This is a genomic window from Enterococcus sp. 2STP (assembly GCF_032465635.1).
In the GTDB taxonomy this organism is placed as follows: Bacteria; Bacillota; Bacilli; order Lactobacillales; family Enterococcaceae; genus Enterococcus_B; species Enterococcus_B lactis.
The window spans coordinates 1-52,658 of the sequence record NZ_JAWDJH010000003.1 but is presented as its reverse complement, the minus strand read 5'-3'; the positions used below and the strand labels follow the sequence as shown (position 1 = coordinate 52,658).

At 37.9% G+C, this 52,658-nt stretch carries 47 protein-coding genes, 1 rRNA gene and 1 other annotated feature; of the genes, 24 read left to right on the top strand and 24 right to left on the bottom strand.

Annotation, left to right across the window (positions count from 1 at the left end):
- Window positions 1-423: 423 nt before the first annotated feature.
- The gene (locus tag RWU19_RS00695) at window positions 424-927 is read left to right on the top strand and encodes a VanZ family protein (protein WP_123838204.1); all 504 of its coding nucleotides are present in this window, start codon (window positions 424-426) and stop codon (window positions 925-927) included.
- 919 nt (window positions 928-1,846) lie between these two features.
- Here RWU19_RS00695 and RWU19_RS00690 read toward each other — a convergent pair.
- Both RWU19_RS00690 and RWU19_RS00685 read right to left on the bottom strand, forming a co-directional pair.
- Entirely contained in the window at window positions 1,847-1,984 is a 138-nt protein-coding gene (locus RWU19_RS00690; protein WP_002320647.1) for a hypothetical protein, read from the bottom strand.
- 94 nt (window positions 1,985-2,078) lie between these two features.
- On the bottom strand, window positions 2,079-2,657 hold the full coding sequence (locus RWU19_RS00685; protein ID WP_123838203.1) for a TMEM175 family protein: 579 nt from the start codon (window positions 2,655-2,657) through the stop codon (window positions 2,079-2,081).
- Window positions 2,658-2,825: 168 nt separating this feature from the next.
- On the opposite strand from RWU19_RS00685, the gene RWU19_RS00680 reads away from it, so the two are divergent.
- The gene (locus RWU19_RS00680) at window positions 2,826-3,023 is read left to right on the top strand and encodes a hypothetical protein (protein ID WP_002292644.1); all 198 of its coding nucleotides are present in this window, start codon (window positions 2,826-2,828) and stop codon (window positions 3,021-3,023) included.
- 101 nt (window positions 3,024-3,124) lie between these two features.
- On the opposite strand, the gene RWU19_RS00675 is transcribed toward RWU19_RS00680, so the two are convergent.
- Entirely contained in the window at window positions 3,125-3,943 is an 819-nt protein-coding gene (locus tag RWU19_RS00675; protein WP_002292643.1) for a ZIP family metal transporter, read from the bottom strand.
- Between the two features lie 164 nt (window positions 3,944-4,107).
- On the opposite strand from RWU19_RS00675, the gene spxB reads away from it, so the two are divergent.
- On the top strand, window positions 4,108-5,838 hold the full coding sequence (gene spxB, locus RWU19_RS00670; protein ID WP_002329771.1) for a pyruvate oxidase: 1,731 nt from the start codon (window positions 4,108-4,110) through the stop codon (window positions 5,836-5,838).
- Window positions 5,839-6,023: 185 nt separating this feature from the next.
- Here spxB and RWU19_RS00665 read toward each other — a convergent pair whose 3' ends face one another.
- Window positions 6,024-6,545 (bottom strand): HdeD family acid-resistance protein, encoded by a 522-nt coding sequence (locus RWU19_RS00665; protein ID WP_002309892.1) that lies wholly within the window; start codon window positions 6,543-6,545, stop codon window positions 6,024-6,026.
- Between the two features lie 249 nt (window positions 6,546-6,794).
- Here RWU19_RS00665 and RWU19_RS00660 point away from each other — a divergent pair, with 249 nt between their 5' ends.
- Window positions 6,795-8,417, top strand: a complete 1,623-nt coding sequence (locus RWU19_RS00660) for an ABC-F family ATP-binding cassette domain-containing protein (protein WP_123838202.1) — start codon at window positions 6,795-6,797, stop codon at window positions 8,415-8,417.
- A gap of 128 nt (window positions 8,418-8,545) precedes the next feature.
- Here RWU19_RS00660 and RWU19_RS00655 read toward each other — a convergent pair whose 3' ends face one another.
- The 14 genes from RWU19_RS00655 to dnaA form a co-directional block, all read right to left on the bottom strand.
- On the bottom strand, window positions 8,546-9,409 hold the full coding sequence (locus RWU19_RS00655; protein ID WP_002316532.1) for a DegV family protein: 864 nt from the start codon (window positions 9,407-9,409) through the stop codon (window positions 8,546-8,548).
- Window positions 9,410-10,321: 912 nt separating this feature from the next.
- Window positions 10,322-11,614, bottom strand: a complete 1,293-nt coding sequence (locus RWU19_RS00650; protein ID WP_002288375.1) for an adenylosuccinate synthase — start codon at window positions 11,612-11,614, stop codon at window positions 10,322-10,324.
- Window positions 11,615-12,391: 777 nt separating this feature from the next.
- Window positions 12,392-13,759 (bottom strand): replicative DNA helicase, encoded by a 1,368-nt coding sequence (gene dnaB, locus RWU19_RS00645; protein ID WP_002288373.1) that lies wholly within the window; start codon window positions 13,757-13,759, stop codon window positions 12,392-12,394.
- A 274-nt stretch (window positions 13,760-14,033) separates the two neighbouring features.
- On the bottom strand, window positions 14,034-14,486 hold the full coding sequence (rplI, locus tag RWU19_RS00640) for a 50S ribosomal protein L9 (RefSeq protein WP_002288372.1): 453 nt from the start codon (window positions 14,484-14,486) through the stop codon (window positions 14,034-14,036).
- A gap of 5 nt (window positions 14,487-14,491) precedes the next feature.
- Entirely contained in the window at window positions 14,492-16,465 is a 1,974-nt protein-coding gene (locus RWU19_RS00635; protein ID WP_123838200.1) for a DHH family phosphoesterase, read from the bottom strand.
- Between the two features lie 142 nt (window positions 16,466-16,607).
- Window positions 16,608-16,844 carry a 30S ribosomal protein S18 gene (gene rpsR, locus RWU19_RS00630; protein WP_002288370.1) on the bottom strand — a complete coding sequence of 79 codons (237 nt, stop codon included), beginning with the start codon at window positions 16,842-16,844 and terminating at the stop codon, window positions 16,608-16,610.
- Window positions 16,845-16,869: 25 nt separating this feature from the next.
- Window positions 16,870-17,382, bottom strand: coding sequence for a single-stranded DNA-binding protein (ssb, locus tag RWU19_RS00625; RefSeq protein ID WP_002288368.1), 513 nt, complete (start codon window positions 17,380-17,382; stop codon window positions 16,870-16,872).
- A gap of 50 nt (window positions 17,383-17,432) precedes the next feature.
- Window positions 17,433-17,732, bottom strand: coding sequence for a 30S ribosomal protein S6 (gene rpsF, locus RWU19_RS00620; RefSeq protein WP_002293129.1), 300 nt, complete (start codon window positions 17,730-17,732; stop codon window positions 17,433-17,435).
- A gap of 493 nt (window positions 17,733-18,225) precedes the next feature.
- Window positions 18,226-20,697: a DNA gyrase subunit A gene (gene gyrA, locus RWU19_RS00615; RefSeq protein ID WP_123838199.1), complete on the bottom strand. Its 2,472-nt coding sequence runs from the start codon at window positions 20,695-20,697 to the stop codon at window positions 18,226-18,228.
- Between the two features lie 19 nt (window positions 20,698-20,716).
- On the bottom strand, window positions 20,717-22,663 hold the full coding sequence (gyrB, locus tag RWU19_RS00610; protein ID WP_002288364.1) for a DNA topoisomerase (ATP-hydrolyzing) subunit B: 1,947 nt from the start codon (window positions 22,661-22,663) through the stop codon (window positions 20,717-20,719).
- Entirely contained in the window at window positions 22,660-23,784 is a 1,125-nt protein-coding gene (gene recF / locus RWU19_RS00605; protein WP_002293126.1) for a DNA replication/repair protein RecF, read from the bottom strand. Before recF ends, gyrB begins: the two co-directional genes overlap by 4 nt.
- Window positions 23,771-24,013: a S4 domain-containing protein YaaA gene (gene yaaA, locus RWU19_RS00600; protein WP_002293125.1), complete on the bottom strand. Its 243-nt coding sequence runs from the start codon at window positions 24,011-24,013 to the stop codon at window positions 23,771-23,773. Before yaaA ends, recF begins: the two co-directional genes overlap by 14 nt.
- A 227-nt stretch (window positions 24,014-24,240) precedes the next feature.
- Window positions 24,241-25,371, bottom strand: a complete 1,131-nt coding sequence (gene dnaN, locus RWU19_RS00595; protein WP_002293124.1) for a DNA polymerase III subunit beta — start codon at window positions 25,369-25,371, stop codon at window positions 24,241-24,243.
- A gap of 197 nt (window positions 25,372-25,568) precedes the next feature.
- Window positions 25,569-26,903: a chromosomal replication initiator protein DnaA gene (gene dnaA / locus RWU19_RS00590; protein ID WP_002293122.1), complete on the bottom strand. Its 1,335-nt coding sequence runs from the start codon at window positions 26,901-26,903 to the stop codon at window positions 25,569-25,571.
- Window positions 26,904-27,425: 522 nt separating this feature from the next.
- On the opposite strand from dnaA, the gene rpmH reads away from it, so the two are divergent.
- The 4 genes from rpmH (at window position 27,426) to jag (ending at window position 29,625) form a co-directional block, all read left to right on the top strand.
- Complete coding sequence (gene rpmH, locus RWU19_RS00585) at window positions 27,426-27,560, top strand: 50S ribosomal protein L34 (protein WP_002293121.1); 135 nt, start codon at window positions 27,426-27,428, stop codon at window positions 27,558-27,560.
- Window positions 27,561-27,677: 117 nt separating this feature from the next.
- Entirely contained in the window at window positions 27,678-28,034 is a 357-nt protein-coding gene (gene rnpA / locus RWU19_RS00580; RefSeq protein WP_002293120.1) for a ribonuclease P protein component, read from the top strand.
- Complete coding sequence (locus RWU19_RS00575; protein WP_002309900.1) at window positions 28,031-28,849, top strand: YidC/Oxa1 family membrane protein insertase; 819 nt, start codon at window positions 28,031-28,033, stop codon at window positions 28,847-28,849. Before rnpA ends, RWU19_RS00575 begins: the two co-directional genes overlap by 4 nt.
- 17 nt (window positions 28,850-28,866) lie before the next feature.
- Window positions 28,867-29,625 carry an RNA-binding cell elongation regulator Jag/EloR gene (gene jag / locus RWU19_RS00570; protein WP_002293118.1) on the top strand — a complete coding sequence of 253 codons (759 nt, stop codon included), beginning with the start codon at window positions 28,867-28,869 and terminating at the stop codon, window positions 29,623-29,625.
- A 169-nt stretch (window positions 29,626-29,794) separates the two neighbouring features.
- Here the strand turns inward: jag and RWU19_RS00565 are convergent, their stop codons facing one another.
- On the bottom strand, window positions 29,795-30,178 hold the full coding sequence (locus tag RWU19_RS00565; protein ID WP_073357676.1) for a hypothetical protein: 384 nt from the start codon (window positions 30,176-30,178) through the stop codon (window positions 29,795-29,797).
- Window positions 30,179-30,477: 299 nt separating this feature from the next.
- Here RWU19_RS00565 and mnmE point away from each other — a divergent pair, with 299 nt between their 5' ends.
- A complete protein-coding gene (gene mnmE / locus RWU19_RS00560; RefSeq protein ID WP_002315472.1) occupies window positions 30,478-31,875 on the top strand; it encodes a tRNA uridine-5-carboxymethylaminomethyl(34) synthesis GTPase MnmE in 1,398 nt (465 codons plus the stop codon).
- Window positions 31,876-31,891: 16 nt separating this feature from the next.
- Complete coding sequence (gene mnmG, locus RWU19_RS00555; protein WP_316002797.1) at window positions 31,892-33,787, top strand: tRNA uridine-5-carboxymethylaminomethyl(34) synthesis enzyme MnmG; 1,896 nt, start codon at window positions 31,892-31,894, stop codon at window positions 33,785-33,787.
- A 76-nt stretch (window positions 33,788-33,863) separates the two neighbouring features.
- Here the strand turns inward: mnmG and RWU19_RS00550 are convergent, their stop codons facing one another.
- Entirely contained in the window at window positions 33,864-35,027 is a 1,164-nt protein-coding gene (locus RWU19_RS00550; protein WP_316002796.1) for a site-specific integrase, read from the bottom strand.
- Between the two features lie 427 nt (window positions 35,028-35,454).
- On the opposite strand from RWU19_RS00550, the gene RWU19_RS00545 reads away from it, so the two are divergent.
- Together RWU19_RS00545 and RWU19_RS00540 are read left to right on the top strand one after the other, a co-directional pair.
- Window positions 35,455-35,712, top strand: a complete 258-nt coding sequence (locus RWU19_RS00545; RefSeq protein WP_087626289.1) for a helix-turn-helix domain-containing protein — start codon at window positions 35,455-35,457, stop codon at window positions 35,710-35,712.
- Window positions 35,713-35,798: 86 nt separating this feature from the next.
- Window positions 35,799-37,217: a TOTE conflict system archaeo-eukaryotic primase domain-containing protein gene (locus RWU19_RS00540; RefSeq protein WP_316002577.1), complete on the top strand. Its 1,419-nt coding sequence runs from the start codon at window positions 35,799-35,801 to the stop codon at window positions 37,215-37,217.
- Window positions 37,218-37,377: 160 nt separating this feature from the next.
- On the opposite strand, the gene RWU19_RS00535 is transcribed toward RWU19_RS00540, so the two are convergent.
- On the bottom strand, window positions 37,378-37,713 hold the full coding sequence (locus tag RWU19_RS00535) for a helix-turn-helix domain-containing protein (RefSeq protein ID WP_087626291.1): 336 nt from the start codon (window positions 37,711-37,713) through the stop codon (window positions 37,378-37,380).
- A gap of 130 nt (window positions 37,714-37,843) precedes the next feature.
- On the opposite strand from RWU19_RS00535, the gene RWU19_RS00530 reads away from it, so the two are divergent.
- The 11 genes from RWU19_RS00530 (at window position 37,844) to guaB (ending at window position 47,969) form a co-directional block, all read left to right on the top strand.
- Entirely contained in the window at window positions 37,844-38,056 is a 213-nt protein-coding gene (locus RWU19_RS00530; RefSeq protein WP_002376334.1) for a helix-turn-helix transcriptional regulator, read from the top strand.
- Between the two features lie 40 nt (window positions 38,057-38,096).
- Entirely contained in the window at window positions 38,097-38,459 is a 363-nt protein-coding gene (locus tag RWU19_RS00525) for a zinc-ribbon domain-containing protein (RefSeq protein ID WP_308629319.1), read from the top strand.
- Between the two features lie 36 nt (window positions 38,460-38,495).
- Window positions 38,496-38,822 carry a hypothetical protein gene (locus tag RWU19_RS00520; protein ID WP_308629320.1) on the top strand — a complete coding sequence of 109 codons (327 nt, stop codon included), beginning with the start codon at window positions 38,496-38,498 and terminating at the stop codon, window positions 38,820-38,822.
- Between the two features lie 797 nt (window positions 38,823-39,619).
- On the top strand, window positions 39,620-40,795 hold the full coding sequence (locus RWU19_RS00515) for a hypothetical protein (RefSeq protein WP_308629321.1): 1,176 nt from the start codon (window positions 39,620-39,622) through the stop codon (window positions 40,793-40,795).
- A 633-nt stretch (window positions 40,796-41,428) separates the two neighbouring features.
- Entirely contained in the window at window positions 41,429-42,142 is a 714-nt protein-coding gene (gene rsmG / locus RWU19_RS00510; RefSeq protein WP_123838212.1) for a 16S rRNA (guanine(527)-N(7))-methyltransferase RsmG, read from the top strand.
- Between the two features lie 11 nt (window positions 42,143-42,153).
- Entirely contained in the window at window positions 42,154-42,921 is a 768-nt protein-coding gene (locus RWU19_RS00505; protein WP_002293108.1) for a ParA family protein, read from the top strand.
- Complete coding sequence (locus RWU19_RS00500) at window positions 42,908-43,798, top strand: ParB/RepB/Spo0J family partition protein (protein WP_002293107.1); 891 nt, start codon at window positions 42,908-42,910, stop codon at window positions 43,796-43,798. Before RWU19_RS00505 ends, RWU19_RS00500 begins: the two co-directional genes overlap by 14 nt.
- A gap of 20 nt (window positions 43,799-43,818) precedes the next feature.
- Window positions 43,819-44,010 (top strand): DUF951 domain-containing protein, encoded by a 192-nt coding sequence (locus RWU19_RS00495; protein WP_002293106.1) that lies wholly within the window; start codon window positions 43,819-43,821, stop codon window positions 44,008-44,010.
- Window positions 44,011-44,018: 8 nt separating this feature from the next.
- Window positions 44,019-45,119, top strand: coding sequence for a redox-regulated ATPase YchF (gene ychF / locus RWU19_RS00490; RefSeq protein ID WP_002293105.1), 1,101 nt, complete (start codon window positions 44,019-44,021; stop codon window positions 45,117-45,119).
- An 89-nt stretch (window positions 45,120-45,208) separates the two neighbouring features.
- Window positions 45,209-45,904 carry a DUF1129 domain-containing protein gene (locus tag RWU19_RS00485; protein WP_002309913.1) on the top strand — a complete coding sequence of 232 codons (696 nt, stop codon included), beginning with the start codon at window positions 45,209-45,211 and terminating at the stop codon, window positions 45,902-45,904.
- Between the two features lie 580 nt (window positions 45,905-46,484).
- Window positions 46,485-47,969 (top strand): IMP dehydrogenase, encoded by a 1,485-nt coding sequence (gene guaB, locus RWU19_RS00480; protein ID WP_002293341.1) that lies wholly within the window; start codon window positions 46,485-46,487, stop codon window positions 47,967-47,969.
- 411 nt (window positions 47,970-48,380) lie between these two features.
- On the opposite strand, the gene serS is transcribed toward guaB, so the two are convergent.
- The 3 genes from serS to RWU19_RS00465 all read right to left on the bottom strand — a co-directional run bounded on the left by serS (window position 48,381) and on the right by RWU19_RS00465 (window position 51,830).
- Window positions 48,381-49,652 (bottom strand): serine--tRNA ligase, encoded by a 1,272-nt coding sequence (gene serS / locus RWU19_RS00475; protein ID WP_002315470.1) that lies wholly within the window; start codon window positions 49,650-49,652, stop codon window positions 48,381-48,383.
- A gap of 49 nt (window positions 49,653-49,701) precedes the next feature.
- Window positions 49,702-49,907: a binding site (T-box leader), on the bottom strand.
- Window positions 49,908-49,945: 38 nt separating this feature from the next.
- Window positions 49,946-51,154, bottom strand: coding sequence for a sensor histidine kinase (locus RWU19_RS00470; RefSeq protein ID WP_002309915.1), 1,209 nt, complete (start codon window positions 51,152-51,154; stop codon window positions 49,946-49,948).
- Window positions 51,141-51,830, bottom strand: coding sequence for a response regulator transcription factor (locus RWU19_RS00465; protein WP_002295268.1), 690 nt, complete (start codon window positions 51,828-51,830; stop codon window positions 51,141-51,143). Before RWU19_RS00465 ends, RWU19_RS00470 begins: the two co-directional genes overlap by 14 nt.
- 739 nt (window positions 51,831-52,569) lie before the next feature.
- Between RWU19_RS00465 and RWU19_RS00460 the strand changes: the two genes are divergently transcribed.
- Window positions 52,570-52,658 (top strand): 16S ribosomal RNA (locus tag RWU19_RS00460); the annotation flags it as partial.

The following is a 52,658-nucleotide window of genomic DNA, read 5'->3' as shown; positions in this document are numbered from 1 at the left end:
TAACTATATATGCAATTATCTAACTTTTTCTTTTTATCATTAAGAAAATAAAAAAATAAATATCATTAATGTAATAAGCGTAAAACGAATGTATTCGAAGAAAAAAGCGTTGAAAGAATTATCTTTCCATAATTTTTTTATGTATAGCATATCCCACTTTTATACGAAAAATAATATATATATGCATGTAGTTTATATAATTATTAAAAATAATCTTTGAGAGGAAAAAGCGAACGAATAAAAATTACTTAAGTTATATATTTGAACGTTTTCTCATTTTAAACTCATTTAAAAGAAACCGGATTCCCAACAAAAAAAGCTTCTAATTTTCGTACCATAACTACGTTGGTCCTTAAACTTCATACTTTTTTATGATTTTTCAGCGGTTTTCGATGGTATACTTTTTAGATGGAGGAGATGTCTATGCGGTATATATCAAAATTTTTATTAGGGATTTATTTATTCTTTCTATTATGGTTGATTTTATTCAAGCTATCATTTAATCTTCCACAATTTCTCACTTATTCTTACAGCAATGTCAATCTCGTCCCTTTTTCTACTTTTTCTTTTGAAAATACGACGGTTTTGCGCGAGACCACTTATAACTTGATTGTCTTTTTTCCTTTTGGGGTGCTTTTGAATGTCAATTTCAAAGGGCTTTCCTTTTCTAAAAAATTAGGGATCATTTTCCTTGTAAGCTTCTTCGCAGAGTTTATTCAATTCCTATTCGGTATTGGCGTAGCGGATATCACTGATGTAATTACTAATACAACAGGAGGTCTGATTGGATTATGGTTCTATCAGCTTTTAAACAAACACCTATCGACAAATAAGTTGGATCGCCTAGCCGTTATTTTGGGGTACGTTTTATTGTTATTTCTAATCGTAGCTTTTTTATTTTTGACACGTACTATCCGTCTTCGATAAAATCGTTCATAAAAAAGGACCGTCACAGATACATTCCAGTGTGTACCTATGACAGTCCTTTTTTATTCAATTATTGATTTTCAAAAAAATCGATTTTCACCTCTACCATTTGGAGTGTACATCTTACACATTGAAGCAGTCAGGATATGTTTCCCTTTGTTTTTTTATCAAAAAATAGTAAAGTAACGGTTACGTCTATTTTCAGATTAATTCTATTAATGAAATGTCCTTTTCCTTGAAAAACAAGTATTACCATAAGCCGTTCATAATTTAAGTACACATTTGAAACAAAAATGATTATTTTTTTAGCTTAAATGCTTTATATCTTAACATTTTCCTATTCGACACTTAAATCGATTGAGAAATTTTCGTTCTTCTTTATACCCCGTATAGGTATATCTATTTATTGTAAAAAGCTTGTTCTATAAATAATTTTTCTTCTTTTCTATCATTTTTCTCTCTTATGAAGGTATCTTTTTCCTTGATTTCTGCCAGTAGATTTTGCCTGATCCTACTTTTTGAAGGCATTTCAAAGGAAAAAGTAGCAGTTTTTAGAAGTAGCAGAGAAATCAAAACAAGTGTATCGTTATTTTTTAACTATAAAATAACACTAAAAATATAGTTGGTTCGTTATTTTTCACTCTTCTGAATTTACTTTTTTAACCCCATCTGAATTCTCGTTAATATTTATTCATTTCTATTGTATATCCCCTGACAAAAGAAATCTATATGCCTCCTTTAACTAATCTATTGTTTTTTTAGCTATCATAAAGTTATCCACTGTGGAAAAACTAACGATTTTTTTCGATACACTTTTTTAAAAATTTTTTCCACAAATAAAAACATGTTTACAACAGAATCATACTGCTGTAAACATGTTTTTATTAAATAGATAGAATATTAGCTTACATAAAGATGTTTATTTTTTTATTGCTGCGAATAATGTCAAAAATACCGTGACACTAACTACTGTCCAAGTCAAATGACCTTGATCCAAATAAATAAGCATCGTGACAAAACTAGTAATCAGTCCTACATGAAGTCTTTTTTGATCCATCTGCATCCCTCTTTGAATACTAGTATCACTCGGATATTTGATCGTTTGATTATTTTTTCTATATTTTTCTCTTAAATTTTAAACAAGGATCATTTTACCGATATTGTGATTCGATGGTACGGCTTGGGATGATCCAAGCAGCCAGAATCACGATGTTTGCGATCAGCACGGCTACTGGCGCTGCTAAATAGCCTAAGACAATTCCTAAAACATTCAAGCCAATCGATAAGTATGATTTCTTGTAATCATTCAGCATCGTCTTCAATGCTTTCTCGTGACCCTTATTTGCTTTGACAAGTTCTTTTGCCAAGATATAATACGCAATGTTAGCGGTCAAGGTAACAAAACCATAAGTCATTTCTGGAGCCAGACTATTGATGTACTCACTAATCCATGAAGTGGCAAATGGAAAAAGTGAAAGCGCAAAAATAAAGAAACTGTTCGCCCATAAGACCCGTCCATTTATCTTATGTACAACTTGAAATAAATGATGATGATTGTTCCAGTAAATCGCTAAGATGATGAAACTGACAATATAGATAAAAAATCGGTAACCTAATGCAGCGAGCGCCTCCCACGTATCTCCGTTAGGTTCATGAAGTTCTAAAACTAAAATAGTCATGATAATGGCGATTACAGCATCTGTAAATGCTTCAAGACGATTTTTAGGCATGATATTCTCCTCCTTTTCCGCTCTATTTTAGATGATAAACAAGGGAAAAAGCAATTGTTTGATCATTTAAGCAGATGAAGTAAAAATCAGTCTGCAGTTGGAGGTGTTTTTAGAGAATCCCTGTTATACTTTTTCTATAGTAAAGAATGAACAAGAGGAGGGTTTTGTATGCGTCAAAAAAATATGTTCTTAAATATCTTCATGGTTCTTTTAGTGTTGATTGCCGCTAGCTTTGTCATCAGTCTTTTTGTTAGTGTCGTAAGTGGCCTTTTATGGTTTGCGGTCAAAATTTTGATTCCAATCGCACTTATCATCTGGCTCGTTCGTTGGATCAAAGGCAATACACATCGAAAAAACTATTATTAATGAATCACATGATCACTCCGTTATGATATAACTTACTTAAAAATAGGGTCGCGACATAAGTTCGCGACCCTATTTGATATATCATATATGAATTTTCCCAATTATCCTAATGCTACATCCAAGATCATCATAATGATAAATCCGCTCATAACACCAAAAACTGCAAAATGACGTTTGCTGGACAATGTCTGCTGTGCTTCGGGAATCAATTCTTCCACCACGACATAAATCATCGCTCCTGCAGCAAAAGCAAGTGCATAAGGAAGCAGCAGCTCCACTTTCGTTACTAGTAGTGCGCCAATCACCCCAGCGATTGGTTCAACGATTCCAGAAGCTTGTCCGTAAACAAAGGCCTTTTTACGGCTCAGACCTTCTTGTCGCAATGGGATTGATACAGCTGCTCCTTCTGGGAAGTTTTGGATACCAATACCTAGCGCCACCGAAACAGCGGCTAATATAGCGGCTGTCGGATTATCCGCAGTTGCTGCTGCACCGAACGCTACCCCTACGGCTAAACCTTCAGGAACATTATGCAATGTAATAGAAAAAACAAGCAAGATTGTCCGCTTTAGATGGGTAGGCAATCCTTCTGCTTCATGTTGCGGTCCAAAATGCATATGGGGCAGTGTTTTATCTGCCATATATAAAAACACCCCACCTAAACCAAATCCAATACTTACAACTAGCCAAGCAATATCTCCATTTTCTTCTGCTTTTGTAATCGCTGGATCAAGCAAGGACCAAAAACTTGCAGCAATCATGACACCAGAAGCAAATCCTAACATCAAATTTAGCACTTCTTTTTTGATTTCTTTAAAGAAAAAAACCAATCCGGCACCAAGAGCTGTCATAAAATAAGTGAAAGCTGTCCCAGCAAGTGCTTGCTGCCAAGGATCAAGCCTCAATAGCCATTCAACCATGCCATTCCCCTCTCTTGAATCTATTTATGTACTACTCTAGCATATTCCCAAAAACATGACTACATTTTTGTGAAAAGACGAATTAGTTGGGATTTTCGATAAAAAGTTCTATACTCTAGATACAAAAAATTTATGGATCATCATTGCTAAAGGAGTGAAACACCATGTCAAAAATCAATGCAGGAGTCGCAATGGTAAAAGTTCTTGAAAGCTGGGGCATCGACCATATTTATGGTATTCCCGGAGGATCTTTCAATTCGATTATGGATGCGCTATATCACGAAAAAAACGAAATCAAATATATTCAAGTCCGTCATGAAGAAGTCGGTGCACTAGCAGCAGCCGCAGATGCAAAATTAACCGGGAAAGTCGGCGCTGTCTTCGGCTCTGCAGGACCTGGTGCGACACATTTGATCAATGGTTTGTATGATGCACAGATGGACCATGTGCCTCTAGTAGCGTTCTTAGGACAAGTTGCTTCTACATCCATGAACTATAACTCTTTCCAAGAATTAAACGAAAATCCTATTTTCGCAGATGTCAGCGTATACAATCGTACAGTCATGACGCCCCAAAGTCTTCCACATGTCGTAGATGAAGCCATTAAAGCCGCCTATGAGCATAAAGGTGTGGCTATCGTGACGATTCCTGTTGATCTTGGTTTTGAAGAAATTGATGAACAACCTTTCTCTACTGCTCACACTCACAAAACAAGTGTGATATTACCAGAAGAAAAAGATTTGCTGACTGCTTTGCCTTATCTTGAAAAAGCAAAAAAACCAGTTCTTTATGTTGGTCAAGGAACGCGAAACGGATTTCCGCAAATCAAAGAATTCTCAGAACATTTTTCAGTTCCTATTGTCGCTTCCGTTCTAGCAAAAGGAATTATTCCTGATGATTATGAAAACTTTCTTGGTTTTGCTGGACGTGTCGCTACTAAACCCGGAAATGAAGCATTGGCAGAAGCCGATCTGATCTTATTTGTCGGTAGCGACTTCCCGTTTGGACGTGCATTTTTTAATCCAACTGCTGAATTTATCCAAATCGATATTGATGCGTCAAAATTCGGACGGCGCCATGAAACATCTCTGTCGATTCTCGGTGATGCAAACACGGCTTTGCAAAGACTGGTCGAATTAGGTGATGCTCGTCCTGCTGATAGCTGGTACCTAGCAAATCAGGAAAATAAAGAAAAATGGGTAAATTGGTTGAAATCTTTTGAAGATCGTGAGGAAGAACCGATTCGACCAGAGGCTGTCTATAAAGAAATCAATCGGATTGCTGAAGACGATGCGATTTTCGTCACAGATGTCGGTAACACGACTATCCATTCTATTCGCTTATTAAATATGAACGGTAAACAAAAACATACAACCTCTGGATGGTTCGCAACTATGGGTAATGGTGTGCCTGGAGGAATTGCCGCACAACTAAGCTACCCAGAAAAACAAGTATTTACCTTAAGTGGTGATGGCGGATTTGCTATGGTCATGCAAGATATCATTACACAAGTCAAATATCAGCTTCCAATTATCAATGTTGTTTTTTCTAATGATTCTTTTGGTTTCATCGAAGCAGAACAAGAAGATACGGAACAAAAGAAATTCGGTGTATTTTTAGAAGATGCAGATTTCGGTAAAGTTGGAGAAGCCCTCGGTGCAAAAAGCTTTACAGTCACAGAATACTCGCAACTTCGGTTTGCCTTTGATGCAGCCGCAAAATCAGACCGTCCTGTAGTGATCGATGTGAAAATCAATAACAAGCGTCCATTGCCAGTAGAAGATCTTCATTTAGATCCAAGAAAATATTCTGAAGAAGAAATCCAAGCATTCAAAGAAAAATATGAAGTCCATGATTTGCCAGTATTGAATGAATTATATGAAAAGAGGTTGTGACAACTGCGCTATGCTTCGAGTAATAAGATAAAATTTGTGCCTATTGCTTTTCACATTTTTGCATAAATTTGTCTCGACACCTAAAGATTACCTCGTGCATATTTGTCCATGATAAAAAAGCCAGCTACCAATTGCAACAGTCAAACTGTTACCGGAAACTGGCTTTTTTATTTGTTTGATTTCACTTATCTAAACGCATAGACGATATGTGTGATGCCGAATAACATAAAATAGAACCCAACTAAAAAGCTTAATGTCAACGCAGAAGAAATTGGATTAAACAATAAGAAAATTCCTAATAAAATTCCTAAAATATTGACGATGATCGTAAACCAATAATATCCTTCACTTACTCCTCTTGCCAAGTCAGCAGTAAATAACGCTAAAACTGAATCAGCAATAAACCATACTGCAAAAACAAAAGGTAATGCTGCGACTCCTGCACCAATATTGAATAAGAAAAAGACGCCAACTAGAATATCGATGATCCCGATTATTAAGGGCATCTTTCCTTTATATCCTGTTAGCTCTTTTAATCTGTTACGTACAAATAGTTCAAATATCCCTTTAATAAAGGCAAAAATCGCAAAGACTACTACAATTGCAACTAAATTTCCGACAGGGTCTTGAAATGATAACAATGAGACAAGTACAAATAAAATTCCCAAAATCAATGAGCCCCAGTCGATGGTTCTTTTTTCATCCATTTTCAATCCTTCTTTCATTTCTTTTACAGTTTTATAGTACTCCCTCTTATAAATAACGTCAAAAATTATGCTGTTGCAAACTAAAAAATCCTATAGCAGCTATTTCTACTCCTCTTTTATGTTTATTTTCTTCATTCTGTTTCACGTGAAACACAAAGAATGTTCGATTGCCTTGAATCTTTTACCTTTCCCCTATATAATTCTATAAGACTTGTCAAAAACTAATAATGATAAAAGTGAGGAAAAAAATTGATTACTGTAAATGATGTGAGTTTGCACTTTTCAGACCGCAAACTATTTGATGATGTGAATATTAAATTTACCCCCGGAAACTGCTATGGCTTGATTGGTGCAAATGGTGCAGGTAAATCAACGTTCCTTAAAGTGTTATCAGGGGATCTGCAGCCTTCCACAGGTTCCGTTACTATGGGACCAGATGAACGGATGGCCGTATTGAAACAGAACCATTACGACTATGAAGACTATACTGTACTTGAAACAGTCATCATGGGGCACAAGCGTCTGTATGAAGTGATGAAAGAAAAAGATGCGATTTACATGAAAGAAGATTTCACTGACGAAGATGGTATTCGAGCAGCTGAATTAGAAGGAGAATTTGCTGAGCTTAATGGATGGGAAGCAGAACCAGAAGCAGCTGTTTTACTGCAAGGTCTGAACATCCCTGAAGAATTGCACCATCAGCAAATGAGTGAATTGACTGGCGGACAAAAGGTAAAAGTGTTGTTAGCACAAACACTATTTGGTAAACCTGATGTTCTTTTACTAGACGAACCAACAAACGGTCTGGATATCCAATCGATCAATTGGTTGGAAGAATTTTTGATCAATTTTGAAAATACTGTGATCGTTGTCTCCCATGACCGTCACTTTTTGAACAAAGTATGTACACATATGGCGGATCTGGATTTTGGTAAAATCAAACTTTATGTAGGAAATTATGATTTTTGGTTGGAATCTAGTCAATTAGCGGCTAAACTCCAAGCGAATGCAAATGCCAAAAAAGAAGAACAAATCAAAGAGCTCCAAGAATTCATTGCTCGCTTTAGTGCGAATGCATCAAAATCAAAACAAGCAACTTCACGTAAAAAAATGCTTGAAAAAATTACTTTGGACGATATCCAGCCTTCTTCTAGACGTTACCCATTCGTTGGATTCAAACCTGAACGTGAGATCGGAAACGACTTATTGCAGGTAGAAAATGTAAGTGTAACGATTGATGGAAAGAAAATCTTAGATGATATATCTTTTAATTTAAACAAAGAAGACAAGGTTGCTTTTGTCGCAGAAAATGATATAACAACAACAACGCTATTCAAAGTTATAATGGGTGAAATTATACCAGATACTGGAACAGTACGTTGGGGAGTAACAACAAGTCATTCTTATTTACCAAAGGATACAACGAAAGAATTCGACACGGATCTAACGATTTTAGACTGGTTGCGCCAATATGCAAGCAAAGAAGAAGATGACAACACCTTCTTAAGAAGTTTCTTAGGAAGAATGCTTTTTTCTGGTGAAGAAGTATTGAAACCAGTGAATGTTTTATCTGGTGGAGAGAAAGTCCGTTGTATGCTCTCAAAAATGATGCTTTCGAAAGCTAACGTACTTGTATTAGACGATCCAACGAACCATTTAGACTTAGAATCAATCACCGCATTGAATGATGGCTTGATGGCATTTACTGGCTCGATCCTGTTTGCCTCTCATGACCATCAATTTATCCAAACATTGGCAAACCGGATCATTGCTGTTTCAGATAAAGGTGTGATTGATCGGGCTGATACGACATATGATGAGTTCTTGGAAAACACAGATATTCAAAAACAATTGAATGAGTTATGGGCGTAACGGTCTATTTAGCTTAAAAAACAAAAAAACAGCGACCTCTAAGAGATAGGATGCTCATCTATCTTTTAAGAGTCGCTATTTTTGTTACATTCAAATCCTGGGCTTTTTTACAGAATGAGTTACTGCTTTTATCGACTGATTCCCATCGAAAAAATCGCGATACAGCCATAGCCTGTGTGACTGGCGATCGTTGGTCCTAAGGGATAAAGCTTCACATCTTTCATCTTTATCTGCTCTTCCAAAAGCCGTTTTGCCTTCTCCGCGCTCTCTAGATCCCCAGCGTAAGCCACATAAACGATTTGATCAAGTGGCGCAACGATTGTTTTTACCGTCTCATTGACGATTGTCTGGATCGACTTGTTCCTTCCGCGAACTTTGTCAACATTCGTCAGCCTTCCTTCTTTATCTACCGTAATAATAGGCTTTACACTCAATAGACTGCCCAGAGTAGCACTTGCTTTGGAAATCCTACCGCCTCGTTCTAGATACTTCAAATCGTCTACAGTTACCCATGAATGGACTTTCAAATAATTTTTTTCCAGCCACTCTAAGGTTTCTTCGATACTTTTCCCTTCTTTTTTCAATCTTGCAGCTTCCAACACTAAAAGCCCTTCCCCGATACTTGCAGCTTTTGTATCAAAAACATAGATCTCAGGGTCTTCATATTCTTCCTTCAGTAATTCAACAGCTTGAAGCGCACTGCTGTAAGAGCCGCTTAATCCACTGGAAAAAGCCACATATAAGACAGGAATCTGTTTTTCCGCATAAGAACGGAAAAATTCTAAATATCGGCCAACATTGATTTGTGATGTCGTAGGCATCGCACCATTTTTCAGCTGATTCATGTAGCGGTCATAATTGAATGTCTTTCCGAGATCATCTACTAACTCTTGATCATTCAATTGGAGATTCATTGATAAAAAATCAATTTTTTCTTCTGCTAATACATGGTATGGCAGATCACAACAAGAATCTGTTACAATTTGATACACATTTTTCAACCCCTTCTCGTTACATTTTACCCTTATCGTCTATTATAGCAAATCTCTTGCGCTAGACACACTTTAACCGGTTTATTTTCGCAAGTTCTAATCAAAATAAGAGGTTGTGACAGAAGTGGTCAGCTTCAAGAAATAAGAAGGAATTTACGAAAATTGCTTCTCAAATTTTTGTGAAATTTCGGCTTATTTCCGTAGAAGCTACTTCTGGAACACCGTGTAGGAGGTTGTGAAAAAGCTGCTCTGCATCAAGCAGTAAGAACAAGCAGAGAAAAATAGCTTTCCATATTTTTCATCTGATTGGGTTTAGTGCCGTAGATGCAAGCTTTTGAACACCGTTTAAGGAAGAGGTTGTGAAATCAGTGTTTTGACCTGAGTATTAGAGAAAAAAACGGAAAAATAGCTCCTCATATTTTGCCGTTTTTTGAGCTAATGCCGAGGGTCAGCTGATTGAACACCGTTTAAGGAAGAGGTCGTGAAAAAGCTGCTCTGCATCAAGCAGTAAGAACAATCAGATAAAAATAGCACTCCATATTTTTCATCTGATTGGGCTTAGTGCCGTAGATGCAAGCTTTTGAACACCGTTTAAGAAAGAGGTCGTGAACCTGCCGTTTAGCTCCGAGTCACAAGGAGCAATTTCAAAAAACAGCTTCTCATGTTTGTTGAATATTGTGACTTGTGGCCGAGGAGTTGGCAGGAGAACACCGTTTATTCAAAAAAAGGGAACTGCGACAAGACTTTTGTCACAGTCCCTTATTCTGAATAAACAGTGTTCAAGAGACAGCCTATCGGCAATAAGGCTAAACGTCTCTTTCACCACTACCTCTTCAAGTGATTATTATCGTATAGATAAACACTTCGACTCGCTCTGGTAAGAACGTCCTGATTCAGTCGTCGTTTTTATCCTTAGATTTGCGCCCAGACGCTTTCTAAGATGTTTGTTTGTGTTCTATCAGGTCCGACAGAAAATGTTGAGATACGTACACCAACAAGCTCTGAGATACGACGTACATAATTACGTGCGTTTTCTGGCAGTTCTGCAAGTGTTTTGCATCCTGTAATGTCTTCTGACCAGCCTGGCAACTCTTCATAGATTGGTTTGCAGCGGTTCAACTCTTTCAAGCTTGCTGGATAGTGGTAGATTAGTTCGCCATCTAATTCATAAGCCGTGCAAATTTTTACGGTTTCCAATCCACTTAATACATCGATTGAGTTTAAAGATAGGTTGGTAATACCTGACACCCGTTTAGAATGGCGCATAACTACAGAATCAAACCAGCCGACACGACGAGGACGTCCTGTTGTCGTACCGTATTCTCGTCCTACTTCGCGGATTTGTTCACCTGTTTCATCAAATAGTTCAGTTGGAAATGGACCATCACCGACACGTGACGTATAGGCTTTGCAGACGCCGACGACTTTATTGATTTTTGAAGGTCCTACACCGCTTCCGATTGTAACACCACCGGCTACTGGATTAGAAGAAGTAACAAAAGGATAGGTTCCTTGGTCGATATCCAACATGACTCCTTGCGCCCCTTCAAACAACACGCGTTTACCTGCATCTAAGGCATCATTCAAGATAACCGAAGTATCTGTGACGTATTGTTTGATTTGTTGTCCATATTCATAATATTCTTCAAAAATATCGTCAAAATCAAGTGGTTCTGAATCAAACATTTTTACAAATTGACGGTTTTTATCATCTAGATTCAAACGAAGACGTTCTTCAAAAATTTCTTTATCCAATAAGTCTGCGATGCGGATACCTACACGAGCGGCTTTATCCATATAAGCTGGTCCGATTCCTTTGATCGTTGTACCGATTTTGTTTTCACCTTTCGCATCTTCTTGTAATTGGTCCAATTTGATATGATAAGGCAAGATTACGTGTGCGCGGTCAGAAATACGCAGATTACTTGTTTCTACACCTTTTTCATGTAAATAAGCTAATTCTTTGACCAATGATTTAGGATTGACTACGACGCCGTTTCCAATCACACTGATCTTGTCTTTATAAAAAATCCCAGAAGGAATCAAATGCAGTTTATAAGTCACACCATTGAATTTGATTGTATGCCCTGCATTGTCGCCACCTTGGTACCGTGCAATCACTTCAGCATTTTCACTGAGAAAGTCTGTGATTTTTCCTTTCCCTTCATCGCCCCATTGCGTACCTACTACTACTACAGATGACATGTGAACACCTCGTTCTATATTATTTAATCCTGAACCATTGTATCAATAATAGATACATAATTCAAATAAAATCGAATGATTTTTATTTTTATTTTATAAAAACGCTTAAAAAACGAACTTTTATCCTTTTAGAATGATTATTAAAAAAGAGGTTGTGACAGAAGTGGTCAGCTTCAAGAAATAAGAAGGAATTTACGAAAATTGCTTCTCATATTTTTGTGAAATTTCGACTTATTTACGAAGAAGCTACTTCTGGAATACCGTGAATCAGAGGTTGTGAAAAAGCTGTCCTACATCAAGTCATAAGAACAGCCAAACAAAAATAGCTTCTCCTATTTTTCGTTTGGTTGGACTTATTACCTTTTGAATACCGTTTAAGGAAGAGGTTGTGAAATCAGCGTTCTGATCTGAGTATTAGCTCAATAAACGTCAAAATAGTTCCTCATATTTTGACGTTTGTTGAGCTAATGCCGAGGGTCAGCTGATTGAACACCGTTTAAGGAAGAGGTTGTGAGCCTGCCGTTTCACTCCGAGTCACAAGGAGTAATTTCAAAAAACAGCTTCTCATGTTTGATGATATTCTGACTTGTGACCGAGGAGTTGGCAGGAGAACACCGTTTATTCGGAAAAAGGGATTGCGACAAGACTTTTGTCACAATCCCTTTGGAGATCTGTTTTAATTAAGTGCTCTAGTCACTCTTGCAGTTACTCGTCGCATCTTATACGAGTGCCCTTGGTCATTGCGCAAGGCTGAACGCTGCTTTCACAACCTATTCTTTAAAATTCTTCTCTTGGCGAAAGCGACGAAAATTTATTGTATTCTTTGATAAACAGCAGTTCAACTGTTCCTCGCGCACCGCTTCGGTTCTTCTCGATGATGACTTCGATGACGTTGTCATTTTTTGGCTCATTTCCATCATCGTCATCTCCGCCTTCTCTTTCATAATAATCATCCCGATACAAGAAGGCTACGATGTCCGCATCTTGTTCGATTGATCCGGATTCACGAATATCACTTAGTACTGGACGTTTGTCTTGTCGCTGTTCTACTCCACGAGACAACTGCGAAAGAGCAATGACAGGTACTTTCAGTTCTTTTGCCAGTTTTTTCAGTTGGCGGGAGATATCTGATACTTCTTGTTGACGGTTCTCTTTACCGTTCCCTTCAATCAACTGCAAATAATCGATTAATATCAAGCCTAGGTTGCCTTTTTCTTGCGCTAGTTTCCGACATTTCGCACGGATCTCAGAGATCTTGATCCCTGGTGTATCATCGATGAAAATATTTGCTCGAGAAAGACTTCCCATCGCAACGATCAGATTCGACCATTCTTCTTCCGAAAGCTGACCTGTACGCAAGTGGCTGGCTTCAATCGAACCTTCTGCACAAAGCATCCGATTTACAAGAGATTCCGCCCCCATTTCCAGACTGAATATCGCAACAGAACGATCTGTTTTGGTTCCTACATTTTGAGCAATATTCAATGCGAACGCTGTTTTACCTACCGCTGGACGGGCAGCCAGAATGATTAGTTCTTCGGGCTGGAAACCTGCTGTCATTTTGTCCAGACCTTGATAGCCAGTTGGTAGGCCTGTGATTTCTTCATTGTTTTGAGCTAGTCGATCGATATTTTCAATCGTTGAGTTCAGTACTTCAGCAATGGATAAAAAGCCGCTTCGATTTCTTTTTTCCGAAACCTCCAAGATACTGCGTTCTGCATCATCTAAGATCGTCTGAACTTCTTCTCCTTGCTCGAATCCTTTTGTAACGATCCCTGTTGCTGTCTGAATCAATGTACGCAATAATGATTTTTCTTCAACGATTTTCGCATAGTAGACGATATTTGCTGCTGTCGGAACTGCTAAAGCCAAATCTGATAGGTAACTTAAACCACCGGCATCTTCTAACAAATTTGCTTGTTCTAGCCGGTCTTTAACAGTAACAACGTCAATCGCTTCATTACGATCGTTCAACTCGATCATTGTCTCAAAAATAATTTGATGGCCGCGACGATAAAAGTCTTTTGGCTCTATGTACTCCATGGCATCAATGATCGTTTCTGCATCAAGAAAAACAGAGCCTAGAACCGCTTGTTCAGCTTCAATATTTTGCGGTGGGATTCGATCCTGCCACACTTCATTCATACGTATCGCTCCTTGTCTTCAATTGCTTCATTTTACAAGAAAATGATGGAAAAGTCATCATTCGCATCGAAAGTATCATAAAAAAATAGCTCTCTTTTATTATACTCGTTTTCTTCATGCTATTTTACTGTTCTCAAAAAAGAAACCGAAATCAATCTGAAATCGCTATGCAGCTTGTGCTTTTGTTGCTGCAGCTGCTTTTCTCAGATAAATTTCGGTTTGTCTTTTCTCCTTCTGGTTATTCTTACCAGTTGAACATCACTATCAAGACTTGTTATTCTTGTACGACATGAACTTTGATCGTAGCCGTCACCTCATGATGCAACTTCACAGGTACGTTTGTGTAGCCTAGTGAACGGATTGGGTTTTCTAGTTCGATTTTTCGTTTATCTAATTTTATTTTGTATTGTTTGTTTAGCCCTTCAGCAATTTGTTTTGAAGGAATTGATCCAAACAAACGGCTGTCTTCCCCTGCTTTTGCTTTTAACTCGACTACCGTATCTTCTTTTTCCAAGAATTCTTTTAATTTTTTAGCTTCTTCCAAGATTTCAGCTTCGTGTTTTTCTTGGGCTTTCTTCTGTCCAGCTAACTGACTGATACTACTTTTCGTTGCTTCTTTTGCCAAGTTATTTTTGATTAGATAATTTTGTGCATAACCTGCTGGAACTTCTTTGATGTCCCCTTTTTTACCTTTTCCTTTTACGTCTTGTAAAAAAATTACTTTCATTTGGATTACTCCTTATCATATATTTGATTCATATTTTCTTTGATTGCAGCAAAAAGCTTCTGTTTTGTTTCTTCAACTGTCGTATTCTCCAGTTGAGTAGCTGCATTTGTGAAGTGTCCTCCACCACCTAAGGATTCCATGATGATTTGGACATTGATCGTACCGGTACTTCGGGCACTGATCCCAATCAATCCGTCTGTCCGCTTCGTAATGACGAAAGCTGCGTTGATATTGATCATCGAAAGCAGTGTATCTGCTGTTTTTGCCGCTATGACACTATTATACTCTTTTTCATCTGTTCCTGCCGCCACAACAATATCAGAAGTCACATACTCGCTTCCAGCAATCAAATGACTGATTTCCAAGTATGTCGCTAAGTCCGAGCTCAATAAATATTGTACTAAGGATGCGTCTGCTCCACAAGACCTTAAATAGCTGGCAACATCAAAAGTTCGTGCAGTTGTACGAACATTGAAACTATTCGTATCTACAACCATCCCTGCAAGTAATAGTGTGGCCTCAAAGCGATCTAAACGATTCGTTTTGCTGCTTTGGTATTGGATCAGCTCAGAAACTAGCTCTGAAGCGGAAGAGGCTGAAGATTCGATATAAGTCAGCAAAGGCTTGCTTGGAAACTCTTCCCCTCGGCGGTGATGATCAATGATCACGATCTTATCAAATTGCTCATATAGGCTCTGAGAGATTGATAGAGAAGGTTTATGATAATCCACCATCACGAGGAGGTCTTCATCTTTTTTCAGCTCTATGGCGCGTTCTGGAGAGATCAATTGCATTTCTAATTCTGGATGCTTATGGATTTCTTCGAGACAACGTTCTACATCTGGAATGATCTCGTTCTCGTTGATAACGATATAAGCCTTTTTCTGGTTGAAGCGTGCAAGACAACTGACACCAAAAGCAGAGCCTAAAGCATCCATATCCGGAAATTTGTGTCCCATGATGAACACATCGCCTGTTTCATCAAAAATCCGGCGCAAAGCAGTACTCATCGCTCGAGAACGGACACGCGTGCGTTTGACATTCTTAGCTGATTTACCGCCATAATAAACAGGTTTCGCTCCTTCTTTTACCTCTTTCACGACAACTTGGTCGCCTCCGCGGACTAGAGCAACATCTAAATTGTTCTGAGCTTCTCCACCGATTTCATCGAGGGATCTTGCGCCATAAGCAATCCCCATACTCAAGGTGATAGGCGAGCTCTGTTTTTCAGCTTCTGCTCGAAAGCGGTCCAACAAATCAAATTTTTTATCCATCATCTTTTTCAGATCGATCATCTGCGCGACGAAGAAAAACCGTTCTGCGTTGATTCTTTTGAAAAAGACATGGTATTCATTCATCCAGTCAGAAACAAGTGTAGTGACGAAAGAGTTCAAATAAGAAATCTCTTTGTCATCCAATTTATCAATAGCATCTGCATAGTTATCAATAGATAAAATACCGATCACTGGCTGACTGTTCGCCTGATGAAGTTTCAATAACTGGTTTTGGGTGATATCATTAAAATAAACGACACCCTTTACTGTATCCATATCAAACTGAAATGTTTTATCTGCTAGATAGACTTGGTTTTTCTTTTTTTCTTTTGCAGTAAAAAAAGTATCTAACAATTCTTCCTCTGTTAATCCACTTTGATCTTTGACTTTCAATGCCAAAGGATTGAGCCATTCGATTTTTTGGCTTGATGGCTGATAAGCAATCACTCCTACAGGCATGACTTCTGAGACATAAGCCAGATTGGTTTCGGCTACGGTCGAAGCCTGCTGGATTTTTTCACGTTTATTTAAAATAAGCCAGCGTTTCATTTTCAACCAATAGCGAACGCCCCATAAATTCATCAAAAGAATGACCGAAGCGCTAACAAAACGAAATGGTAAAATTAAGACTACCAATACTTCGATTAGTATAAACAGGATAAGGAAGAGAGGTTTTGGGGATAAATGATTGTTTTTATTTTCCATAATTTTCCTCCCATATATGACTAACTTGATTTTACCATAACTTTCGTCATTCAAGCGACTAAACGAATATCGGTTATTTTTACAGAAAAAAAAGAATTGAATAGCTGATCAAAAGGATCAGTCATTCAATTCCTCGGATTTATTAGTCTTCGCTAACGAAAGGTAGCAAGCCCATGATACGTGCGCGTTTGATTGCAACAGTAATTTTACGTTGGTTTTTAGCGCCTGTACCAGTTACACGACGTGGCAAGATTTTACCGCGTTCTGAAATAAATCTTTTTAGTAATTCGATATCTTTATAATCGATATATTCAATATGGTTAGCAGCAATGTAGTCTACTTTACGACGTTTACGTCCGCCTCTTCTTTGTTGTGCCATTCTATTTCCCTCCTATCAAATTCGTTTAGAATGGTAAATCATCATCTGAAATGTCGATCGTTGAACTTGAGCCGAATGGGTCAGAAGTATCACGGTCGAAATCAGGCATACCGTTGGATGATTGAGATGTTTGATTAGAGTTATTGTTTCCGCCAAATCCGCCAGCTGATTGACCAGAACTTTGGAATCCGCCGCTTTGTTGGCGATTTTCAGATGCAGAACGACTTTCCAGCAATTGGAAGTTGTCAGCTACTACTTCTGTCACGTATACACGTTGTCCTTGCTGATTATCATAAGAACGAGTTTGGATACGTCCAGTAACACCTAAAAGTGTTCCTTTACGAGCATAGTTTGCTAAAGTTTCTGCTGATTTGCGCCAAATCACACAGTTGATAAAATCAGCCTCGCGATTGCCGCTTTGGTTTGTAAAATTACGATTCACAGCCAAAGTAAATGTTGCGACTGCCGTACCACTTGCTGTGTAACGCAAATCTGGATCTTTCGTCAGACGTCCAACTAATACAACATTATTAATCAAAATAGTCATCTCCTCTCATCGTTTTTCTATTGTTTCACATGAAACAACAATTAAGCTTCTTCTTTAACAATCATGTGACGAATGATATCGTCGTTGATTTTAGCAAGACGGTCAAATTCACTGACAGCATTTGCTGATGATGGAGAAGATACTTTAACGATGTGATAGATACCTTCACGGTAACCGTTCATTTCATAAGCGAAACGGCGTTTTTCCCAATCTTTTGATTCGATAACTTCTGCTCCGTTATCTTTCAAGATTGCATCGAAACGTTCGATTAAAGCAGTTTTTGCTTCTTCATCAATGTTTGGACGAATAATGTACATGATTTCATATTTCGTGTTTTCCATTGATATTCACCTCCCTGTGGACTTTCGGCTCTTAGGTTCCTAAGAGCAAGGAGAGTTATCTAATTAATTAGACTACTCACAAGCTTTGATTATACACTCTATTTTGGTCAAAAGCAATACAGAATAAACAGTTTCAAATATTTTAAGAGAAATTCAATTAATCAAAAAAGCGAGCAAGGGAACTGTGACAAAAGTCTTGTCGCAGTTCCCTTTTTTCGAATAAACGGTGTTCTCCTGCCAACTCCTCGGTCACAAGTCACAATATTCAACAAACATGAGAAGCCATTTTTTGAAATTGCTCCTTGTGACTCAGAGTGAAACGGCAGGCTCACAACCTCTTCCTTAAACGGTGTTCTAGAAGTAACTTCTTCGAAAAATAAGCCGAAATTTCACAAAAATTTGAAAAGCAATTTTCGTAAATTCCTTCTTATTTCTTGAAGCTGCCCACTTCTGTCACAACCTCCTTGCTAACTTAAACACTTCATCTTTATGATTATTCTTCTGTTGCTTGCTCTTCAACTGTTTGTTCTACCGCTTCTGGCTCGACTGCTGCCATTGTGACGACTTTCGTGTCAGCTTCCATCTTCATCAAACGTACACCCAATGTTGAACGTCCAGTTTGAGAAACAGTCGATACGTTGAAACGGATAATCACACCTTTATCTGTAATCAGCATGATGTCTTCATCTCCAGAAACAGTGGTCAATCCGGCTAGTGGACCATTTTTTTCAGTGATATTCGCCGTTTTGATTCCTTTACCTCCGCGGCCTTTCACTGGATATTCCGATACTTTGGTCCGTTTTCCGTAACCTTTTTCTGTAATCACCAGTACTTCTTGGTCTTCCTTCATCAAGGCTGCCCCAACGACGTAATCTTCCTCACGCAGACGTATCCCTCTGACGCCGGAAGCTGTACGTCCCATATCGCGGACTGCTTCTTCTTTGAAGGTCACAGAGTAGCCGTTATGTGTGCCAATGATGATATCTGACTGTCCATCTGTCAATAGAACATTGACTAATTCGTCATCTTCTTTCAAACCAATTGCAATCAGACCATTGCTTCGGATGTTAGCGAAAGCAGTGACAGACGTACGTTTAACTGTACCTTGACGCGTTGTAAAGAAGAGATAGTGGCCTTCTTCTGCTTCTCCCGTCACCGCAATAATTGCTTGGATGCTTTCACTCGAGTCGATACCCAGCAAATTGATGATTGGGATTCCTTTGGCTGTACGTCCGTATTCTGGAATTTCGTATCCTTTTGCCCGATACACTTTTCCGTTATTCGTAAAGAATAACAATGTATCATGGGTAGAACAAGAAACTAGATTCTTGACGAAGTCGTCATTGTGGATACCCATTCCTTGGACACCACGCCCGCCTCTTCGTTGAGCTCTGAATTCATTATTTGCCAAACGTTTGATATAACCATTGTTTGTCAATGTAATAACGATTTCTTCTTCTTCAATCAAATCTTCATCTTCTAGACTTAAGACCTCACCGACTAGTAATTCTGTGCGTCGTTTATCACCAAATCGTTGATTCAAGTCTGCTAATTCATTCTTAATGATTTCTGTGACACGTTCGGGTCTTTCCAGAATGTCAGTCAAATCTTCAATCAGTTTCAATAGTTCTTGATATTCATTTTCGATTTTTTCCCGTTCCAAACCGGTCAATCGACGCAAACGCATATCTAAGATAGCTTGTGATTGGCGATCGGATAAATCGAACCGTTCGATCATTGTTGCTTTTGCTTCGTCATCTGATTTAGACCCGCGGATAATCGCAATGATTTCATCGATATGATCCAAAGCAATACGCAAACCTTCTAAGATGTGTGCTCTTGCTTCTGCTTTTTCTTTTTCAAAGACCGTCCGTCGTGTGATGACTTCGCGTTGATGTTCGATATAGTTTTCAAGGATTTGTTTCAAACTTAAAACTTTCGGCACGCCTTTTTCGATTGCCAACATATTGAATCCAAATGAATTCTGCAAGGATGTCAATTTGTATAAGTTATTCAAAATAACTGATGCGCTGGCGTCACGACGAACGTCAATGACAATTCGCATGCCTTCACGGGAAGATTCATCCCGCAAATCCGTGATTCCTTCGATACGCTTGTCTCTGTGCAACTCAGAAATCCGTTCAATCAATTTTGCTTTATTGACCATATAAGGTAATTCCGTCACGAGGATCCGTTCTTTGCCATTTGGCATCTCAGTGATCTCAACTTTTGCACGTACGGTAATAGAACCTTTACCTGTTTCATACGCTCTTCGGATTCCTGATTTTCCCATGACCAAACCACCTGTTGGAAAATCTGGTCCAGGTAATACTTCCATCAATTCATTGGTCGTCACATCAGGATTATCCATCAGCAAATCGATAGCCGCTACTACCTCAGACAAATTATGAGGTGGGATATTCGTTGCCATACCCACGGCGATCCCCGTCGTTCCGTTCACCAAAAGATTAGGGAAGCGAGCAGGTAATACAACGGGTTCTTTTTCTGTGTCATCATAGTTGCTTTGGAAATCAACAGTATTCTTATTGATATCACGCAGCATTTCTGTAGCGATTTTGCTCATCCGTGCTTCGGTATAACGCATAGCAGCGGCACCGTCACCGTCAACAGAACCAAAGTTTCCATGACCATCCACTAGCATATAACGGTAGCTAAATGGCTGCGCCATCCGTACCATTGACTCATAGATTGCACTATCCCCATGAGGATGGTATTTACCCATGACATCTCCGACGATTCTGGCAGATTTTTTATGGGCTTTATCCGGTGTCACACCTAATTCGTTCATGCCGTATAAAATACGGCGATGAACGGGTTTCAGACCATCTCTGACATCAGGCAGTGCACGTGCGACAATAACACTCATCGCATAATCGATGAAGGAGTCTTTCATTTCGCTGGTTAGATTGACATCATGGATGTTTTCTCTGATTTCTTCACTCATTCTTTTTCCTCCTTCATGATTAAATATCTAAGTTCTTCACGTAATGTGCATTTTCCTCGATGAATGCACGACGAGGTTCTACTCGATCCCCCATCAACATTTCAAATATCTGGTCTGCCGCGATAGCATCATCCACGCTGACGCGGGCCATCATTCGATTACTTGGGTCCATAGTTGTTTCCCATAGTTGATGATCATCCATTTCTCCAAGTCCTTTATACCGCTGAACACTTGGTTTTGGTGAGGCAGGAAGTGAAGCAACGACTTGTTTCAACTCTTCTTCTGCATTCTTTCCTGGTTGTACATACGTGATATTCTTCCCTTGTTTTACCCCGTATAAAGGTGGCTGAGCAATATAGACATAACCAGCTTCAACAATTGGACGCATGTAACGGTAAAAAAGAGTCAGCAACAATGTACGGATATGTGCACCATCGACATCGGCATCAGTCATGATCACTAATTTATGATAACGAGCTTTCGATACATCGAAATCTTCTCCAAACCCTGTACCCATAGCAGTAAATAAAGACCGAATCTCTTCATTTGCCAAGATCTTGTCCATGCTTGCTTTTTCAACATTCAAGATTTTCCCACGAATAGGCAAGATGGCTTGAAATTCTCGATTACGACCTTGCTTAGCTGATCCGCCGGCCGAATCTCCTTCGACGATGAACAATTCGCATTTTTCAGGATCGTTGCTAGAGCAGTCTGCTAATTTTCCTGGCAGATTACTGATCTCTAAAGCACCTTTACGTCTCGTTACTTCACGCGCACGTTTCGCTGCTAGACGAGCTCTGGAAGCTAATAATCCTTTTTCAACGATTTGACGGCCCACACTTGGATTTTCTAGCAAGAATTTCATGAAATGCTCGCTAAATAACCGATCAGTGACTGTCCGTACTTCGGAATTGCCCAATTTTGTTTTTGTTTGTCCTTCGAATTGAGGGTCAGGATGCTTAATAGAAATAACAGCTGTCAATCCTTCTCGCACGTCTTCACCAGTCAAGTTGTCATCATTTTCTTTCATCAGCTTTTGTTTTCGGGCATAATCATTGATCACCCGAGTTAATGCAGTCTTGAATCCTGATTCATGTGTTCCGCCTTCATACGTATGGATATTGTTGGCAAAACTCATGATATTGGAATGGTAGCCGTCTGTATATTGCATAGAGACTTCAACTGCGATATCTTGCTGCTCACCTTCCAAATATACAGGTTCTGGGAAAATCACGGTTTTGTTTGCATTCAAGTATTCGACATAACTTTTGATCCCGCCATCGTAATGGTATTCATTGATGACTGGTTCTTCTTCTCGTTTGTCCTCAATCGAAATACGCATCCCGCGGTTCAAGAAAGCTAGTTCACGGATTCGGGTAGCCAATTTTGAAAAATCAAACTCAGTTGTCTCTGTAAAAATTTCAGGATCTGGCGTAAAGTGAACCGTTGTTCCATGGCGATCCGTTTGTTCAATGATCTTTAAGTCGTCCACTACAGCTCCACGACGATACTCTTGATAGTACACATTTCCTTCTTTGTATACTTTGACATCAAGTTGCGTAGAAAGTGCGTTTACGACGGAAGATCCCACTCCATGAAGACCACCGGAAACTTTGTACCCGCCACCGCCGAATTTTCCTCCAGCATGTAAAACAGTAAAGACCGTTTCAACTGCAGGACGTCCGGTTTTTGCTTGGATATCCACTGGTATCCCCCGTCCATCGTCAATAACAGTGATACTGTTGTCTTTTTCTATAATCACATGGATTTTTGTTGCAAAACCTGCTAATACTTCATCGATCGAATTATCGACGATTTCCCAAACAAGGTGATGCAGACCTTCAGAACTAGTCGAACCGATATACATACCAGGTCGTTTACGAACGGCTTCAAGTCCTTCAAGTACTTGAATCTGACTGGCATCATATTCTTTAGCGCGTTCTACTAAACTTCTTTCTTCTGTCATTCAGTTTCTTCTCCTTTTAGTTTCCCTTGTCGAACATAAAAAATCTCAGGTTCAACAGTCATTTTATTTTTTACATGGTCAAGTGTCGTCGTTGTTAAGAACGTTTGAACTTTTCCTTCGATTGTTTCCAGCAGATGGAGCTGACGATTATCATCCAGCTCGCTCATCACATCATCTAATAATAGAATTGGATATTCCCCTGTCTCTTCTTTGATCAAATCGATTTCTGCTAATTTGACACTTAGAGCAGTCGTTCTTTGCTGTCCTTGCGATCCATAAGTCTGCACGTTTTTCTGATTAATAAAAAAGGAAAGATCGTCACGATGAGGACCAACTGTCGTCGTTCCCCGAAAAAGGTCTTTCTTTTTGTTTTGATTCAAAAGTGCGAGAAATTGTTCTTGGATTTGTTCTTGCGTATGTGTTTCTAAAGAATCGACTGCGGTGAGATACTCGATTTCCAGCTGCTCTTTGTGATGTGTGATTTGCTGATGTAAAGAATTAGCCCAAAACTCCAATCGCTTGATAAACTGTGCTCTTGCTTTCAATACTTTGCTGCCAAACGCTGCTAGTTGTTCGGACAAAATATCCAAATAAAGCAAATCAGTTTGTTTTTTTTCATTCAGTTGCTTCAAGTACTGGTTTCTTTGCTTCAAAATCGCTTGGTATTGGACAAGATCATAAAGATAGATTGGATTGATCTGACCTAATTCCATATCTAAAAATTTCCGCCTGATCTGCGGGCTGCCTTTTACTAACGAAAGATCCTCTGGTGCAAATAAAATGACATTCATTTGTCCCACGTAAGTACTTAACTTTTTTTGTTCGATATGGTTGATCTTGGTTTTTCGGCCTTTTTTAGATAATAAGATTTCTAATGGGAGAGTGGATGAACCTTTTGTGATCTCTCCTTGGATCATTGCCTGATCGTCATTCCAACCAATCAATTCCTGCTCACTACTTGTCCGATGGCTTCGCGTCATAGCCAATACATAGATACTTTCCAAAAGATTCGTTTTTCCCTGCGCATTTTCACCTAAAAAAATGACCAGATTCTTGGAAAATTCGATGTTCAGCTCTTCGTAATTTCGATAATTTTTTAAATACAGCTTATTCAGCCTCATTATCGTCGTTTCCTTTTTTTACCATAAAAAAAGTTCCTACTTCTGGAACTTCAACCATCATACCGGGATAAAGCTTGCGTCCACGACGATTTTCCGGCTCGCCATCGACTAACACAGTGTTTTCTGCCAAATACCATTTTGCTTGTCCGCCACTACCGATAACGGTGGCTTCTTTCAGCATTTGACCCAACGTCATGAATTCCGTATTTAGAATGACTTGTTGTTTCAATGTCCATCCCTCATTTTCATTATTAAAAGTATACTCTATTATACCTTTTTTTCCGCAATAAAACAAATTTATCCATATATTTTTCCATATAAGACGATTTAATCTAAAAAAGGTGATTTAAACAAAAATAAACAGAAAGCCTTAAAAGAGATTTTAGGGCCTTCTGTTTAAATTTTATTTTTTCTAATTCTTTTCAATTAAATTTTCAATATCTTTGAAAATCTTTGTTAATTTGTACGTACAGGAGTGATCAATTGGATAAATTGAACGCCATCTTCCGTTGGTTCCAACGTGAATGGTCGAATAGCGGAAATAAATTTTACCTTGATACTCATATCTCCAAATGCACGCAACGCTGCTTTCATATAATCCGGGTTGAAAGAAATCTCCAATGGATCGCCACTGCTTGCTGTATAGCTCAAGCTTTCTTCTACTTTCCCGATTTCTGGAGAATTTCCGTATAAAACAACCGCATCTGGACGGATGGATAAACGAACGATATTGTTGCGGCCTTCATGAGAAAGTAAAGAAGCACGTTCGATTGCCGCTAGAAAACTAGGAACAGAAAATTCGACCTCTGTATTAAAGCTTGATGGGATCAAACGATTGGTATCAGGATAGTTTCCTTCTAACAAGCGGGAATAGAAATACATTGTTTCCGTTTTGAACAATACTTGGTTTTCCATAATGCTGATTTCGACGATTTCTTCTTCATTTGTCAGTGAGCGAGACAATTCGATCAAACTTTTCCCAGGAATAACAATATCAAAATGATCAGCCGTTTGTTCTACTGGGATCACGCGTTGACTTAGACGGTGAGAGTCAGTAGCTACAGCCAATAAAGAATGATCAGATAAAATAAAATGCACACCCGTCAAGATCGGACGACTCTCATGCTGCGAAACAGCAAAAACTGTTTCGTTGATTAGTTTAGTCAATACGTGTACTGGTAATTTCATCTGGTTATGGCTTTCGACAACAGGAAGATGAGGATAATTATCTGCATCTAATCCATTCACGATAAAATTCGCTTTTCCAGAAGTGATCGCTACTTGTTTATTTTCTAATACTTCTAAAGTAAATGTTTCTTCAGGAAGTCTTCGAATGATTTCGCTAAAGAAACGAGCTTGTAAAACAATTGATCCGGTAGATTCGATTTGCATATTTGCTTTTTCGTTTTCAACAGACAAAAAAGTTTCAATTGATATATCAGCGTTGCTCCCCGTCAAAGTCAAACCTTCTTGTGTCAGTGTGATTTTTACACCTGTCAAAATAGGGATAGTGGTTTTGCTTGAAATAGCTCGTTGAACAGTTTGCAATTCCTGCATAAAGCTAGCTCGGTTTAAAGTAACTTTCATGATGTATCTCCTTTGAATGTTTGTTTATTTATTATTAGTTAAAAAGAATAATAAAAGTAATAGGGCATGTTGATTCTGTGGAAAACTCAAAAAACGCAAGAGAGAAACGAAAAAACAGCTGTGGAAAAAGTGTGTATAACTTTTGCTTGTTTTTTTCTTTTATCCACATGCTATTTTCAGTTGGTAGAATCGACAAATTAATTTAGTAAAAAGTTTTTGATTTCTGATACTTCATTTTGCATGCTGACACTAGAATCCATCAGCTGCTGGATCTTCTCATGGGCATGGATAACCGTTGTATGATCCTTGCCGCCGAATTCAGCTCCAATTTTCGGTAATGAATTATCTGTGAGCTCACGTGCCAAGTACATAGCGATTTGTCTAGGAACAACAATAGATTTGACGCGTTTCTTCCCTTTGAGATCTTTCAATTGGATGTGATAATACTTTGCCACTTCTTCTTGGATCTGCAAAATCGACAATTGAGGATGTCCTTTTCCTGATTTCAACGTTTTCAGCGCATCTGCAGCTAGACTAGTCGAAATATCTTCACTATTCATTGCAGCAAAAGCCTGTACTCGAACAAGTGCCCCTTCTAATTCACGAATATTAGAATCAATTTGTCCTGCGATATAGCTCAGCGTGTCATCTGGGATCTCTAGACGTTCAGCTGCTGCTTTTTTACGCAAAATCGCTGTTCTTGTTTCAAGATCCGGTGGCGTAATATCAACAGACAGCCCCCATGCAAAGCGAGAAACAAGGCGTTCTTGTAATTTCGGAATCTCGTTTGGCAACCGATCACTAGTTAGAACGATTTGTTTACCTTCATTGTACAAGGCATTGAAAGTATGGAAAAACTCCTCTTGCGTAGCTTCTTTTTCTGCGAAAAATTGAATATCATCTACTAATAGTAAATCAACGTTTCGATATTCTTGACGGAATTCTTCTGCTGTTTTGTTTTGGATCGAATTGATGAAATCATTAGCAAAAGTTTCACTGCTTACATATTTTACTTTGGCATTAGGCTGACTTTGCAGCATTTGATGACCGATGGCATGCATCAAGTGAGTCTTACCAAGTCCTACGCCTCCATAAAAGAAGAGCGGGTTATAAATAGAACCTGGATCTTCTGCTACAACGAGCGCTGCTGCATGAGCCATCTGGTTTCCTTTACCAATGACAAACGTATCAAAGGTATATTTAGGATTCAGCATGGCTTTTTTTAGCGGGCTAGGTGCCGCAACTTTTGGATTTTTTTCTTCTACAACTTCTTCTTGCTCTGCTTCTTCGCCAGTAATAAAGCGAGGGATAATCTCATTTCCTGATAGCATATAACCGACTTCAACGATTTTTGTTGCCAGGTTTTTTTCCCAATATTCTTTATGAATCTTGCTAGGAACCTCAACAACGAGCTGGTTTTGATCAAGAGTTCGAGGGTTCGCTGTTTCAATCCATGTATTATAGCTAGCAGGCGATAAATCCTTTTGGTATGTTGCTTTTAATTCATTCCATAAAGCATCGAGGGATACCATATAAGGCCTCCTCCTTCATTAAAAAGTGAATAACTAGTACTAATTTAGCATTTTTTTTAATAGTTTTCCACAGAAACCGAAGAAAAAAATTTTTTAATTACAATTATCCACACAATCGACAAATAAAAAAAAGAGAAAAACACAGCTGTCAAAAAAAGTTTTCCACACCACTAATGCACAGGTGGACAACTTGCAAAAATCACTAGATTTCCTCCTGTACCTGTGGATAACAAACGTATATTTATCAATAGTTTAGGGACGAAATGCACAGAAAAATGCCTGGTTGTGGATTACTTTTTTTACACGTGTGTTTTCTGTGTAAAAGTGCCTCGTTATTATTTGTGGATAATTCCTGTGCATAACTTTTTCCACATGGGATTCCCATAGAAAAAAATAATCTTGTGGATAAGTTTTGACAATCGATCTTCTATTTTATATTGACAAAATCACTACTTTGTCGTTATACTATCAAAGTATGTCTGTGTTTATAAAATAGATAAGAACATTTTGGAGGTGGAATATATGAAAAGAACATACCAACCAAATAAACGTAAACGTCAAAAAGTTCACGGATTCCGTAAACGTATGAGTACTAAAAATGGACGTCGTGTGTTAGCTAGCCGTCGTCGTAAAGGAAGAAAAGTTCTTTCAGCTTAGGCCACTGGGGTTTCAGTGGTTTTTTTTATACTCTTTTTTAGGGAAATGATGAAAGGACAATCGTAATTATGGTATGATTATGAGCGTAAGTGAGAGATAGAAAAGGAAAGAAAACTAATGAGAAAAGCGTATCGAGTAAAAAAAGAACGAGAGTTTCAAGCCGTGTTTCATACGGGAGATTCTTTTGCTAACCGCAAATTCGTCGTTTACCGTTTGAAAAAACCGGGACAGCCTCATTTTCGAGTTGGTTTATCTGTAGGAAAAAAGGTCGGCAACGCGGTAAGCCGCAATGAAGTCAAACGAAAAATCCGAGCAGCAGTTTATTCTATAAAAGAAGAGATTGATCCGGAGTTGGATTTTATTGTGATTGCTAGACCAAGTGTGAAGGGGCTGACTTATGATGAGGTTCGCTCCAATTTAGTCCACGTCTTAAAACTTGCAAAAATAATCGATAGAGAGGAAAAGAGTAAGTGAAGAAATACAAACGTTTACTTTTGATGGCCGGTATCGTTAGTTTGGTCATCGTCTTATCCGGTTGCGGAACTGGGGAAGTCAGCGCACAAAGTACAGGAATTTGGGATCGTTATATTGTTTATTACTTTGCTGAGGCGATCAAGGCGTTGTCATTTGGTAATGCAGGGATAGGGATCATTTTATTTACCTTGATCATCCGTGTGATCTTGTTGCCGCTGATGCATTTCCAAACAAAGAGCATGCGCAAGACACAAGAATTACAACCGAAATTAAAAGCACTGCAGCAACAATATAGTTCAAGAGACCCAGAAACACAAAGTAAATTAAGAGAAGAGCAACAGCGTTTATATGCGGAAAATGGAGTCAATCCATATGCTGGTTGTCTTCCTTTATTGGTACAAATGCCAATCTTGATGGCGTTATGGCAATCTATTTCCCGTGTACCTGAGTTGAAACAAGGCCATTTCTTATGGTTGAACTTAGGGAACGCGGATCCAACATTTATCTTGCCGATTCTAGCAGCAATCTTTACTTTTGCAAGTACGTATTTATCTAGCATGAGTCAGATTGAATCGAATGCATCAATGAAGATCATGAATTTCGTGATGCCTGTAATGATTTTAGTGATGGGTGTCAATTTAGCCAGCGGTCTTTCATTATACTGGGTGGTTTCCAATGCCTTCCAAGTTGTACAAACGCTGCTGATCAACAATCCTTTCAAAATTCGAAAAGAACGGGAAGAAGAAGCACGTAAAATCCGCGAAAGAGAACGTGCATTGAAGAAAGCAATGAATCCTAAGAAAAAACGGAAATAATAGGGGAGGGAATGCTAATGCCGATTTATGAAGCTGCAACAATAGATGAAGCTGTTCAACTAGGTCTAGCTGATTTGGGCTTGGCCAAAGACCAAGTTGAAATCGAAATACTGGAAGAAGGAAAAAAAGGTTTCCTAGGAATGGGCCGAAAAAATGCACGGCTTTCGATCCAGCCAAGTATCAGTGAAAAAATTTCTGAAACAGTAGAACAGACGGTAGAAGAGATTTTAGAAGAAGAACCAACAGCTGAGATCGAGGTAGTCAACGAAACGATTCTTGAAGAAAAAACAGAAGAAGTAAGTGAGCTAGGTGATGAAGCAGCTTTAACGGAATTGGCAGTCTATCTTACTGAAATTTCAAAACAGCTTGATGCTCCAGCTCTTGTCAAAATGGAAAGAGAATCCAATAATATGGTCGTTTTCCATTTAGAAACACAAAAGCAAGGGTTACTGATTGGGAAACATGGAAAAACGCTGAATGCATTGCAATATCTGGCACAAGTCTTCATCCATCGTTTAGCAAGAAATAAGCTATCTGTAGTGGTCAATGTAGGCAATTACCGTGAAAAGCGCCAAGAGATCATTCAGCGTTTAGCTGATCGCACGGCTGAAAAAGTAAAACGGACAGGACAGCCTGTTTTCTTAGAACCAATGCCTGCCTTTGAACGTAAACAAATCCATGCTGCATTAAGTAAAGATGAACATGTAAAAACACATTCGGAAGGTGAGGAACCTTATCGTTACTTAGTAGTTGAACCTGCTAAAAAATATTATTGATTCCATTACTTTTTGAATAAATCACGTTGACAAAGTTTTTCAAACCAAGTATATTTTACTAGAAATCATTCTTATCAGAGTATACGATGAAGTAGTCACTAACTTTGATAGAAAAAAGCGGAACGAAACTGTTTTCAGTTTTGCTCCGCTTTTTTTGTACCTGTTTCATTTAACCAATCGTCGTTTGGATAAATTGGATCACTGTTCCATAAGCAAAAAGTTCCAGAAAATACTTTCCATCCCGATTTCTTTGCTGATACTCAAAATGACAGTTGATCACCGCATTCGCACCATATTCAAGAACCTTCATCTTTAATTTCCTCTTCGTTGTCAAGAAAAGATCCTCTTTGGGAAAAGCTGGGTCAAACAAATCAGCTTCTAAGCATTCCACAACAAAAACGATATCGCGGACGATATATTTTTGATTGATATTTCCTGTAGATAAAACAACATCGTTGATCCGAGAATCACTTTCTTCTTTCAATGCATCAGAGTTGAACTGGCTCACTCCTTTTCTCCTTTCAAAAGTGTATAGTTTAGATAGCGCTACCATTTAGTGTACCGTTTTTTTTAAGAAAGATAAAGCCTTGTTTATACAGTATTTTCTCTTCGAATAAACCAAAGAACACAAAGAGACATCCAAAGTCAATTAAATGTAAGGTAATGGAATCAGGTGAGGTACAACTTCATATAACTTGTTTTAAACACTTGATTCCTTATAGCAAGTGTGATAACCTATGACCAGAATTTAATCAAGAACAAGCAGTCAAAGTGCGAAGTTCACCGTTTATTATGCATAAAGGGTGGAGTGGGCACTTTTTTTGTGCGCAAAATGAAAAAGGAAGTGAAAAAATGGCTGAAATTACTTTAGAATTTGATACGATTGCGGCAATTTCTACCCCGCCTGGAGAAGGGGCAATCAGTATCGTTCGTTTAAGTGGCGATCAAGCTGTGCAACTAGCAGATAAAGTTTATCATTCTGGGAATAAACGACTATCAGAAGTACCAAGCCATACGATTCATTATGGACATATCGTTGATCCTAAGAGCGATCAGCTAGTCGATGAAGTCATGGTCTCTGTGATGAGAGCACCAAAGACATTTACGCGGGAAGATGTAGTAGAAATCAATTGTCACGGCGGGATCGTCGTAGTCAATCAAATTTTGCAGTTATTGTTAAGAGAAGGGGCAAGATTAGCTGAGCCAGGCGAATTCACAAAACGGGCATTCTTGAATGGTCGTGTTGACCTTTCACAGGCAGAAGCTGTAATGGATTTGATTCGAGCAAAAACAGACAAAGCAATGGGGTTAGCCCTTAATCAGTTAGACGGCAATCTGTCTGCTTTGATCCGCTCATTGAGACAAGAGATTTTAGAGACATTAGCTCAAGTAGAAGTAAATATTGATTATCCGGAATATGACGACGTCGAAGAATTGACTACGAAGTTATTGCTTGAAAAAGCACAGATGATCCAACAAAGAATTCAAGCACTACTTGCTACGTCCAAGCAAGGAAAGGTTCTGCGGGAAGGGTTAAGTACGGCGATCATCGGTCGGCCAAATGTCGGCAAATCAAGCTTGTTAAACCATTTGTTAAGAGAAGAAAAAGCCATCGTTACGGACATTGCAGGAACGACTCGAGATGTAATCGAAGAGTATGTCAATGTTCGAGGCGTACCGCTCAAGCTAATCGATACAGCTGGAATTCGGGAAACAGAAGATGTGGTGGAACGTATCGGGGTCGAAAGAAGCCGTAAAGCATTAGCAGAAGCAGACTTGATCTTACTTGTTCTAAACCAAAGCGAACCACTGACAGCAGAAGATGAACAATTACTGGAAGCGACAAGTGGATTGAAACGGATCATTCTTCTAAATAAAACAGATTTGCCAGCACAGTTGGAACAAGAAAAATTGAACAAATGGATCGAAAATGAACCAGTTTTTTCAATTTCCGTAGCTAAAAACGACGGACTAGATCGTTTGGAATCAGCTATTTCTGATTTATTCTTCAGCGGAGAAACAGGAGAAAGAGACGCTACTTATGTTTCCAATACCCGCCATATCGCATTGTTAGAAAAAGCTTCCCTGTCACTTGAAGAAGTCATTGCAGGTATTGATGCAGGAATGCCTGTGGATCTCGTTCAAATCGATATGACGCGTTGCTGGGACTATCTAGGAGAAGTGGTTGGCGACAGTGTACAAGATGAATTGATCACTCAATTATTCAGTCAATTTTGTTTAGGAAAATAAAAGGAGGAACAAACGATTGAAACATTATGAAGCAGATGCGTATGACGTGATCGTTGTCGGCGCAGGACATGCCGGTTCAGAAGCTGCACTTGCTGCTGCACGTATGGGCTCAAAAACGTTATTACTGACAATAAATTTGGATATGGTAGCATTCATGCCATGTAATCCTTCTGTAGGCGGACCAGCTAAAGGCGTTGTTGTTCGAGAAATCGATGCGCTAGGTGGAGAAATGGGTAAGAATATCGATAAAACCTATATCCAAATGCGTATGTTGAACACAGGAAAAGGTCCAGCTGTCCGAGCATTGCGAGCACAAGCAGACAAACATGCTTATTCAACAGAAATGAAACATACAATCGAAAAAGAACCAAATTTGACGTTAAGACAAGGAATCGTCGAAGAACTGATCGTCGAAGATGGTGTTTGTCATGGTGTAGTGACTTCCACAGGAGCGAGCTATCGGGCAAAAGCAGTTGTTATTACAGCCGGAACAGCACTTCGCGGAGAAATCATTATCGGTGAATTGAAATATTCATCAGGTCCGAATAACTCTCAACCTTCTATTGGACTAGCGAATCATCTAAAAGAACTTGGCTTTGCTATCGAACGGTTCAAAACAGGAACACCGCCTCGAGTAAAATCAAGTACAATCGATTATTCTGTTACAGAAGAACAACCTGGTGACAAAGAGCCGAATCATTTTAGCTTTAGTACACCAGATAGTGCCTATAAACTAGATCAGGAATCTTGCTGGCTGACCTATACAGGTGAGACGACTCACCAAATCATTCGAGACAACTTACATCGTGCCCCAATGTTTACAGGGATCGTTGAAGGGGTAGGCGCTCGCTATTGTCCATCCATCGAAGATAAGATCGTGCGTTTTGCAGACAAACCACGTCACCAACTATTTTTAGAACCAGAAGGCTTGAACACAGAAGAAGTCTATGTTCAAGGGTTATCTACTTCTTTACCAGAAGATGTCCAAGTCGACATGCTTCATTCCATCGCCGGTTTGGAAAAAGTAGAAATGATGCGTACAGGATATGCTATCGAATATGACGTAGTAGAACCACACCAGCTCCGTCCGACATTAGAAACTAAAGTCGTTGAAAATCTTTATACAGCTGGACAAACAAATGGTACAAGCGGGTATGAAGAAGCGGCTGGACAAGGGCTGATTGCCGGTATCAATGCAGCTTTGAAAGTTCAAGGAAAAGAACCTTTAGTAATCAAACGAAGTGACGGTTATATCGGTGTTATGATCGACGATTTGGTGACAAAAGGAACGAACGAGCCTTACCGTTTATTGACTTCACGTGCTGAATACCGTCTGCTTTTACGTCATGATAATGCAGATTTGCGATTGACAGAAATGGGTCACCATGTGGGCTTAGTAAAAGAGGACCAATACAAGGCTTATTTGAAGAAAAAAGAAGCAGTTGAACAAGAAATCAAACGTTTGATGAATGTACGAATCAAACCAACAGAAGAAGTTCAAGCCTTTTTAGCGACGATTAATGCGGCACCTCTAAAAGATGGCGTACTAGCAAGCGACTTTTTAAGACGCCCTGAGATTACTTATGCAGATCTTCTACGGTTTATTCCAGAGAATGAAGAATTAACACGAAAAGAAATCGAACAAGTAGAAATCCAAATCAAATATGAAGGCTACATCAAAAAAGCCATGGAAAAAGTAGAAAAATTAAAACGCATGGAAGCGAAAAAGATTCCAGAAAACATCGACTACGCAGCAATCAACGGATTAGCAACAGAAGCAAAACAAAAATTGCAGAAAATCCAACCAGAAACAATTGCCCAAGCTAGCCGGATCAGCGGAGTAAATCCTGCAGATCTAAGCATCTTAATGGTCTATATCGAACAAGGGAAGATTGCGAAAGTTGAAGCGTAATGCAGTGGTACGAAAGGATTCGTGAGAATAAATAAGTCCTTATCGTATCGACTGACTCCGTTTTTGACTCCGTATATCACGCATTCATGTAGGAATTGAACAATTCAACTGTTTCTTCTTGTCGATTTTGCGATACTTGGATATAGATGTCCATGGTTGTCTTAGATGAAGAATGCCCTAATCTATCTTGTACGTCTTTTACTTGAGCACCTGCTTCAAAAAGCAATGTAGCGTGGGTCTTTCTAAAGCCATGGACTTTGATTATTTTCATATCAGGGAACTTCCTAGCTACTTTACTCATTACATGATTAGGGTAGCCCTTATACAGGAAGTCCCTTTTTTTATTTGCTTTAATAGTGCTGATAACAGGTACATCATCCATATTATCGATTCTGATACCTCTAGAAAGATTCTTTTTTATGACGGTACGTTTCCACTTCCTAAGTATGGTCAAAGTCCCGTCGTCTATTGTGATTGTTCTCTTAGATGACCCTGTCTTTGTAGGATTGATACATAGAGAGCCATCAGATAGCTCTACTAGCGTTTTATTGAACTGCACAGTCTTTTTATCAAAATCGATGTCTTTCCACTTCAGCCCCAGTATTTCCCCCTTCCTAGCTCCTGTATAAGCAGCTAGTCTAAAAAATGTTAGAGCACGATCATCTTTCAGCTCTTGCAAGCAATCAAAGAATTGTCGAAGCTCTTCTTTCGTGTAAAACTCCGCTTCGATCTCTGCAGAGTCATGATTAGACTTAGGTGTAATGGTACGTTCCATGGGATTGGTCTTGATTACGCCAATCAATATACCGTAGTTGAATACCTGTGAAGTGTAACTTTTTATTTTCTGGTAAGAATGATACTTCATTGACCATTCAGTTAGTATTTTTTGACATGTAGCAGGAGTGATAGCCTCTAACTTCATTTTTCCAAAAGAGGGAAGGATTTGGTTCGTGAAGTGATTCTTGATCCGTTGTTCTGTTGTGTTTCGAATATTTTTAACGTGTTGGCTCATCCATAGATCATATAACTCACTGAACGTCTTGATAGAGTGTTGACTTATTCCATTAGATTCGATTTCTAACTGGAATCGAGCCAAGTCTAAAGAGGCTTCTTTTTTTGTTTTGAATCCTCTACGTGTCGTTCGTTTTTCTTTACCTGTCATCGGGTCTTTGCCCATGTAAACTTTGTAAAGCCAAGCTGTGGTGCCATCGCTTTTTTTGTATTGTTGTATAGTTGCCATAGTGATTTCCTCCTTGAAGAAGCCATAGAAGCCCGCTGAGAGCTTGTCAGCTATAAAGGAATCACCTCCCTTCATTTCTTAGTAAAAATGATTTTTTTCAAGAGGAGTATATCTTTTAAAGTAAAAAAAGTAAATCTTGTTTTTGATTAATTCAGCAATTAATGTTGATTATTGTTATTTTTTAATGTAAAATAAAATCGAAAAAGTGATTTTTCTGTTTTCCTAACATATTTTATTGACAAAAAACAATATTTTTTAAATGTTGATATAAAGCTATTGTTTTTTGTCAATAAAGAAAAAACACTAAAAAATATCGAATAAGTTTTATCTAATTAAACTTGAGATACCGAAAAACACCTTGTAGAATTCTTATGCAAAGGTGTTTTTTTATTGCCTAGATATTAAAAAATGAAGGAGTCGAGTGACGATGGAATTAAAAATAGAGTTTGATGATTTCATGCAAGATTTAGAACAGCTGATTGAAGAGACAGTGCAAAGTGTGAATCATAATTCTTACACAAAGGAATATTTTAGCACTAAGGAAGTTCAAGAATACATGGGAGGAATATCAAAAGGAACACTTGCTAAGATGGTTAATCTAGGGCTGAAGAAAATAGTCATAGACAGGATATGTTTATACAAAAAAGCAGACGTTGATGATTTTCTCGAGGAATATAGGAGATAGAGAATATAGTCACATAATAATCAGTATTTGTTTATTTACAAGAAAATAATATAAACAAATAAAAAAGCATAAAGGAGAGAACGTAGATGAATAAATTAGAGTTTGAATTATACAGGGAATCAATTATAAAGAAGATAAATGAATTGTTCATTACTTATAGAAAGACTTACTTGATGCAATATGAATTGAATCAAGGAGACTGTAAGTATAGGGAAGTTAAACATTATTTAACAGATACAATTATTGACAAGCACTTAGCTAATCAGCTCACTGTAGGTATAAAGCTAGGAGCCGGAGGGTTAACTAAGTTCTTTACTTTTGATGTCGATATAAAAGATAACAAATATGAATGTCAAGATGTTACTCGCAAACTTGTTAATCTACTGGTTGATCATTATGGAATCCCCAAAAATGATATACATGTTTCAACCAGTGGACAAAAAGGATATCATGTAGACTTGTATTTTACGGATGTCATTCCAGAATCTAAATTGATACCCTTTTATGAGGAGGTTTTACGTAACTTAAACGAAACACCTAGGAGAATAGAGCGTAGACCAACAACTGGTCAAGGTGTAAAACTACCTTTAGGGATGCATAAGGCAACAAATCAAATTTGTCATTATGTGGATAATCAAACATTTGAAGAATTGAGTATAAAATATTTTCTCAATATTCAACCCATGAATAGAGATGAATTTTGTCAAGATATTCTAAGTCAATGCTCAGTTACAAAAACTACTAAGAATAAACCTAAAATCAATGTAGAGTATCATCCCGATGGAATGTCCAAAGAAGAACTAAAAATAATATTTGAAGAGAACCATTTATTATGTGGTGGTACCCGAAATAATTTCACATTATACGGGGCAATGCTTCTTAAAGAGCAAGGTTATTCTGAACAAGATACATGTAAAAAAATACTTAGTGTATTAGAAAACACGTTATCATCAGAAAAAACATCTCAATATATACGAAGTGTTTCAAAGGATGATTTAAGAAAAGAAACAGCGCGGGTTATACAGACTGTTTATGATCGTGATTATAAATTAGCACGAAACCCCCATAATACTAAAATAGACTTTTGTTATGAAGAGATTCAACTCCTTGTATCTATAGGGAATGTTGCGTTAATTAGATTAGCATTTGTTCTATTAGTACATGCAAAGAGGTACGCAAATGATGAGGGAATATTTTTTTGTACTTACGAGCAACTAAGTAAGCACGGAGTTGATAAAAATAGAGGACGTGTTTTGAAAAGACTCAAACAGTTAGCTTCCCTTGATTTTCTAGTTATTATTATCCAAGGTAAATATTCAGAGGTCACAAAGAAAAAATCCCCTAATTTGTATAGAATTAATAATGATTTTAGTGACAGGGATGGAAAAAAATACTTTGCTTGTGAAGGAATAGTAAGTTTAACAGAGATTGCTATGAATTTTTCTTTAACAGATGAGGAAATACGCATTTTACGTAAAGTGAATGCTAAGTATTTGGTGGAGTAACTCTATTTATGACAAGGTATAAAAAAGCATTTTTAATGCTTTTTTATTTTGCAAGCGTGACAGCATCCTAGAGCATCTTTAAGTTTCTAATTATAGTTTTTCTAGGAATATAATTAAAACCTTGTCAGGGGGACTATACGGGTCTTACATTTAACACCTATTAATAAGTAAAAAAGTTATTACGTTCGGACTCTTGCTTTTTGAGTAATTTCATATAATCAATCGTTCTCTCTCTATCATGGGGGCTGAGTGATCGATACAAGGTCAAAAAGTCTTCCTCCGCTTCAATCATCTCTTCATCTAAAAAATGGCTTACAGGGACCCCAAGCGCTTTTGAAAGAGCGGTTAGGCTTTCTAGATTAGGTTCTGTTACAGAATTTTCCCATCTTGCTACAGCTTGCTGTGTAGAGAAGATTTTTTCAGCTAGTTCTTTTTGTGTCCATCCTAGAGCTTTTCGCTTTTCTCTGATGATTTTTGCATATTGTTTCTGTTTCAATAATTACACCCCCTTTCTCAGTAGGGTACAACAACTTGTTGTATTTGTAATGATATACAAAGTTTTTATATATTTTATGAGTTGAAATACATCATATCGTTGTATATAATAAAAAACAGGGAGTGAGGATATGAAAAAAACAAGTAATCTCAGCCGATACAGAGAAGAAAGAGGACTTTCTCAAACTGAGTTAGCAAGAAAGATGAACGTTACACAACAATGTATAAGTTCATGGCAAACAGGGAGAACAATTCCTAAACCCTATCAAATGAAAATGCTTTCTGAAATATTAAGTGTACCAATAAATGAGTTATTTTCTGAGGTGTTTAATAAAGCAATGTAGTTTGGCAATAAGAAACTACACGATTTTAGGAGGGAAAGACATGTATTGTAGGAAGTGTGGTAAAGAAATAGCAGATGAAAGTAAGTATTGTCAGTTTTGCGGATCATCACAAGAAACAGTTGAGGTAACCGGAATAGAAATAGTAAAGAAAAGTACTGAGCAGACACTCAGTGAAATGAAGGAACAAATCGTACATGGACAAGAGACAGGGAAGCTGTATTTGATTATTGGTTGGGTTTCTATGGTAGTATCGTTAGTATTTATTCCTATTGTATTTGGTGCTGTTGCTGTTATTATGGGTTACTTATATCGAGAGAAAGATGAAAAAATGGGTACGGTTTTGATGATAGCAGGGGTAGCTGGAGCAATTTTTGGTGTACTTTTAGGGATGTCAATGTACTGATGAAAGCAAATTATTTTGGAGATAGGAGATAAAAAGTTGAATAAAGTAAATGTGAACAAGAAGTTTGTCATCATAGGTATCGTTGTCTTGGCTATTATAGGTATCATTTTTTCAAAAATGACGGGTACATCTGGATTAGAGAAGTCATCAGAACCATTGGTAACACAGATTTTACAAGAACAGTATAACTTAAATCGGTCATGTGATGATGTGACGATTACTCATGAAAATGGAGATAACACGTACCGAGCTAAAGCTACGTTAGACAATGGTAGTGCTATCAATATAAATATTGAGTACTATCCAAAGAAAGACCGTATATATGTGGAGATACCATATACTGAGGTGTTAATGTTGAACTAAACCCCACCCCATTGTTATAGAACCGTGTTTCATATGGAACATTTAGGAAGACTAACTTTCTAGGGGTTCCTTTTTTTTGTCTTTTGAAATCCGCTTAAGTGAATTGTATCTGAAATGAAACGATATATAATTGTGTAAATATTGATTTAAACATGTTTCTGTTGTTTCAGATAGTGATAAGTAAGATACAGTTTTTGGAACATTAACTAAATTTTATTTTACTGTTTAGTGTATTTTTTAAGAAATATTTCCTAATGGAAATATTTCAGATGTATATGAAATGATAAAAGTTGAAAAATTAGTTAAAAGTAGTATTCACATATAATAGGTACTTCAATATTTATGGTTACAAGTAAGATTGTATTTTTTCTGGAAATGTGATATATAACATTTCTCTAAAAATGTCAATAGCATTTAGAACGCATGGTAGGCTGTCTAAGGAGTTTTGTTAAATTAAGCATTAAAACTCTTTATTTAAGGTTAAAACGCCCTATAACGGATTTTAGAGTGTTTTTGTGACGTGTTAGTTTGTAGATAAGTATACTATGTGCTATAATATCCATGGAAAATAAAAAAACAATGAATCGGCAAATTCATTGTTAAGGTATTAGTACTATACGGGCATGCATAGGACTTAATAGTTAATATCACATATGTAAGTATACTATCATATAAATAGGTAAATCAAAAGATAGAACTTAAGTTCGTAAATTATTTTTCTTATGTAATATAGTATGTAATACCCTTTTATTTTCTTAATACTTGGCTAAAGCCAATAACAGAAAAAGGGGAACCATATGACAAAATTTATTGAAACTAGAAATTATAATGCCATCCAAGACACAAGTAATAAAGCAACGAAAGCAGATGTAATCAGCCTAATTGGTACTGATGAAATATCCAATTCAATAAAAAAAGAAATCGCTTTTATAGAAAGCGAGTGCAGTGTAGAAGGCTCAAAAGAGGTAATTCAGCTTTTTAAACAAATAAAAAATAAAAAATACGATCAAGATATATCAGCTAAAGAAATAGAATTGATAGGTTTTGATGACAAACAACAAATAATACTAGGAATTAGAAATATAGATAACCCGGAAGAAATTAGTTTTACTGCTAAAGGAATATATTCTTTTAGTAGTACATTCTTGGATGAGTTATTTTGTCTAGACAAATTTGCTGGATATTGCTTACGTACTGGACAAAAAGACTTGCTCATTGATAATATAAAATATTTACTTGAAAACTCGGAAAATAGTAAAAAGCAATATCGTTTTATTGAAGGAAAAAAAGACGGGGAAGTATATTTACGTGCTCTAACTTCTAGTAGATATAGAAATTATGACAATAATATAGTATTGTACTTATGTCTAAATATAATGCATCAGTATTCAAACAGAATGAAGAATCCTGTTTTTATTGAACATGCCTTCATAACAGATTCAAGTTTAAACATGAGTATAAAATTAAAGAATAAAATTTCTTTAGGAAATCAATATCAAGTGCAAATTGGTGTAAATATTTCTAATAGCGAAATTCGTGAAGGTGTTGTTTTATTTGAATTGACATACACTATCATTGATAAAAAAGGAATGAGGTCTACTGCAATTGGAGATAGCGTGTTGAAAGTAAAGCACAACTTAAATGCAGAGACTGTAAAAGAGCGTATAAAAATTCTGTATAAATTAGAAGAGATGTCTAAAGACACATTAAGTGGTATCAACGAAGCTAGACTTTCAAAGAAATTAGATGCTGATCAATTAGGCGTTATTTTTGAAAGGCTGGCAGGAAAAAGAACTAAAGGAATAGGAGCTACAGCAAAACAAGAACTAAGCAGACTTTCAGATGAAGTAGCTGAAAATACTTATTCACTTCTAGAATTATTCAACAAATTAGAAAGTATTAACGCGAGTGTTGATGATTTGACATATATTAAAAGAAAATTTGCGGAATTTTTAACTAAAGGTTTTAGATAATTAAATTTACTATATTGTGAGTGCCCGTAAGCAATTAAGACTAGTATGACAATACATGAAAGAATAAATTGTAATTAAGTGTTTAAAAAAGAAGATATAGACACTAAGAAAAATTAAGCTATTTAATTATAACTGATAGTGATCGTAAATATTCTTAATCAAAGAAACAAACCTTTGTATAGATATTATTCATCTATTCAAAGGTTTGTTTGTATCAGCGGGCTTGTTTTGACTCCGTGTCTGACTCCGTCGTATTGATTTTAAATGATATTCGATGACCAATTAATAGGTCGTTTTTGAAATTTTTGTCTCTATATGACTCAGTTTGATAATTATTGATAGATCGATTTGGGTCTATATCGAACAAGGGAAGATTGCGAAAGTCAGTGAACCAGCGTAATACGTAATAATAAATAGAAGAGAGAACCAGTTTTTGCAGAAATTGCTCAAAGCTAGTTCTCTCTTCTATGTGTATTTTATAAGTGTCATAATAGAAAGAAAAAATCTATCGGCCTTTCTTACTTTTCAAATTTTTAAGAATCCATATGGAAGGATTGCATGTCTTGGAATTTTGCGTTAAAGTAGGGAGAGAATCTGTGAAACAATTGCTGTTTCACAATGAAAGGAATAATTATGATACCAGAAGAATTTCGCCAATCTTTGGCAGAAAAAGGGATAGAGCTTACCGATCATCAAATGGAACAATTTGCTATCTATTATCGGACATTAGTCGAATGGAACGAAAAAATGAATCTTACAGCCATTACGGATGAAAAAGACGTATACTTGAAGCATTTTTACGATTCGCTTACATTAGCATTTGAAGTAGACTTTACGCAACCTTTATCTTTATGCGATGTCGGTTCAGGAGCAGGGTTTCCTAGCGTACCTTTAAAAATTGCCTTTCCCGAATTGCAGATAACGATTGTTGATTCTCTGAATAAACGAATAACCTTCTTGTCTGAACTAACTCGATTATTAGGAATCGATGCTTCCTTATATCATGACCGGGCAGAAACATTTGGACAAAATCCTCAATTTCGTGCATCATTTGACCTTGTCACTGCTCGTGCAGTTGCTCGTTTGAATGTGTTAGTAGAATTATGTTTGCCCTTGGCTAAACAAGAAGGCTATTTTTATGCATTGAAAGCAGCAAAAAGTGAAGAGGAACTGACAGAAGCAAAACAAGCGATTGCTTTATTAGGTGGTAAATTCCTCAAAGAAGAGGCGGTTACCTTGCCGAATGTCTCTGACCAACGGCATATTATCGTCATTCAAAAAAAGAAAATAACCCCAAAGAAATACCCAAGAAAGCCCGGTCTGCCTAATAAGCAGCCAATCAAATAGGAGGAGAAGAGATGGCACAAATAATATCTGTTGCGAACCAAAAAGGTGGCGTCGGCAAAACAACGACGACGGTAAATCTAGGTGCTTGTCTTGCCAGCCTTGGCAAAAAAGTATTGCTAGTGGATATGGATGCACAAGGAAATGCTACCAGTGGTGTCGGGATCAGAAAACCCGATGTGACAAAAGACATCTATGACGTTCTAGTCAATGAATTGCCAATTGATGAGGCGACGTTGATCACTGAACATGAAAATTTGAGTATTGTGCCTGCGACTCTCCAATTAGCAGGAGCAGAGATCGAATTGACATCAATGATGGCAAGAGAATCAAGATTAAAAGGATCTTTAGCAGAAGTCAGCAGCCAGTATGATTATATTTTGATCGACTGTCCGCCTTCTCTTGGCCATTTGACAATCAATTCATTTACAGCAAGTGATTCGATTTTGATACCTGTTCAGTGTGAATATTACGCATTGGAAGGATTAAGCCAATTACTGAATACGGTTCGTTTAGTCCAAAAGCACTTCAATCCAGAATTGGAAATAGAAGGTGTCTTGCTGACCATGTATGATGCACGAACAAATCTGGGAAATGAAGTCGTAGAAGAAGTACGCAAATACTTCCGCGAAAAAGTCTATGAAACAATCATCCCAAGAAATATTCGTTTATCAGAAGCACCTAGTCATGGAAAACCGATCATCGACTACGATCCACGTTCTCGGGGAGCTGAAGTCTACCAAGCATTGGCAAAGGAAGTGGTAAGTCGTGAAGAAAAGTAAAGGATTAGGCCGAGGAATCGATGCATTGTTCCAAGATTTAGAAAACTTAGAGACGGTGGATGTAAAAGATGATACCGTGGTCCAGTTGCCATTGAATGAGCTGCGTCCAAATCCGTATCAGCCTCGTAAGACATTTGAAGAAGTATCTTTGCAAGAACTAGCTAATTCTATTGAACAATCAGGCGTCTTCCAACCAATCATCGTACGCCGTTCTGCAGTAAAAGGATATGAGATCATCGCAGGGGAAAGACGTTTTCGAGCGTCCAAACTAGCTGAAAAAGAAACGATCCCTGCTATCGTCAGAGACTTTGACGAAGAAGCAATGATGCAAGTAGCCGTGTTGGAAAACCTGCAACGGGAAGATCTGAATCCATTAGAAGAAGCAGAAGCGTATGAAATGCTGATGAAAAATCTGAAACTGACACAAGCAGAAGTGGCTAGTCGTTTAGGAAAGAGCAGACCTTATATCGCCAATTATTTGCGCTTGCTTTCTTTACCAGATCTTGTTAAGGAAATGGTGCAAGATCAACGTTTATCTATGGGACAAGCTCGTACGCTGTTAGGCTTGAAAAACAAATCATTGATCTTGAAATTAGCCAATCGTGCAGTAACTGAAAATTTAACTGTCCGCCAACTGGAACAGATCGTTTCTGAGTTAAATCAAAACGATGGAAAAGAAAAGAAAAAAATCCCAAGGCTAGCAAAGGAAAAACCCTATTATATCCGAGAAAGCGAAGATCGTTTGATGGATAAATTCGGTACGAGCGTAGCTATCCAAGAAAAAAACGGGAAAGGTAAGATCGAGATCGAATACCTTTCTCAAAAAGATTTGACACGAATTCTTGATATCTTGAATATTCAATTTGATGAAGAATAAACAAAAAGGAGGCTATTTTTATGTACGACTTGCACGATATCGTTGAAATGAAAAAACCTCACGCTTGCCAGACGAACCGCTGGGAAGTCATTCGAATGGGCGCAGATATCAAAATCAGATGTATGAATTGCGGACATATCGTCATGATGACCCGTCGAGATTTTGAAAAGAAATTAAAAAAAGTAATTGAAAAAAATGCAGAGAAAGAGTGAATAAATTTATGGCATTGACTGCTGGAATTGTTGGGTTGCCCAACGTAGGAAAATCAACTTTGTTTAATGCGATCACAAAAGCAGGAGCAGAAGCAGCAAACTATCCCTTTGCGACGATCGACCCTAACGTAGGGATGGTAGAAGTACCTGACTGGCGTTTGCAACGCTTAACAGAACTTGTACATCCGAAAAAAACTGTTCCGACGACTTTTGAATTTACAGATATTGCTGGGATCGTAAAAGGCGCTAGTAAAGGAGAAGGTTTGGGGAATCAATTCTTAAGCCATATCCGCCAAGTAGATGCTATTTGTCACGTTGTCCGCTGTTTTGATGATGATAATATCACTCACGTAGAAGGACGCGTCGATCCACTAGAAGATATTGATACAATCAACTTGGAACTAGTGTTAGCAGACTTGGAATCGATCAACAAACGCTATACTCGTGTAGCAAAAGTTGCTAAAACCAAAGATAAAGATGCAGTGGCAGAGCTAGCTGTATTGGACAAAATCAAACCTGTACTGGAAGAAGGAAAATCTGCTCGAACGATCGAATTCACAGAAGAAGAACAAAAAATCGTTAAATCACTATTCTTATTGACGACAAAACCAATTCTTTACGTAGCAAATGTGTCAGAAGATGATGTGGCAGATGCAGATGCGAATCATTATGTACAAGAAGTGCGCAACTTTGCGGCAGAAGAAAATGCAGAAGTGATCGTGGTCAGTGCTCGTGCAGAAGAAGAAATCGCAGAATTAGATGAAGAAGACAAAGCAGAATTTCTAGAAGCTTTAGGAATCGAAGAATCAGGTTTGGATCAGTTGATCCGTGCCGCTTATGATTTGTTAGGCTTAGCTACTTACTTTACTGCTGGGGAACAAGAAGTACGTGCTTGGACATTCAAAAAAGGAATCAAAGCGCCGCAAGCAGCAGGAATCATCCATTCAGATTTCGAACGCGGATTTATCCGTGCGGAAACTGTCTCTTTTGAAGACTTGGATCATTATGGAAACATGCATGCAGCAAAAGAAGCTGGGCGTGTTCGATTAGAAGGAAAAGATTATGTCGTACAAGATGGCGATGTAATGTTATTCCGCTTTAATGTGTAAAAGGGCTATCAAACTAGCTGTAGAATATGGTAGAATGTCTTTTGTGACGACCGTTGAGAAAAGGAACGGCTAAGGAGGACTATTAGATAATGGAACCAGAACAATTACGAGAAATCGTAAAAGAAAACAATAGTTTAGAAACAAAATTAACCAAAAGAAATCAACAGTACATTTTTGATTTGAAAAAATCTTTAGAAGCAGCGAATTTGTCTGAAGAAGAAAAAGTAAAAGCCCTTCATGACATTCTGCCTACTTTAGTTGCAGAACAAAAAGGCGGAAAAACAGCTCGCCAATTGTTCGGGACAGTCTCTGAAAGAACGGAAGCAATCATCAATAAACCAGCAGAAGTACAAAATACATCGACCCCTTTATTGATGTGGTTGGATAATACATTACTACTGCTTGGTCTATTAAGTATCATGATCGCGATTACCGGATTGTTTTCACGTGGAACAACGCCAGCTTATGGATTCTCTACACTCGTTCTAGGTTCTGCAATCGGTGGCTGGGTCTTTTATATGATGTACAAGTACATCTATCAGTATGAATACCCAGGAGCAGATCGAAGCAAGAAACCAGGAATGGGTAAAACATTGCTTATCCTAGGTGGAACGACACTTCTTTGGGTCGTGCTGTTTTCTGCGACAACGCTATTGCCGCCAGTTATCAATCCAGTATTAGATCCGATAGTAGTTATCATCATCGGAGCAGCTGCTTTAGCCGTCCGTTACTACTTGAAGAAAAAGTATGGGATCATTGGAAGTTTATCCGTTCCAAGAAGATAAACCAGAAAGCAGAGCAGTAGCTTTACTAAATATTGAGAGGTAGTAAAGGACCTCATTCCGTTTATCCATAGTTAAATAATAGTAAGGGGCTGTGACAAAAGTCTTGTCGCAGCTCCTTTTTTCGAATAAACGGTGTTCAAAAGCTTGCATCTGCGGTAATAAGCCCAACCAAACGAAAAATAGGAGGAGCTATTTTTGTTTGGCTGTTCTTATTACTTGATGCAGAACAGCTTTTTCACAACCTCTCCACTAAACGGTGTTCAATCAGCTGACCCTCGGCATTAGTTCAAAAGCTTGCATCTGCGGTAATAAGTCCAACCAAACGAAAAATATGAGGAGCTATTTTTGTTTAGCTGTTCTTATTACTTGATGCAGAACAGCTTTTTCACAACCTCTCCGCTAAACGGTGTTCAATCAGCTAACCACTTCTGTCGCACTCTCTTTTAGTATATACACAGATGTAAGCGGTTTATATTGGTATTCTATGAGAAAGCTAATTTGATTCCATGTAGATCATTGACTTAAATGAAAAAATCAATTATTTTAATAGATAAACTAAATTAGAGGAGTGGTACTAAAAATGTCCAACTGGGAAACAAAGTTCACGAAAAAAGGATTTACTTTTGATGATGTCTTATTGATACCAGCAGAAAGTCACGTGTTACCAAACGAAGTGGATATGAGCGTACAATTAGCTAAAAATATTAAGTTGAATATTCCAATCATCAGTGCAAGTATGGATACCGTTACCGACAGCAAGATGGCCATCGCTATGGCAAGACAAGGCGGATTAGGTGTGATCCATAAAAACATGACGATCAGCCAGCAAGCGGATGAAGTAAGAAAAGTCAAACGTTCTGAAAGTGGCGTCATCATTGATCCGTTCTTCTTAACGCCACAGCATCTTGTAGCAGACGCAGAAGAATTGATGAGCAAATACCGTATCAGTGGTGTGCCAATCGTTGAAACACTTGAAAACAGAAAATTGGTAGGGATCATTACAAACCGCGACATGCGTTTTGTAACAGATTACCACATGCCGATTGCTGATGTGATGACAAAAGACAACTTAGTGACTGCCCCAGTAGGTACCTCTCTAAAAGATGCAGAAAAGATTTTGCAAAAACATAAAATCGAAAAATTACCAATCGTTGATAACGAAGGTCGTTTAAGCGGATTGATCACGATCAAAGATATCGAGAAAGTGATCGAATTTCCAAATGCAGCAAAAGATGAACATGGTCGATTGCTTGTAGCAGCAGCTGTTGGTGTAACAAGCGATACATTCGAGCGTGCGAATGCTTTATTAGAAGCAGGGGTAGATGCAATCATCATCGATACAGCTCATGGACATAGTGCAGGTGTAATCCGAAAAATCCAAGAAATCCGTTCAACTTTTGCAGATGCAACATTGATTGCTGGGAACGTTGCGACGGCTGAAGCGACAAAAGCTTTATATGATGCAGGGGTGGATGTCGTAAAAGTCGGTATCGGACCAGGATCGATTTGTACGACACGTGTGGTAGCCGGTGTAGGTGTACCTCAGCTCACAGCCATCTATGATGCAGCATCAGTTGCTCGTCAATATGGCAAAGCGATTATTGCAGACGGAGGAATCAAGTACTCTGGTGACATCGTCAAAGCATTAGCTGCCGGCGGACATGCAGTTATGTTAGGCAGCATGTTGGCGGGGACAGATGAATCACCAGGTGAATTCGAAATCTTCCAAGGACGTCGATTCAAAACATACCGAGGTATGGGTTCATTAGGCGCGATGGAAAAAGGTTCAAAAGACCGTTACTTCCAAGGTAGTGTCAATGAAGCAAATAAATTAGTACCAGAAGGAATCGAAGGTCGGGTTGCTTACAAAGGAAGTGTTGCAGACATTATTTTCCAAATGATCGGCGGTTTGCGTTCAGGAATGGGTTATGTTGGGGCAGCCAATTTACAGCAATTACGTGATGAAGCGCAATTCATCCAAATGAGCGGCAGCGGATTAAAAGAATCACACCCTCATGATGTACAAATCACGAAAGAAGCACCAAACTATTCAGTTGAATCTTAAAAATACTAAAAAAGAGTGGTGACACAACATGTGTCACCACTCTTTTTTTGAATAAACAATGTTCCTTTGCCAACTCCGAATCACAAGTACAATATTCATAAAATATGAAGAGCTGTTTTTTGAAATTGTTCCTTGTGACTCGGAGCTGAACGGCAGGCTTACGACTTCTTGGTAAACGGTGTTCAAAAGCCAATTTCTCGGTATTAAGTCCAATTTATGCAAAAATGTGGAAAGCCATTTTCACAAAATTTTTCTTAATACTCGAAACTAAGCGGCTTTTTCACAACCTCTGATAAACAGTGTTCAATCAGCTGGCCCTCGGTATTAGCTCAACAAACGGCAAAATATGAGGAGCTATTTTTGTTTGGCATTTCTTATTACTTGATGCAGGAGAGCTTTTTCACAACCTCTTTATTTAATAACTTTCAGATTACCCATATAAGGAACGAGCGCTTCTGGAACTGTGACAGAACCATCTTCATTTTGGTAGTTTTCCAAAATGGCAGCTACTGTACGGCCAACCGCAAGTCCTGAACCATTCAAAGTATGAGCATAGTGGATTTTTCCATCATTATCGCGATAACGGATCATGGCGCGACGTGCTTGGAAATCTTCACAGTTAGAACAAGAACTGATTTCACGATAAGTATCTTGTGCAGGAATCCATACTTCTAAATCATAAGTTTTAGCTGCAGAAAAGCCCATGTCTCCAGTTGATAAGGCCATTACACGATAAGGCAAATGCAGTTTTTTCAAGATATCTTCTGCATCAGCTGTCATTTTTTCCAATTCTTCGTAAGAATGTTCTGCATCCGAGAATTTGACCATTTCTACTTTATTGAATTGGTGAAGACGGATCAGGCCTCGAGTATCCCGACCGGCACTTCCAGCTTCAGAACGAAAAGCAGGACTTAGCGCAGTGAAATAAACAGGTAAATCCGCACCATCTAAAATTTCATCATTATAATAGTTAGTCAATGGGACTTCAGCTGTCGGAATCAATGTTAAATCAGTATTCTCCAATTGGAAAACATCTTCTTTGAATTTTGGAAATTGTCCTGTACCAAACATCGCTTTACTGTTGACGATATAAGGAGTAATCATTTCAGTATAGCCGTGTTCGTAAATATGCTGATCAAGCATGAAGTTGTAGACTGCACGTTCTAATCGAGCGCCCAACCCTTTATAATAAACAAAACGGCTACCGGCTACTTTTGCGCCACGTTCAAAGTCTAAAATATCAAGATTTTCTGCAATTTCCCAGTGTGGTTTTGGCTCAAAAGCAAATGTACGTGGTTCGCTCCAACGACGGATTTCTACATTGTCCTCTTCATCTGATCCAACTGGCACAGAATCATGGGGAAGGTTTGGCAAAGTAGTGGCAATTTGTTTCAATTTTTCATCTACTTCAGCAATTTCAGTATCCAATGCTTTGATGTTGCCGCCGACTTCTTTCATTTCAGCGATTTTAGCAGAAGCATCTTCTTTTGCACGCTTCAATTGAGCGATCTCAGCAGAAACGTCATTTCGATATTTTTTCAATTCTTCACTTTTGACTAGTAATTTGCGGCGGTTTTCATCTAGTTCCATGAATTCAGCTAATGTTTCTTTTTTAACGCCCCGAGTCATTAGTTTTTCTTGTACTTCTTCGATATTTTGTCGCATCATTTTTACATCTAACATATGTTTTCCTCCTTTTTGAAAATAAAAAAAGACTGATCCATCCCATTATTCTTGGGACGAATCAGTCTGAAATTCGCGGTACCACCCAAGTTCAGCATAAGCTGCACTTGTTGAACACATAACGGCTGTTGAACCGACCTTTCTTATTTCGAAAGGGCACGTAAACGAACTGGAACTTCCAAATTATCCTTTGCTGATTTGCACCTGCCATCAGCTCTCTGAAAAAGAATAAAGTGTACTGGGTTCTGTGTTTTTCATTTATTCTAATAATTGTAATAAGAATAGCGAATATTTCAGCTTTCGTCAATAACTTCCTGTGCATCAATAGGTAATTTTTCATTTTTCTTGATTGGAAGGTGCATGATGAAAGAAGTCCATTGCTTATCTGATTTTGCATAAATGTAGCCACCATGTAAAGCCACAATGCTTTGAGCGATTGCTAAACCAAGCCCAGTTCCTCCAGTTGCTTGTGACCGAGATTCTTCTACACGATAAAAACGGTCGAATAGATTATCGATTGCCTGTTGCGGGATCATTGCTCCATTATTTTTGACCGTTGCAACAACTTCTGAACCGACACGTTCTACTTCGATCACGATCTTCGTTGCTCCTTTTCCATATTTCAACGCATTCGTCAAAAGATTATTGAAGACACGTACAAGTTTTTCTGTATCGCCATCCATGATAAGGGAATCTACTTTTGACTGCACAAGTATTTGGATATTTTTTTTAGAAGCTTCCAACTCAAAATCAGCAGCTAACTGTTCGATCAACTGGATCATATCAAAGGCAGAAAAATTTACTGGGACAGCAGGCTGGCGTACCTTAGTGTATTCAAATAAGTCGTCCACTAAAGATTTCATCTGCTTTGCTTTAATATAAGCGGTATGTGTATACTTTAAAAGATCTTCTTCTGAGTGATACTGACCATCTTCTATCAATCCTAGATATCCAATGATAGAAGTAAGAGGGGTACGGATATCGTGACTAACATTTGTGATCAATTCATCTTTTGATTTCTCGATTTTACGTTCGTCTTCAATCGCTGCTACTGTGCTATCTACCAATCCATTGATACTTGTTACAACTCGGCTTAAGTCACCACTAAGTTCAAAAGGGATACGATGATCATAATTTCCATTTGCGATGTAATGAAGTTCACTGATGATATGTCGTAATTGCATTTGGCGATATCTTCGAATCAAACGCCAATACAAAACACCAATATCTAATAGAAAGAAAAAGGGAATAATAAAGTTTCGACCGTTCCAAAATAAATCAGTGTTCAATCGTTCCGCAAAAATATTCTTTGAATCCCAAATCGCATTTGTCAAAGAAGGTGAACTATTGATTACCGAACTGATAACAACCAAAATAGAAACATTTAATAGAAGTAAAAGGATGATCGTGATGATTCCTTCCGCTAACAATTCGCTGATTTCTTTTGAAGTCAAGTTGATCCGACGGCGTTTTTCAGTTGCTCGTTTACTATCTTGCGTCAATTTTATAGCCCACTCCCCAAACGGTTTGAATGACTTTTTCACCACCAGTTGCTTCTTCGATCTTATCTCTTAAATGGCTAACATGAACCATGACAGTTTTAGCAGAGACAATACTTTCTTGTTTCCAAACACGCTCAAAAATTTCATCCGCGCTAAATACTCGATTAGGATGACTAGCAAGCAAGTAGAGGATACCGAATTCCAAAGCTGTTAACTGGATTTCTTTCCCATCGATTGTTTTAACTTCATGAGAGTCTTTATTGATGATTAATGCATTTACTTCTAATACATCAGGCTGATCTGGGGCAATCTGCATTTTTGTACGCCGTAATAAAGACTTTACTCTAGCCATTACTTCTAATGGATTAAACGGTTTGGTTACATAATCATCTGCACCAGCCACCAGTCCTTTGATCTTATCCATATCAGTAGTTTTTGCTGTCAGCATAATGATTGGGATTTGAGATTCTTTTCGCAGCTCTTTCACTACTTGCATCCCGTCCATCTCTGGCATCATGATATCTAAAATAAGTAATTCAATATCAGGGATTGTTCTGATTTTAGATAATGCTTCTTTCCCATCATAAGCCTTTACTGCTTCATAGCCTTCATTGTGAACATAGATACTTAATAATTCAACGATTTCTTTATCATCGTCAGCAATCAAAATTTTCATAAATAAATCCTCCAGAGTCATATTGTTACTATTATTCTAGCAAAAAAAAGCAGAAATAGATAAAAGCAGCACTTTGTTAAGGAAAATTTTAGAAGGTGAGAGATTTGGTTCTCATAAATAGGACAAAACATGAACGTTAAACTGAAAATAAAAGGATTTTTCGTTTTTTAAGGTTATAAAGACGAACAAAAAAGGAGAAGAACTAATTAACGATCATATAAGCTGGAAATGTTGATAAATAAGCATTTTCTTATTGACTTTCGTATGTGATGTTGATATATTATTATTTGTTCAAAAGAACACCAATAACTTAAAATAATAAAAAATAAGTTATTGACATGTTGATAATGACATGATAAGATAACTGAGTTGTTAAAAAAGAACAGCTTGCGAAGCTTGATTCTATCGAAAAAAACTTCAAAAAAGTTCTTGACAAATAACAAACAACAAGTTATGATAAATGAGTTGCTGAAAGATTTCGAAAAACGAAATCGAAAAAACTTTTAAAAAAAGAGTTGACAATCGCTTGTCGCTCTGATATGATATAAAAGTTGCTACGGCAGCCAAAAACAAATCGGAGAAACACTTCCGATGAAGTAGACCTTTGAAAACTGAACAAAGTAAGACAAACCAAATGTGTAGGGCGTCTTGATTCAATTCAAGACAACAAACATTTTTAACAAGCAAGCAATATGCTAGCGAACAAATTGAGCTTAACAATCGCAAGATTGTTCGAACTTTTTATGAGAGTTTGATCCTGGCTCAGGACGAACGCTGGCGGCGTGCCTAATACATGCAAGTCGTACGCTTCTTTTTCCACCGGAGCTT

Bases quoted from the DNA above. Each gene is read 5' to 3' on its own strand.
- RWU19_RS00695 (WP_123838204.1), top strand. From the start codon at position 424: ATGCGGTATATATCAAAATTTTTATTAGGGATTTATTTATTCTTTCTA.
- RWU19_RS00690 (WP_002320647.1), bottom strand. From the start codon at position 1,984: ATGGATCAAAAAAGACTTCATGTAGGACTGATTACTAGTTTTGTCACG.
- RWU19_RS00685 (WP_123838203.1), bottom strand. From the start codon at position 2,657: ATGCCTAAAAATCGTCTTGAAGCATTTACAGATGCTGTAATCGCCATT.
- RWU19_RS00680 (WP_002292644.1), top strand. From the start codon at position 2,826: ATGCGTCAAAAAAATATGTTCTTAAATATCTTCATGGTTCTTTTAGTG.
- RWU19_RS00675 (WP_002292643.1), bottom strand. From the start codon at position 3,943: ATGGTTGAATGGCTATTGAGGCTTGATCCTTGGCAGCAAGCACTTGCT.
- spxB (WP_002329771.1), top strand. From the start codon at position 4,108: ATGTCAAAAATCAATGCAGGAGTCGCAATGGTAAAAGTTCTTGAAAGC.
- RWU19_RS00665 (WP_002309892.1), bottom strand. From the start codon at position 6,545: ATGGATGAAAAAAGAACCATCGACTGGGGCTCATTGATTTTGGGAATT.
- RWU19_RS00650 (WP_002288375.1), bottom strand. From the start codon at position 11,614: ATGTCATCTGTAGTAGTAGTAGGTACGCAATGGGGCGATGAAGGGAAA.
- dnaB (WP_002288373.1), bottom strand. From the start codon at position 13,759: ATGAATGAAGTGTGGCAGGATCGAATCCCACCGCAAAATATTGAAGCT.
- rplI (WP_002288372.1), bottom strand. From the start codon at position 14,486: ATGAAAGTAATTTTTTTACAAGACGTAAAAGGAAAAGGTAAAAAAGGG.
- RWU19_RS00635 (WP_123838200.1), bottom strand. From the start codon at position 16,465: ATGGAAAATAAAAACAATCATTTATCCCCAAAACCTCTCTTCCTTATC.
- rpsR (WP_002288370.1), bottom strand. From the start codon at position 16,844: ATGGCACAACAAAGAAGAGGCGGACGTAAACGTCGTAAAGTAGACTAC.
- rpsF (WP_002293129.1), bottom strand. From the start codon at position 17,732: ATGGAAAACACGAAATATGAAATCATGTACATTATTCGTCCAAACATT.
- gyrA (WP_123838199.1), bottom strand. From the start codon at position 20,697: ATGAGTGAAGAAATCAGAGAAAACATCCATGATGTCAATCTAACCAGC.
- gyrB (WP_002288364.1), bottom strand. From the start codon at position 22,663: ATGACAGAAGAAAGAAGTTTAGTAGAACGCGCTAAAGAATATGATGCC.
- recF (WP_002293126.1), bottom strand. From the start codon at position 23,784: ATGAGGCTGAATAAGCTGTATTTAAAAAATTATCGAAATTACGAAGAG.
- dnaN (WP_002293124.1), bottom strand. From the start codon at position 25,371: ATGAAAGTTACTTTAAACCGAGCTAGCTTTATGCAGGAATTGCAAACT.
- dnaA (WP_002293122.1), bottom strand. From the start codon at position 26,903: ATGGTATCCCTCGATGCTTTATGGAATGAATTAAAAGCAACATACCAA.
- rpmH (WP_002293121.1), top strand. From the start codon at position 27,426: ATGAAAAGAACATACCAACCAAATAAACGTAAACGTCAAAAAGTTCAC.
- rnpA (WP_002293120.1), top strand. From the start codon at position 27,678: ATGAGAAAAGCGTATCGAGTAAAAAAAGAACGAGAGTTTCAAGCCGTG.
- jag (WP_002293118.1), top strand. From the start codon at position 28,867: ATGCCGATTTATGAAGCTGCAACAATAGATGAAGCTGTTCAACTAGGT.
- RWU19_RS00565 (WP_073357676.1), bottom strand. From the start codon at position 30,178: ATGGTAGCGCTATCTAAACTATACACTTTTGAAAGGAGAAAAGGAGTG.
- mnmE (WP_002315472.1), top strand. From the start codon at position 30,478: ATGGCTGAAATTACTTTAGAATTTGATACGATTGCGGCAATTTCTACC.
- RWU19_RS00550 (WP_316002796.1), bottom strand. From the start codon at position 35,027: ATGGCAACTATACAACAATACAAAAAAAGCGATGGCACCACAGCTTGG.
- RWU19_RS00545 (WP_087626289.1), top strand. From the start codon at position 35,455: ATGGAATTAAAAATAGAGTTTGATGATTTCATGCAAGATTTAGAACAG.
- RWU19_RS00540 (WP_316002577.1), top strand. From the start codon at position 35,799: ATGAATAAATTAGAGTTTGAATTATACAGGGAATCAATTATAAAGAAG.
- RWU19_RS00530 (WP_002376334.1), top strand. From the start codon at position 37,844: ATGAAAAAAACAAGTAATCTCAGCCGATACAGAGAAGAAAGAGGACTT.
- RWU19_RS00525 (WP_308629319.1), top strand. From the start codon at position 38,097: ATGTATTGTAGGAAGTGTGGTAAAGAAATAGCAGATGAAAGTAAGTAT.
- RWU19_RS00515 (WP_308629321.1), top strand. From the start codon at position 39,620: ATGACAAAATTTATTGAAACTAGAAATTATAATGCCATCCAAGACACA.
- rsmG (WP_123838212.1), top strand. From the start codon at position 41,429: ATGATACCAGAAGAATTTCGCCAATCTTTGGCAGAAAAAGGGATAGAG.
- RWU19_RS00505 (WP_002293108.1), top strand. From the start codon at position 42,154: ATGGCACAAATAATATCTGTTGCGAACCAAAAAGGTGGCGTCGGCAAA.
- RWU19_RS00495 (WP_002293106.1), top strand. From the start codon at position 43,819: ATGTACGACTTGCACGATATCGTTGAAATGAAAAAACCTCACGCTTGC.
- ychF (WP_002293105.1), top strand. From the start codon at position 44,019: ATGGCATTGACTGCTGGAATTGTTGGGTTGCCCAACGTAGGAAAATCA.
- RWU19_RS00485 (WP_002309913.1), top strand. From the start codon at position 45,209: ATGGAACCAGAACAATTACGAGAAATCGTAAAAGAAAACAATAGTTTA.
- guaB (WP_002293341.1), top strand. From the start codon at position 46,485: ATGTCCAACTGGGAAACAAAGTTCACGAAAAAAGGATTTACTTTTGAT.
- serS (WP_002315470.1), bottom strand. From the start codon at position 49,652: ATGTTAGATGTAAAAATGATGCGACAAAATATCGAAGAAGTACAAGAA.
- RWU19_RS00465 (WP_002295268.1), bottom strand. From the start codon at position 51,830: ATGAAAATTTTGATTGCTGACGATGATAAAGAAATCGTTGAATTATTA.